34 protein-coding genes, 2 pseudogenes and 1 other annotated feature are annotated in these 41,745 nt (G+C 40.4%); of the genes and pseudogenes, 3 read left to right on the top strand and 33 right to left on the bottom strand.

Annotated features, from left to right (window positions below; all coding sequences use genetic code 11):
* Positions 1-258: 258 nt before the first annotated feature.
* The 9 genes from Q0191_RS08830 to pflA all read right to left on the bottom strand — a co-directional run bounded on the left by Q0191_RS08830 (position 259) and on the right by pflA (position 14,826).
* Entirely contained in the window at positions 259-1,434 is a 1,176-nt protein-coding gene (locus Q0191_RS08830; protein WP_297665724.1) for a family 1 glycosylhydrolase, read from the bottom strand.
* Positions 1,435-1,497: 63 nt separating this feature from the next.
* A complete protein-coding gene (locus Q0191_RS08835; RefSeq protein WP_297665726.1) occupies positions 1,498-4,398 on the bottom strand; it encodes a hypothetical protein in 2,901 nt (966 codons plus the stop codon).
* Between the two features lie 69 nt (positions 4,399-4,467).
* Positions 4,468-6,855, bottom strand: coding sequence for an accessory Sec system translocase SecA2 (gene secA2, locus Q0191_RS08840; RefSeq protein ID WP_297665728.1), 2,388 nt, complete (start codon positions 6,853-6,855; stop codon positions 4,468-4,470).
* Positions 6,845-7,879 (bottom strand): accessory Sec system protein Asp3, encoded by a 1,035-nt coding sequence (gene asp3 / locus Q0191_RS08845; protein ID WP_297665730.1) that lies wholly within the window; start codon positions 7,877-7,879, stop codon positions 6,845-6,847. The genes secA2 and asp3 overlap by 11 nt, the downstream gene beginning before the upstream one ends.
* Positions 7,876-9,435, bottom strand: coding sequence for an accessory Sec system protein Asp2 (gene asp2, locus Q0191_RS08850; RefSeq protein WP_297665732.1), 1,560 nt, complete (start codon positions 9,433-9,435; stop codon positions 7,876-7,878). Before asp2 ends, asp3 begins: the two co-directional genes overlap by 4 nt.
* Positions 9,422-11,023: an accessory Sec system protein Asp1 gene (asp1, locus tag Q0191_RS08855; protein ID WP_297665734.1), complete on the bottom strand. Its 1,602-nt coding sequence runs from the start codon at positions 11,021-11,023 to the stop codon at positions 9,422-9,424. The genes asp2 and asp1 overlap by 14 nt, the downstream gene beginning before the upstream one ends.
* A gap of 6 nt (positions 11,024-11,029) precedes the next feature.
* Positions 11,030-12,289 (bottom strand): accessory Sec system protein translocase subunit SecY2, encoded by a 1,260-nt coding sequence (secY2, locus tag Q0191_RS08860; RefSeq protein WP_297665736.1) that lies wholly within the window; start codon positions 12,287-12,289, stop codon positions 11,030-11,032.
* A 167-nt stretch (positions 12,290-12,456) separates the two neighbouring features.
* Positions 12,457-13,680, bottom strand: a complete 1,224-nt coding sequence (locus tag Q0191_RS08865) for a glycosyltransferase (protein ID WP_297665738.1) — start codon at positions 13,678-13,680, stop codon at positions 12,457-12,459.
* Positions 13,681-14,028: 348 nt separating this feature from the next.
* On the bottom strand, positions 14,029-14,826 hold the full coding sequence (gene pflA / locus Q0191_RS08870; RefSeq protein WP_297665740.1) for a pyruvate formate-lyase-activating protein: 798 nt from the start codon (positions 14,824-14,826) through the stop codon (positions 14,029-14,031).
* 503 nt (positions 14,827-15,329) lie between these two features.
* Here pflA and Q0191_RS08875 point away from each other — a divergent pair.
* A pseudogene (locus tag Q0191_RS08875) lies at positions 15,330-15,425 on the top strand (trehalose operon repressor); the annotation flags it as partial.
* A 463-nt stretch (positions 15,426-15,888) separates the two neighbouring features.
* Here Q0191_RS08875 and Q0191_RS08880 read toward each other — a convergent pair.
* The 19 genes from Q0191_RS08880 to typA all read right to left on the bottom strand — a co-directional run bounded on the left by Q0191_RS08880 (position 15,889) and on the right by typA (position 37,652).
* Complete coding sequence (locus Q0191_RS08880; RefSeq protein WP_367170425.1) at positions 15,889-16,497, bottom strand: hypothetical protein; 609 nt, start codon at positions 16,495-16,497, stop codon at positions 15,889-15,891.
* 183 nt (positions 16,498-16,680) lie between these two features.
* Positions 16,681-18,018 carry a hemolysin family protein gene (locus Q0191_RS08885; RefSeq protein WP_297665744.1) on the bottom strand — a complete coding sequence of 446 codons (1,338 nt, stop codon included), beginning with the start codon at positions 18,016-18,018 and terminating at the stop codon, positions 16,681-16,683.
* Between the two features lie 90 nt (positions 18,019-18,108).
* Positions 18,109-19,755 carry a phosphoenolpyruvate carboxykinase (ATP) gene (locus Q0191_RS08890; protein WP_297665746.1) on the bottom strand — a complete coding sequence of 549 codons (1,647 nt, stop codon included), beginning with the start codon at positions 19,753-19,755 and terminating at the stop codon, positions 18,109-18,111.
* 387 nt (positions 19,756-20,142) lie between these two features.
* Positions 20,143-21,267 (bottom strand): AI-2E family transporter, encoded by a 1,125-nt coding sequence (locus Q0191_RS08895; RefSeq protein ID WP_297665748.1) that lies wholly within the window; start codon positions 21,265-21,267, stop codon positions 20,143-20,145.
* Positions 21,268-21,541: 274 nt separating this feature from the next.
* The gene (locus tag Q0191_RS08900; RefSeq protein WP_297665750.1) at positions 21,542-21,844 is read right to left on the bottom strand and encodes a DUF1827 family protein; all 303 of its coding nucleotides are present in this window, start codon (positions 21,842-21,844) and stop codon (positions 21,542-21,544) included.
* Between the two features lie 99 nt (positions 21,845-21,943).
* Complete coding sequence (locus Q0191_RS08905; RefSeq protein ID WP_015605494.1) at positions 21,944-22,396, bottom strand: NUDIX domain-containing protein; 453 nt, start codon at positions 22,394-22,396, stop codon at positions 21,944-21,946.
* A 189-nt stretch (positions 22,397-22,585) separates the two neighbouring features.
* Positions 22,586-25,378 (bottom strand): isoleucine--tRNA ligase, encoded by a 2,793-nt coding sequence (ileS, locus tag Q0191_RS08910; protein ID WP_297665753.1) that lies wholly within the window; start codon positions 25,376-25,378, stop codon positions 22,586-22,588.
* Between the two features lie 51 nt (positions 25,379-25,429).
* Positions 25,430-25,633, bottom strand: a binding site (T-box leader).
* Positions 25,633-26,418 (bottom strand): DivIVA domain-containing protein, encoded by a 786-nt coding sequence (locus Q0191_RS08915; protein WP_297665755.1) that lies wholly within the window; start codon positions 26,416-26,418, stop codon positions 25,633-25,635. Its footprint overlaps the feature before it by 1 nt.
* Before the next feature lie 9 nt (positions 26,419-26,427).
* Positions 26,428-27,213, bottom strand: a complete 786-nt coding sequence (locus tag Q0191_RS08920; RefSeq protein WP_297665757.1) for an RNA-binding protein — start codon at positions 27,211-27,213, stop codon at positions 26,428-26,430.
* Entirely contained in the window at positions 27,207-27,482 is a 276-nt protein-coding gene (locus Q0191_RS08925; protein ID WP_125373609.1) for a YggT family protein, read from the bottom strand. Before Q0191_RS08925 ends, Q0191_RS08920 begins: the two co-directional genes overlap by 7 nt.
* A 3-nt stretch (positions 27,483-27,485) precedes the next feature.
* Positions 27,486-28,052 (bottom strand): cell division protein SepF, encoded by a 567-nt coding sequence (locus Q0191_RS08930; RefSeq protein WP_297665761.1) that lies wholly within the window; start codon positions 28,050-28,052, stop codon positions 27,486-27,488.
* A gap of 9 nt (positions 28,053-28,061) precedes the next feature.
* Positions 28,062-28,733, bottom strand: coding sequence for a YggS family pyridoxal phosphate-dependent enzyme (locus Q0191_RS08935; RefSeq protein WP_005590802.1), 672 nt, complete (start codon positions 28,731-28,733; stop codon positions 28,062-28,064).
* A gap of 4 nt (positions 28,734-28,737) precedes the next feature.
* Positions 28,738-30,003, bottom strand: a complete 1,266-nt coding sequence (ftsZ, locus tag Q0191_RS08940) for a cell division protein FtsZ (RefSeq protein ID WP_297665763.1) — start codon at positions 30,001-30,003, stop codon at positions 28,738-28,740.
* Between the two features lie 16 nt (positions 30,004-30,019).
* On the bottom strand, positions 30,020-31,384 hold the full coding sequence (gene ftsA, locus Q0191_RS08945; protein ID WP_297665765.1) for a cell division protein FtsA: 1,365 nt from the start codon (positions 31,382-31,384) through the stop codon (positions 30,020-30,022).
* Between the two features lie 123 nt (positions 31,385-31,507).
* Complete coding sequence (locus Q0191_RS08950) at positions 31,508-32,695, bottom strand: cell division protein FtsQ/DivIB (protein ID WP_297665767.1); 1,188 nt, start codon at positions 32,693-32,695, stop codon at positions 31,508-31,510.
* Complete coding sequence (locus Q0191_RS08955) at positions 32,692-33,762, bottom strand: UDP-N-acetylglucosamine--N-acetylmuramyl-(pentapeptide) pyrophosphoryl-undecaprenol N-acetylglucosamine transferase (protein ID WP_297665769.1); 1,071 nt, start codon at positions 33,760-33,762, stop codon at positions 32,692-32,694. Before Q0191_RS08955 ends, Q0191_RS08950 begins: the two co-directional genes overlap by 4 nt.
* A gap of 1 nt (position 33,763) precedes the next feature.
* Positions 33,764-35,116, bottom strand: a complete 1,353-nt coding sequence (gene murD, locus Q0191_RS08960) for a UDP-N-acetylmuramoyl-L-alanine--D-glutamate ligase (protein WP_297665785.1) — start codon at positions 35,114-35,116, stop codon at positions 33,764-33,766.
* A gap of 396 nt (positions 35,117-35,512) precedes the next feature.
* A complete protein-coding gene (locus tag Q0191_RS08965; protein ID WP_005590808.1) occupies positions 35,513-35,770 on the bottom strand; it encodes a DUF3165 family protein in 258 nt (85 codons plus the stop codon).
* Positions 35,771-35,804: 34 nt separating this feature from the next.
* Complete coding sequence (gene typA / locus Q0191_RS08970; protein ID WP_297665771.1) at positions 35,805-37,652, bottom strand: translational GTPase TypA; 1,848 nt, start codon at positions 37,650-37,652, stop codon at positions 35,805-35,807.
* A 193-nt stretch (positions 37,653-37,845) separates the two neighbouring features.
* On the opposite strand from typA, the gene Q0191_RS08975 reads away from it, so the two are divergent.
* Positions 37,846-38,571, top strand: a complete 726-nt coding sequence (locus Q0191_RS08975; RefSeq protein WP_297665773.1) for a 16S rRNA pseudouridine(516) synthase — start codon at positions 37,846-37,848, stop codon at positions 38,569-38,571.
* 32 nt (positions 38,572-38,603) lie between these two features.
* On the opposite strand, the pseudogene Q0191_RS08980 reads toward Q0191_RS08975, so the two are convergent.
* The 4 genes and pseudogenes from Q0191_RS08980 to Q0191_RS08995 all read right to left on the bottom strand — a co-directional run.
* Positions 38,604-38,768 (bottom strand): annotated as a pseudogene (locus tag Q0191_RS08980) (DUF4190 domain-containing protein); the annotation flags it as partial.
* A 35-nt stretch (positions 38,769-38,803) separates the two neighbouring features.
* Positions 38,804-39,184 (bottom strand): rhodanese-like domain-containing protein, encoded by a 381-nt coding sequence (locus tag Q0191_RS08985; RefSeq protein ID WP_297665776.1) that lies wholly within the window; start codon positions 39,182-39,184, stop codon positions 38,804-38,806.
* Between the two features lies 1 nt (position 39,185).
* Positions 39,186-39,404: a YqgQ family protein gene (locus Q0191_RS08990; protein ID WP_005590812.1), complete on the bottom strand. Its 219-nt coding sequence runs from the start codon at positions 39,402-39,404 to the stop codon at positions 39,186-39,188.
* A gap of 384 nt (positions 39,405-39,788) precedes the next feature.
* Positions 39,789-40,304, bottom strand: a complete 516-nt coding sequence (locus Q0191_RS08995; protein ID WP_015605512.1) for a DNA starvation/stationary phase protection protein — start codon at positions 40,302-40,304, stop codon at positions 39,789-39,791.
* 166 nt (positions 40,305-40,470) lie between these two features.
* Between Q0191_RS08995 and Q0191_RS09000 the strand changes: the two genes are divergently transcribed.
* Positions 40,471-41,133, top strand: a complete 663-nt coding sequence (locus Q0191_RS09000) for an A24 family peptidase (protein WP_297665781.1) — start codon at positions 40,471-40,473, stop codon at positions 41,131-41,133.
* Here Q0191_RS09000 and trpA read toward each other — a convergent pair.
* Positions 41,102-41,745, bottom strand: a 644-nt coding sequence (trpA, locus tag Q0191_RS09005; RefSeq protein ID WP_297665783.1) for a tryptophan synthase subunit alpha, incomplete at its 5' end; no start/stop codon positions are given. The genes Q0191_RS09000 and trpA overlap by 32 nt on opposite strands.

Raw genomic sequence — 41,745 nt, forward strand, 5'->3', positions numbered from 1 at the left:
CTCTATTCTTCATTTATTCTAATTATATACTATCTTATCAATTGTAGCATAAAATGACGCTTATTACCATTGTTTTATAAGTCTCCGAGCAAAAAAATCCAACACCACAGGAGCAAATAAGATTCGATTTATCCACTAGCTCTATGCTTTTCTTAGTTTTGTAACCTTATTCTTTTATAAGCAAAAACACCTGAATAGATGACATATAATCCATTCAGGTATTTTCATAAAAGGTAACTAGATGTAAATGCATCTATTTTAGAAATTGAGATCTACCCAACTGAGAGGTGTATAGCCAAGAAGCTCAACGCCATCATATTCTACTGTTTTAACGATCTCTTGAATATTCGTTTTTAGCTCTTCTATTGAGCGGCTGTCTGACTCATCTAATACTAGATCATCTTCCACAATAAACAGTGGTTTTTGATAGCGGTCATAAAGATTATTCATAGCTAGGCGAAGACCTACAGGATCAATTGGATTCTTATTGGTGTTATTATAGCCATATTTATTGATAAAGACTTCTTGAGAATTACTAGATGCATGGTAACTAAAGCTAACAAAATCAACCTTTCCGACTCGTAAGTCAAAGAAGTCATCATTTTCAATATCTAAAGCAATCTGCTCACGTTCTAAACGGCGCAAGAAATGGTTTGGATAAGAACCACGAACTTGTACATCTGTAAAGACATAGTTTTCACGGTTCTTAACTTCTGCTTCCATCGCATCAATCGCACTATCTAGATTCTGACTATAGTTACGACTAACCACCAACATGCCGCCAAATTGAAATTCTGGATTGATTGATTTTCCAAGCTTAATCACACGTGCCGAAGCGACTAATTGATAGTGAGCTGCCTGCCAGATTCGCTGATTACGATTTTCTCCCTCTTCAAAAGACAGACCACCACCAAGGTATGGTAAATGATGCAAAACATTGAATTCGTTAAAGGTAATCCAATATCTCACCTTATCTTTAAAATATTTGAAAACAGCTTCTGTATAATGCTCATAGAAATCAATCATCTTGCGACTCTTCCAAGCACCGTATTTCTCATACAGATGAAGGGGAAGATCGAAATGACTTAAAGTTACAATCGGTTCAATGTCCTTTTGCAACACTTGATCAATGATAGCTTCATAATATTTCAAACCTTCTTCACTTGGCTGCGCTTCTTCTCCAGTTGGGAAAATTCGTGCCCAAGAAATAGAAATTCTATAAACATTGAAGCCCATCGATTGAATCATATTCAAATCACTAACATAATCCGGTTGACTCGCTAAAGTAAATTGCCCCAGAAGATCATAGGCACCTATTGGTACTTTTTTGTAGTTGATTTCCCCTGTCAGTACTCCTATACGTGGTTCACTAATTGGTAATACATCCGTCGTTCCCAAACCTTTATTGCTGTTGGGCATCGTATTTCTAATCATAATGACTCCTTTTGATTTTGTGAATATATGTGGATACTATTGTATCCTCTAGTATCTTTAAAATTATCGCTGATCTTTCTTATTTTGAGCGATAGAAGCCAATCCAGATAATGTACTAGCGACATTTTTTAAGTCAGGAGAAATTGGCTGTAAACCTGGTCTTACCATCTGATATGCCTCTTGATCTGTCACGCTCAAGTTTGGAGTTGTAGACACTTGAACAGACAAGCTTTCTTGAGATAGTGCAACCGCCTCTGAAAGTTCCTGAGATGCAAGGTTCATACTATCAAGCGATTCTTGTTGATAGGCAAGACGCATTGATTCTGTTCGAGACAAGCTAAGTGACAGAGATTCTGAGACTTGTAAACTATGTGATACTGACTTAGACTCTGAAACACTCTGTCTGTAAGAAAGCAACTCTGAGACTGAAATACTATAAAACTCAGATAAGGAAACTCTCACAATACTTTGACTGATTTGCTCTGATTCACTTAGGGAAATCGATTCACTCAAACTAAAGGAAGTTGAGATGCTGACACTATGACTAAGAGATTCTGAAAGACTGATAGAGGTTGAGGTGCTCTGACTAGCCGACTCTGAAACTGAAATTAACTTGCTCTCATATGCAGATTGGGCAACAGAAGCACTAACTGAGAGTGAAGAACTGATCCAATTGTACTCTGAAATTGATTGACTCAAACTTAAAGAAGTTGAAAGACTCGCACTCTCACTTAATGACTCAGAGATACTGAGGCTCTGGCTAAGGCTTTCGGACTCACTCAAACTCAAGGAGCTTGAAACACTCAGGCTTTGACTCAAGGATTCTGAAACACTGAGGCTCTGACTAAGGCTTTCAGACTCACTCAAGGAAACTGATTCACTTAAACTAAAGGCAGTTGAAAGGCTTGCACTCTGACTGAGAGATTCTGAAACACTCAGAGAGATTGAAGCACTCTGACTAATAGAGTCGGAAATCGATGTTAACTTGCTTTCCAATTCAGATTGGGCAACAGAAGAACTAACTGAGAGTGACGAACTGAGCCAAGTATACTCGGAAAGTGATTCGCTCAAACTAAAGGAAGTCGAAATGCTTGCGCTCTGACTCAAGGATTCTGACACACTAAAGCTCTGGCTCTCTTGTTCAGATTGACTGACTGAAATTGACTCACTGAGGCTCAAAGAGAGTGAAGTGCTGACACTCTGGCTCAAGGATTCTGAAAGGCTGAGACTCTGACTAAGGCTTTCAGATTCACTCAAGAAAGTTGACTCACTCCAACTCAAGGAGCTTGACGCACTGAGACTTTCGGCTTCACTCAAGGAAACTGACTCACTCAAGCTGAAAGAAGTGAAGACGCTCACACTCTGACTGAGAGATTCTGATACACTAATAGACTCGGAAATTGATGTCAATTGGCTTTCCAATTCGGATTGAGCAACAGAGGCACTAACCGACAATGAAGAACTTAACCAAGTATACTCGGCAATAGACTCACTCAGGGAAATTGACTCGCTCAAAGAGATTGACTCACTGAGACTTAGGGAGGCTACTGTCCACTCACTCAAAGATTCTGACAGAGAAAGGGACTGGCTATAGCTAAGTGATTCTGATAGCTGCTGACTCTCCTTGGCTGATTCAGACTCGAAAAGAAGTTGAGAAAAAGCTTCACTCAAAGAGAGAGACTGACTGATGCTCAAAGATTCAGATGCCGAAAGGCTAAGTGAAGTAAACTCAGACTGAGCCAACCATTCAGAAGTAGAGAGGCTCAGGCTAGTGCTAAGAGAAATCAAGAAAGTATCCGGCTTATTCTCGTTTACTGAAGATGAATCAGCTTCCTCCTCATAAACTGGATCTGAAAGACTCATAGAAGTCTCTTCTAAGGCACTTAGAGACTCAGATTCTGAAAGGCTCAGACTGGCACTAATGGATTCTGACAGAGAAGCTGACTGACTATCCGCTACCGAAGTTGAAACGAATTCGCTAAGAAGGATAGAAGCCGACTCGGAAAGACTCTCGCTTGCACTGATAGAAGCGGATAGCCATTCACTCTCATAAAGTGAATCTGATTCTGATATGCTGAGAGATTCAGATTCAAAGATACTCCAGTACTCAGACTCGGAAAGACTCTCACTGGCGCTGATAGAAGCGGATAGCCATTCACTCTCATAGAGTGAATCTGATTCTGATATGCTGAGGGACTCAGAGTCGAAAATACTCCAGTATTCAGACTCGGAAAGACTCTCACTGGCACTAATAGAAGCGGATAACCACTCACTCTCATAGAGTGAATCTGATTCTGATATGCTGAGAGATTCCGTTTCGAAGATACTCCAGTATTCAGACTCAGAAAGACTCTCACTTGCACTGATAGAAGCGGATAGCCATTCACTCTCATAAAGTGAATCCGACTCTGATATGCTGAGGGATTCCATTTCGAAAATACTCCAGTATTCAGACTCAGAAAGACTCTCACTGGCACTAATAGAAGCGGATAGAGATTCATCCTCAAGAGCCAGCTCAGATTCTGAATCTGACTGATCGATACTGTGAGAAGAAGAGTCTAAAGAATAAGTCTCTAATGAATCATTTCCCCACAGCGAATCTTGAAGAGGACTCTCGCTTGTTGAAACAGAGTCACTATCGAAATGTTCAGCAGACAAACTCATTGAGGTCGAAACGCTCATTGATAAACTTTGACTGACATTTTTTATCAGATCATCTACTACCAAGCTATTGTTGGCTTGAAAATCCTCAAAGTCTTCCATAATAGAAATTGGCTCTGTCTGTGGTTTTAATTCTTCATTAACACCTAACACAACCTGATTCTGCTCTTGGGGTTTTCGGCTAATCGGTTTTAAGATGGCTGCATCCGGATCATAATAATTATCATCCTCCGTCACCAATCGTTTAAACTTCGATATAACGCGCTTAAACCCCTTTGCTTTTGCTTTATTATTCTTACCCATAAATATACATTTTCTCCCGAATGCAGTTATATCCTTATTATAAAGTGTATAGCACAATCTGTCAAAACTTTAGCCAAAGAAAACCTCTAATTTCCCTGTAGGCTGAACATTGACATAACTAAGCGCCATATTTTTTATAATTTTAAGATTCATGTCTGCATTCATTCTCTTATATGACTCAAAAGCCTCTTTATGAAACTCATATACAGGATTCTTTTGTGCATAACCTTGACTAACCACTAAAGCTTGAAATTGTTGGAGATAGTCAACTTGCTCCACCCAGCAATCATCCACTGCTCTTAACACTGCGATGCGCTGAAGCTGCCCAAACAGTTCTGAATCCTCAATTCTATCGCGTTTTCGCTGGTATTCTTCAATGAAAAGCTTAGATAGAAACTTTTTAACTTGACGAATGTTTGTCACATCTAAATCTCTCGGAATGCCTTGACAATAGTAGCTAATGTTATCCAAAACAAATCGATATAAATCAGCCTGCTCTCTAAATGGATGCTTCTTCATATAGGCGTCCATAGCATCTGATAAAACAGATAAAAAATATTCTAGTTTAAAGTCAGGATGAGCAATAATGTCATTGCGCTTGTTATAAATGATCTGCCGTTGAATTCGGATACTTTCGTCATACTGCTCCGTTGATCGTCTTGAAGCAGCTGCCGCATTATCGCTGTTTCTCTGAGCTTCTGTCACCTCATATTTAATACGAACCGATTTTAAACGAACCTTCTGTTTTTCCTCTGGCTTGGCAACTTCTTTCTGATAAAAATCATTGATCCACTTACTTCCAGTCTTTGTGATAATATCATCTTCAAGTGAAACAAAGAATTTACTTAGTCCAGGCGCACCTTGACGGCCTGCACGACCACGAAGCTGCAAGTCCACTCGTTCACTGGACATTCTCTCTGTTCCAATAACCGCCAGCCCGCCTAATTTAGCAACGCCTTCTTCCAAGATAATATCCGTTCCCCGACCAGCCATAGAGGTTGCGACGGTTACCGCAGAACGCCGGCCAGCCTGTGCAATCATCTCTGCTTCTTTCGCTGCATTGTAGGCATTTAGCACGTTATGAGCAATTCCTTCCTGCAACAGGAGCATGGAGTAAATTTCTGACATTCTTACCGATCCTGTCGCAATCAGAACTGGCTGTCCCTTTTTGTGTAATTTTTTAATATAATCCAAAGAAGCATAAAGTTTCTGAGGAATCGTCAGATAAATCTCGTCTGGATAGTCAATCCGTTGATTGGGTTTTCTAGTCGGTACAACGACTACTCCCAAATCATATACTTCACGGAATTCGTCTTCGCAAACCTTACCCGTACCCGTCATACCCGCCAACTTAGGAAACATCTTGAATAGATTCTGGTAGGTAATGGAGGCCATGGAGCGTGTTTCTAGGGAAATCTTCACACGTTCTCTCGCTTCCAAGGCTTGATGCAGGCCAGATTGGAGCTTATTCCCTTCTAAAAGTCGACCTGTCCCCTCATCCATCAATTTGACTTCACCATTATCCACAGTATATTGGCGGTCTTTTTCAAATAAATGATTGGCTCTTAAAGCCAAATTTATTTGACGAATCAGTTGGTAGTTATTGGGATCGTAGGCATTTTGCACACGGAAGTATACTTCTGCTTCCTTGACACCTTTTCTCGTCAACCAGACCGAAGTCCGAGTCGAATCTAGCTTAAAATCTTCCCCTTCCTTCAAGGTCTTAACAAATTCATCGCAGGTAACAAATAGGTTGGACTGAACCCGCGGAGAGCCCGAGATAATCAGAGGCATTTGCGCGCTGTCTAGAAGTGCTGCATCAACCTCGTCAACCAAACAGAAATAGAACTTAGGCAAAAATTTCTTTGATTTGGATGTTGCTAAATTTTCCTCAAGATAGTCAAAGCCCAGCGCACTATGTGTGGTATAAACGATATCACTTTGATAAATCCGCTGCTTTTGCACAACCTTTAACTTTTTAGCTGGATTTTCTGAAACACCAACCCCAACTGTCATCCCCAAGTAATGAAAGACAGGCCCCATTTGCTTAGCATCGCGTATCGCCAAATACTCATTGGCCGTAACCAAGATGCTGCTGTTTCCAGTCAAAGCATTTAAGTACAAGGGAAGAATTGCTGTTAGTGTTTTGCCCTCTCCTGTCCTCATTTCGGCAATCTGATTGTCTTGCATGACTAAAGCACCTAAGATTTGTACATCGTAAGGGTAGAGCCCCAAGACGCGCTTAGCCGCTTCACGAATGGTGGCATAGGCTTCTGGTAAAATTTCCTGTAGCCTTTCTCCCTTAGAAAGACGGCCTTTAAACCATTGAGTTTTAGACTGCAATTCTTCATCTGACATGGCTGCATAATCGTCAGAAAGCTGATTAATCTTTACTAAGATTTTTTTATATCGCCTTAGTTTAAAGGAATTAGCTAAATGTAATTTTTTAGGCTTCATTCTTTCTCATCCACTCTTCCGTTTTCTCCAAGTCTATTTTTTGAAGCAAAAAGGACTGATCCAACAAATAATCAATTTTGGTTAGTACCCGTGGCCTATTTTTCAGATGGGCATATTCTTTTACTCTAGCTGAGTTGAAGCGTTCCAGTAGCAAATCTCTAAATAAAGGATAATTCACCCTATTTCGATAGCGATCAAGAACATGCTGATAATCCAATTCTGGCATGAAATCATCAGTCACTAAAGCATAGGCATTTTCAAATTGCTGAGAGTAAAGTAAGGCTGCGATATTTGAAATCGGTCCATAGCCAGCGAAAGCGACCTTCTCAAAAGAATATTCTCGAGACAGCTTTTCAATTGTTCCAAGCAAGATTTCGAAAAACTCTTTTTCCATATACAAAAGAGCGTCTTTATAGGAAGAATTGACTACCAGCAAATTTGGAAAATGTTCCCGAACAATTTCTGGAATGTAGCCCGTCCGATTGAAATCAGGCTCCGTAAAGCAAACGTAAATCGTCTCTTGATTGACGTCCTTATGCAACAATTTCGAAATCCAATAGCGATCGACGGTATAATCTGCCACACCTTCTTCGGCAATATAGATGCTTTCAAACAAGAAACGATGGCAACCTGAACTCACTAATTGAATTTTATAATGATGGGTATTGTTCGGAACACGAACGCTCATCGTCTCACCCTGCTTAATGATTTGATTAAAAATCTCCTCATCACGCGCATTCATAAATTCAATCTTCAAGTAGGTCGAATTTTCAGGAAGAGTCTCCAGATGGCTGCCAAAGATATAGTTTTCTCCTCGCTTCAATTCAGGAAGCTGGCTCGTATTTCGTAAAGCCTGATAGTTTGCTTGCGAATGCCATTCATGAATGACTGTACCAGACGGCATGAACTGATTCTCATATAAAACATGCCCATCTGCTAGTAGCTTCACAGACGATCCATATAGATACTGTGATACACTTTGCATATCCCAATAAGCAAAATAGATTTCTTCCTTGTATCTCACGAATCAAACTTCCTTTCAAAACTATTCACTAACAAAGTTTTATATTGATTAAAGAACCATTCGACAATTCCTTGCGTATCATCATTGTGTCGTCCTGTCAATCCTTTACTAATGATATTAACGCGATAAGCTCGCTTTCCTAGCTCTTCTAGCATATCAGGGTAGGCCATACCATCGTAGTCATCATGATACATATAAGACACAATAAATTTCGTCCTTGAAAAATCAGCCTCTTTGAATGCTGTCCAGAAGTGCTCATTAAGTTGAGCTATTCCTTCCTCTGATAATTCTCCTATTGTACGAAGCACTAAATCTAAAGAAGTAGGAAAACCTCCAGGACGAATCGTGGATTCATTCTCTGCAATATCGCCTAAATTTACTAAGGGCTTGCCGACAATCACTGCATGAGGCTCTAACTTGGAAGCATAATACAGGGCTCCAAAGGTCCCCATTGATAAGCCCGACAAGATTAACTGGTCACTTGTAAAGCCCAATTCATCTAAACAATGACGGATGACTTGAATCAGCTTTTGCTCAAGCTCTTCTGAGCCTAGATAGAAAGCACCACCCTCAGAACGCGGATCTCCAATCAGCAAGAAAGGCGATCCCAAATTGTTCATCATCCAGTAGCCCTCAAAACCTTCTGCTGGGCGATAACCAGAGAAATAAATATTGAGAGGTGGCTTCAAATCACCAGGATGGAAATAGTAAATCAACTCCTCCCGATTTTTATCCACAACACGATTTCCACCAACCAACAAGTCCCCATATCCCAAATGTGACTGGCGATGGTGGAAAGGTCCAATTTTCACAATGCCTTGCCCTTTTGCTTGGACGCTGACGCTTAGGTAATAAGAATCGCTGGTATCCAAAACAAGAGGCTTATCAAAAGTTTCTTTATCATAAATCCACTCTTGCATGGGAGAGCTTCCAACTGGGTAGCCTTTGATGACATAACGAATCAAGCAATCGTCCGAGTGCCTGAATTCTGGCCACAAATCCAAAGGAGTATCTCCATTCAAAAAAATATTGTACTGATAGGTTGCTACAGTTTGGTAATCCTCACCATATTGACCACACAGACGGAGATAGTTAGTTCCTTCATAGTTAATCTGACCTGAGAAGGAGGGATTGACAGCTAGATGATTAACACTGAGCTTGGTACCACTTTGCTTGGAAGAAAAGCCCCGTGAAAATAGATACAGCATCTGAGCTGGATCTTCAAAAGTAGACTGAACGGCCCTTTTACGTAAAAGGAATCTTTCCAAAGTTTTTGTAGTGATTTGACAACGTTCATGATAAAACAAGCGATAAACCTGAATTAAGCTGTCCAATACTGTGATGTACTCAAAATGCTCAACAGTATCTACTAAGACAACATCATAAGGCTTAGCAGCCTTCGGTTTCTTACCATCCTTTTTTAAAATACCAATATCTTCTGGCAAGAGAGACATGATATCTTCTGGTTTAACAAATGTCCATGCGATATTACTAGGAATCTCATATTGGTGCTGCCAATTCTCATTGGCAATCTGTAGGACACTAATTCTGTTCATTTAGCTTTAATTCCTTTATCGTATTTTTCCACATTTCGACAATTTCTCCCCTTGTATACAGCTCAATCCTCTTAACCGAATGCACCAAAGATTGATTCCAGTGTTCCAAATCTGTGAGGTAATACAAGAGTGCCTCTTTCAGGTTAGAAATATCATTCATGATCCAACCATTTTCGCCATGCTTCACATAGGAAGAATTATACAAATTCACTTGAGGAATCCCTCCGCTGATACCTGCAATTTGGGTTCGGATATCGGCTGGACTTCCCAAATCCAAGATGACGCGAACATACTTCAGAGCCTTCGCCAAATCGGTATCACTATGAATCACCACAGTATCAATTCGCTCTCTGAGGCTATCATCATCTTCTAAACGTGGATCACCACTCTTAGCAACCTTATCTTTGTCAACAAGGAGCAATTTTTCTGCATACTTTGTTGATGATAAAGATTCCTCAAGAAACTGTCGAATAGAAGCTTCTCGACCAAAATCCTGACTCTGCGTCCCAACCAATAAGTCAATCCACTCATGTTGCAACATCATATCAAACAAGGAAGTAAAGACATATTGAAGATGATGTTCTGGTAAAGTATCGAAATTGACATAGATGATCAACTCTTTTTTCCGCTGACTATGCCCAAGATTCAACTGAGTGTCATAAGGGGGAATCTCATAATAAGCAGGAAGTTGCTCTTCTTCTACTTCCTCTACTTGTGCTGCAATCTTCTCGATTTTGTCTAAGCTATCTACCACAAAAAATGGGGTATCTTTTAAATCAGAGAATAATTGTTCTGTATTCGTAATCGGATAACGATTGCCAAAGAAGGACAGAACAACAAGATGGTCCTTCTTAATCTGTTGGAAAAAATGATTATGCTGCACATCTGCTGAAACAATAATCGAATCATCCTTGGTTAAAACAGAAGCCAAATGCTGCTCTAGCTTTTCTTTAACAAGCTCCTCAATATTCTGATAGACACCCTTGGCAAATGTGCCCTGTGCCTCAGGATTGATAATGACCTGCTGGTTATCAGCTGTCAAAAATTCTCTGAATTGCCATATCCCTTGTGCATTCAGATAGTCCTGATAATAAGGCTGATTATGCTCAAAATAGATAATACTGGAGACAAAGCCACGGTCATCAAAAACAAGCTGATAATCTATCTGATTATTTTCAAAATAGGTAATATCAAAAATATTACCTATTTGTGAAAAATTAATCTGAGCATGAGGTAGGTGATCAACGTGAACATCGACAATAAAAGGAGTATAAAAGATTTCTGCTCCTTGCGGCCATTTCAAATCATCCAAACGAATTTTTCGTGCAGGCACATCTGTTAGACCTTGTATGCTATCAAATAGATTCCACATGTCTTCTGACGAGATTCTCTGTTGATAAAAGAAGGTCCGAATATGAGGTGAATAATTCAAAATCAGGATAGAGTTGGCTTCTCCTGATTGTTGAAACATCCGCAATAAATTTACGGCATCATCAAACATCATATTTTTCGGTTGCAGATAGAAAGGTAGGGCAGTAGAATACCATTTTCGATCTTGTTTATACCAAGAAGGTACAAAGTAAAACATATCCCTCTATTCTCCTTTTGCTTCTAGTTCTTTATGATAATAAGTCCCGATTCTTAAGATTCGTATTTCTTCACGCAAGGGCAAGAGCATGCTGATCAAAATGACTAGTGTGCTTGGCAAGGTCAAAAAGAAACTTGGCAAAGGCAAGAAGAAATTAATAAGATAGGGCAGGCCGACATACAAGATGAGATAGATAGCGCCTATATTTGATTGCAAAGAAATATAGTGTTTTAACACTTTTAAGGTTTCTTTCCCAGGCTGAATATAGTCAAAATATTCTCCCTGACGCTGCAAGCGTTTCGCTGTCTCTTCCGGTTCCAAATTGATATAGGCAAACAAAATACCTAACAAGTAAATCGCAACTAGATAAACAAGGAGCCCCAAGGGCTTTGTAAAGTCAAACAAATTCCCAAATTTTACTGAAAATCCTTTCCCTGTCCAGTCTAGTAATAATTGGAACAACATCAAGACACTTGTTGCATACATAATGGGCATTCCACCAGAAGGAATGAACTTAATTGGCAAATAAGATTTATCATAGTAGCGACTGCTTAACATGATCCGATTAAGAGGCAGACGTATCTCGGCTTTCTCACATACGACAGCAACAAAGGTCAAGAGAAGATAGGCCAATAGAGCCACAACTAAAATCATTCCTCCTCGGACAGAAGACAAGGATTTCCCAAGCAAGACTATTAATTGGTCAGCAAACTGGAGCAAAATCCCTGAGATAATGATGATGGTTGATCCTCCCACTCCCTTACGAGTATTGAGACTTGATAACCAGATAATGATAAAACTACCTGTCACAACTGTAGTTAAAACTGCTGCATTATAGAGCCAGTCATCCACGAGAAGTAGAAAGCGACCATTTCCTCTATAAGCCGTGTACATAATGGCGAGTCCCTGCACAATCGCAAAAAACAAGGTTAGGATCTTTTGAAAGAAATCCGTTTTTTTAAGGGACCAAGATTGTATATTCCAGCTTTTCTTTAGGTTCATGACTTGCCATACAATCATCGTCGTAATCCAAGGTCCTAAGCCCAAAGAAAATACTGAAATCTGAGAAACATCAATTCCTGCCAGCAAATACAAAGCGGCCAAGGGATTGTCTTCCTTTATCCGAAAAGCTTCCATACTGCTATTGTAGCCTGGAAGCAAGATATGTCTTCCTAATATATAAATAGCAATAATGAACAGTGTAAAGAAGATTCTCTTTCTAAAAATATTCTGACGCTTCTTTTTCTTAAGACCAAAGTGCTCCATTTATTATCCTTTATTTGTATTTTGGACTTGCCCAGAGCCCTCTTTTCATACATAAACTTGTCTTTTAAGTCAAAGACTTAAGAAAGCAAGCCCATTCCATAGAATTATAGATAAGGAATCAACTTGCTTTCTCTATTTTGATTACAAAATGTGGGGCAATTCGTCATTTAATTAAAATCTGATCGAATTTTTTCCACCATTTCTTGATAATTCTCATGTGAGAATACTTGCTCTGAAATCCCTTCGGTTTGAACATTATCAAAGGCGTAAACAGGCTTACCAGACTCTTGAAACTCCCTAATCACAGTATCGAATTTCTGATCGTGATTGATATCAAGATAAATGTCGCTGCTCGCCAGTAAATCTCTCAAAGGATATGGCAAAATTGCAGCGTGCAAGCGAACATTTTCATAAGCCATCAGTTTGAGTAACTTATCAGACATCTGTGTGTAGGCAGCAATATGAAATAGACAGTTTGGTAATGCACTCGCCAAATCTTCAATTCCCTCTAGTCTATCTGAGTTTGTCAGGGTTACACAGTGGAGAGCAAAGCCTTCATCCCTCTGTTTAATAGCTTTCTCGACATCAAATTCATCTGTCTCAATAATTGTAGACCAATCAAGAGAATTGTAAAACCACCATACTTCACGCAGACGCATGTTGGAAACAGTGTTCCATGGTTTTTGACCAGAAATATAATGCAAAACAGCAGGTAGTGGGGAAAGTGGGATTTCGAAAATCCAGTCATGCTTATCTAGCGCAGCTCCCATGTCAAAACCGATTTGAAAATTGTAAGTATCTTCCAAATCAAGTTTTTTGCCCTCAAACATCAAATTCAAGATAGACTGATCACCTTCAGTAAAATTGGCTAATTCTCTATCTGTCAACTCAACCAATTGCTGAGCCATGTTTTCTTCACGCCAACGCTTATTATTGATGAGCATCACTCCAGAATTAAAGCCCAAGCCTACTCCATACGTCGCACGAATCGTTGCTACATAATAATCCTCCATATCCATCTCAAAAAGATGATCCAGATTTCGTGTCACAACAATATCACAATCTAAATATAAGACTCTATCTGCTTCAACATAGTTCGGTATAAAATAGCGCCCGTAAGCCATGTAGTTGATGTGAGCATAAGTTCCAGCTTCCCATTTCGATTTCACCTGATCGTCAATCTGATTATTAAACAATTTCACATCGTTCAACTGACTACCAGCTGCTTCTACCTTCTGACGCGTATAGTAAAACCATTCTTGAGGAATGTCCTGATTGAAAACATAAATATCTAAATTTTTATGATGACAGCAAAGAGATTTTATTGTCGTTTCAATCTGTCTGATATACCCATAATCTCCCGAAACCACAATGGCTTTTTTATTTCCCAAAACACTACTCCCACTACGCTTATTCTATTCTCTAAAAAAATCGCTATTAGGCCTTATTATACCATAAATTCCGCCTTTATTCAAACACCTTCTTGAAAGCTAGAACTAACTTTTCTAGCCTTACAATAGAGATAAAAGCTACTCACACAAAAAGAAGAAAGCTTGCTATAAGCGCTTCTAATATATCCATCCTTTTAAAATCAGACAACCACTACCTGCAATGTACTTAAATGTGTGCTTTCATGCTATCAAATCTTATAAAAGTAGGCCATACCGGAGGATTAGCAGGTATTTTATTAAGAAAAGTGGACTGGTTTCTCTCCAGTCCATTTCCCCTATTTATGTCACTTAGTTATTATGCACCCGATTCATGTATTCGGTGTAAGATTCTGTATGCATCAGTTCCTTGGCATTCTTGACCCGATCAGCAGTCGGTGGCTTCACCCCTTCCAGTGAATAAGGAATGCCCAACTCCCGCCACTTGAATTCTCCCATAGTATGGTAAGGAAGGATTTCAAACTTATCAACGTTCTTGAGTGTTTTCACAAACTTACCTAGCTCAATCAAGTCCTCATCACGGTCCGTCAAACCTGGCACCAGAACGTGTCGAATCCACACTGGCTTCCCAATATCTGAGAGGTATTTTGCACAGGCCAAGATGTTTTTATTCGTCTGGCTGGTTACGATTCTATGCTGTGCATCATCAATTTCCTTGATATCCAGCAAGACCAAATCCGTCACCGCCATCAGTTTATTAAACTTTTCTAGATAACGAGGCGTATTTCTAAAAGGCAGGGCACAAGTATCCAGTGTACAATGAATCCCCAGCTCTTTGGCCTTAGTAAAGAAGGCAATCAAAAAGTCAATCTGCAGAAGTGCTTCTCCCCCGCTGACTGTAATGCCGCCTTTACTGCCCCAGAAACCTTTGTAACGAAGAGCTTCTTGTAGGATATCATCCACTGTCCGCAGCTGAGATTTGTTGGTCTCCATCTCCCAAGTATCTGGATTGTGGCAATATTGACAACGCATATGACAGCCTTGTAAAAAGACGATGAAGCGGATACCTGGTCCATCCACTGCTCCAAAACTCTCCGTAGAGTGAACCATTCCCGTTACTTTCCCATAATCAATCGCTTCTTCAACCATAATAATCCTCTTGTACCTGAAAACGTTTTACTATAATTACATTATATCACGATTCTAGTGAAAATAGATAGATTCTGCCTATTTTTTAGAAAATAAACTGTTTTTCAATTTCATTTTCATTGTGTTACAACAGATAGAGTTTTTCAGTTTTTCTTGAAATTGCCTCTCTCCGTTTCCAGCTTTTTCCATAAAAAAAGCCGCCCTAGAGGGCGACCTTTTCGGAGATTGTTATGAAAAAAAGGTGCGGAACTATAGCTATAACAGCTGCTCATCTGTTAAACTAAAGGACTCCTTCTATCAAATAAAGTTAAGAGGGCTTCATTTGATGCTTCTAGTATACTGCACCATACTTAAAAGAAGCTTAAGCTGGTTTTAATCATTATTTACTAGAATAGCTAATGTTTCATAGGATTTCAAAGTCATGGTCGCGGCTACTGCTGTCTCCTCGTAATTCGAAATCAGCACCTGCCTAATTTGATAATATCTAAAAATGCTCTATCTTCTATCTCTCCGACGGCCGCCAGTTTCAATACACGGAAAGCCGGCACAAACTAGATAAATTTCGCTTTGTGGATTTTGCCACACGGCAAAAAGAATGAGGGCTTCATTCAGCAAGCATAAAAAAACTCCTCTGTCAGCTAAAATCTAGCGATCAGAGGAGTTTTCCTGTTCTTTGGTTTATTTTTTAGTTTTTTATATTTAGGAGATGATATGAAAAATTTATGAAATGTTGATACGAGAATCCATTTCTTGCTTCTATTGCTAGTACTGGTTAGGCTACTTCGTCTAGCTTGGAGCGGATAAATGATTTCTGATAGGTTACTTTTACTTTATATGTCATTGGACTGCCCTCATTTCTTATTTGTTGAGACTAGTATAAGACTTTCAGCTTAAGCATTCCTTATAAAAATCTTGTGGAAAACTTAAAATATCACTATTTATCACTTTTTCATAGTGAATTGATATATGATATTTTTACAGTCTAAATTTGAGAGTTTTCAGCTTTCTTTCTTTTATAATATTCTTCCTCCAATCGTTCTAAATCTTTCCGATACTTAGCAGTTACTTCCATTTATCCAAGTCTCTTTCATCAATTCGTTGAATTTCTAAATTATAACTAATCTCAACTTTGGGACTACCTTGGTCATTCTTTTCTACACCTTTAAGATATCCCTCATGAGAAAAAGCTTCCATCGATTCATCTGTTGTCTCGTGGTCTACCCATTTCAAATTTTCAGGTAGAGGTTGCCCCCAAATAACACTATTGTGTCTTCTTTTATCATCTCTTAGATTAATAATTTCCGAGCCATCATTAACATTAAAATCCAAATCAGTTCCAAATACCATACAATAATCCACAAGAACCTCATCAACAAAACCATCATTTCTGAGATAGACTTTATTTCCATCAGTATCATAAACCACTGGAACTACACGGCCTTGTAAAAAACTTTCCCCATTTCCTCCTGTAATAAAAATAGGGGAAAACTCTATTTTACTGATACCGCTGTAATGCTCTTTTAGGTAGGTTGCGATTTGTTCTTCATAGAGCTGAAAACCATGCCGGTAGAGATTATCCACTTTCATTCGATCCATATAAAATTTACCTCCTATTACAAGTACGAAAATGCAAAGTAGAGATAAAATAATAGATTTTAATCGTTTAGTCATACAAAATACCGTGTCTTTCTAAATGTAGTTTACCATAAAAATTGTGTAATCGGAATCTTAAAACCTTTTCTGCAATTTTACTATTGAATCATTTCTACCTCAATGAAACACCTTCCCTATTGCGATAACCAAAAACAGACCTTCTTTATAAGAAAGCCTGTTTGATTTACAAAGAGTCAACTATTAATTAGTTTCCTCATCGATTTCCACTTGTTCTGAAATTTCAACCTTAACCTTAGTGACACGGCCATTTTTAACCTTGTCATTGGTCAAAATCAGTTTTTTATTCTGGCTTTCCACTTCATAGCTGAGCCGTTCTGTTGGATTTGGTATGGTTCCAACACCAGTCAGATAATAACCAGCAATAGTATCCACATCATCACTATCGATTTCAACTTCAAAGTATTCATTGAAGTCATTGAGGGTCATCGTTCCTAAAACAATGTAGGTGTTCTCACCGATTTCATGAACCTCGATAGCAACCTTGTCTGTTTCATCTTCGATTTCACCGACGATTTCTTCCAGCAAGTCTTCAAGCGTCACGAGACCTGCCATACCACCATACTCATCCAACAGAATCGCCATTTGATTTTGGGTATTCCGGAGAGATTTGAGCAAATCATCCACAAAAATCGTTTCAGGGACAAAGAGTGGCTCTTGCAGAATCTTGCGGAGGTTTAGATTGTCGAATCCATTAGCGAAGGCTTCATTTAGCAAGCGCTTGGTATGAATCAAACCGATCACATTGTCCTTGTCTCCATCATAGACAGGAATTCGTGAGAAATTTTGCTTGAGGATACTTTCGATGATTTCCTTGGTGTCATCCTGAATATCAACCATAAAGGCATCTGTCCGCGGCACCATGAGTTCACGCGCCACCATTTCATCCAGCGAGAAAATCCCCTGTAGCATTTCGATTTCATCTGCATCCAGCGTCTCCTCACTATTGGTCAGCATGTACTCAATCTCATCTCGGGTCATTTTTTCATCCGCATCATCAAACTTCATCGGCGTCATCTGACTGAGAAGATTAGTAGAAGCTGAAAGCAACCAGACGAAAGGACTGACAATTTTCCCAAGAAAGATAATCACTGGTGCAGTCCGAATAGCCAAACTATCCTTAAGATTCATAGCGATTCTCTTAGGATAAAGCTCCCCTAAAACAATAGAAATATAGGTGAGGAGGGCAAGAGCCAAGAAACTAGCAACTGCATGTGCCGTCTTGGAATCACCCATCCAAGAAGCAAAGATTTTCCCTAGATTATCCGCAAAGCTTGCCCCCGACAGGATATTGATAACGGTAATACCGACCTGAATCGTTGACAGAAAGTTATTGGGGCTTTCAAGAACTTTTAATAAACGAACGTATTTGGCATCGCCTTCCTCGGCTTTCTGCTCGACGCGAGCTCGATTGAGTGACACCATCGCCATCTCAGAAGCTGAGAAAAAGGCATTTAGTAAGGTTAAAACGAATAGCAGTATTGCTTGCAATAAAATACTCTGACTGCCAGGGTCTTCCATGGATTCTTCTCCTAAAAATTATGATCAACCTTGATTATAACATATTTTTAGGATTCGTGCACAAGGATTTATTGGAAAGCGTTTTGCAGACTAATCCTCTAAGTTCTGCAAGACTTTTTCTAGCCGAGAAATAGCTCCGACAGGCAGGGCTGTCTTGGGATATTTCTGATTAAAGGCCAGCAGGAAGTTTAAACGTACCTGCATTCTTTCACGAATGAGCTGTCTGTGCTTTTCGTCAAAGTTTGGAACAGCATAACCCTTATAATCTAGGTACTCAAAACCTTCCAAAGGACCAAAAGGCTTAAATTGAGCCTTGCCGTCTACAATCTGCTCGATAATATCTAAAGATACTTCCTTTGAGATGCCCTTGCCCATGTAAAAACCAGTATTGATAATGTAGCAAGCAACGCCTGACTCGAATAAACGACGGAATTTCCGATAATCTTCTACCAGTGGATAAACGCGGAAAGGATTGGCATAGGGCTCAATAACCAAATCATCATGCAAGCCAGTGACATTCTCAGCATTGGAGCGCTTAGTCATCAGGGTGCAGCCCATTGTGGAAGCCATCAGCGGATCATTGATCTTGACCAGAGGTGGGAGAGAGTCATCCTTCATAATCCAGAAGATGGCATTGATGGGCTCATCAATCCGGTCCACTCGATTCGGAGTCGCAAAGCGCGATTTGACAGTCCGACCATTTCCATTGCGGATGTCCTCGGTTACCAGCTTTTTGCGTCCATTTTCATCCAGCGTCACTCCGCAGTTCTGCACAGTGACAAAGAAATCCTGCTCACTATGACCTGTAGGGTAGTCATTTGTCTTGTCAAAATAAGACGGCTCAAGGGCAATAGAGGAGCCATCCTTGACCGAGATAATAAAGGCATCATCATGGAGAACCTTGATGTCATATTTATGGTCATGTTTTGCATGCGTCAATGTGGATTTTCCTGAACCAGATAGACCAAAGAAAGATGCAACATAGTCTTCTTTTCCCGTCTTCTGCTTGAAGATTTTCAGACCTCCGTGGCAGGCAACATAGCCATTTCTGGCAGCTGTTCCCCACGCCAAAGTCAAGGTTGCCTTTTTCAGCTCCCCGAAATAGTTTAAGCCCAGAATAACGGCACAATTATGATTGGTATCAAAGTAAACCAAACCTTCAGGATAGTCTGGATGCGTCCACTTGGGATCAAAAAAGACAAAGATGTCATTTTCCTCGTACTTTTTAGAAGCTCGTAGGCGGTTCTTAAATTCCTCATCCAAAATCTGGAAATTCAAGAGCCAAGAATAAAGATTATTGACTTCTTCCTGAGGAACCATCAGGTGGGCGCAAACCATGAAGTCCTCATCCAGGCCCACGACTGCATCTGCCTTATAAAAGGTCCTCTGATGTGCTTGGTAAACAGCACTACGAACCAGAAACAGCAAATACTCGTCTTCCTGACGATCTCTGCCATAAATCCGTCTAGCCTTGGCAGTTCGGCCGACAACCGCCCCCGAATTAGTCAATAAAACGCGGGCATAGGAAGGAAGCCCCAGCTCCTTAGTATGAATCACCGGCATGTCCAGCACAACCGTTCCAGCAGCTACCGAGGCCAGTTGATAGGCCTCTTCTACTGTCTTGATTGCCTGCACCTGATTCTCATAAAAGGCTGTCTCTACAATGGTCTTCAAGGGCGAAAAATAAGAAGAATCTTTTCTTATTTCTTGCTGAGAAAATTTACGACGTGTTACCATAACGATACCTCCTTTATGCTATTACTATTATTTTAGCATAAATATTCAATTATGCACGCTAAAAAATGCAGTAAAAAAGAGTCTGGGACAAAAGTTCGACCTCAAATATAAAAAGCGAACAAAACTAGTTTTCTGGTAATCAGAATTCTGCTTTGTTCGCTTTTCGCATTTAATTATAGATTTTAAGGGCTTAATAATTAAGATTTTTAAAAATTAAAATCTTTTTGTCCTAGACTCCTCAATTATCTTTGGATTGTCGAGTAAGACGCAGTGGTTGAGTGGACTCTACTACGCTGATTTTATCAGCTTTTACAGCCCTACTCAACTGTGCGGAGGTGGGACGACGAAATCGAATTCTAACGAATTACCGATTTCTGTCCCACTCTCCTATTTCTTTATAATACCAAATTCTTCATTCTTCTTTTGTTGCTGAGCTTCCTTGTGATTGTCATAAAGGTTGGCAAGGAATTTCACGATTTCCTTGAGGATAGAGTAGGTCGGAATGGCTACAATCATGCCCATAATACCATAGATATTACTTGAAAGAAGTAAGAGAACCATAATCGTAATGGGATGCACTTTCATAACGCTCCCAACAATACGAGGATAAAGGATATTTCCATCAATCTGCTGGATAATCAACATATAGATCAAGGCCACCAACATTTTATGAGGATCGGTAAAAAAGTAAGTGATCAGCATGGGAATCAAGCCGATGCTAGGCCCCACATAAGGAATTAAGTTAGCCAGAGCTGAGAAAATTGCAAAAACCAAGGCATACTTGAGTCCAATGACACTGTAACCAATATAAGCTAAGGTCCCAATCAGTAAAGCATCGATCGAAATACCACTGATATAACGGGCAACGGTCGCATTGAGATTGGTCAAGAGACTAGATATATTAAGCTTATCGCGCTTGAGAACAGTCCGCTCCAACATAGGCAAAAGCTTGTGTCCATCCATCAGGAAGTAGACCAAAAAAATCGGGGTCATGATGAGAATCATGAGGGTATTGATGACAGCAGACACTACGCTACCCAGACTATTGGTAACACTATTTAAAATATTTTGCAGAATATCTACATAGGACAGATTGAGTTGCTGGATAGTAGACTGAATATTTAAACTCTTAAAGAGGGGATTTTTGGATAATTGATTGACAAAACTCTGGATTTCCCAATAGAGATTTTGCGTCGAATTAATCAAACTGGACAGCTGGTTAATCAAAATTGGCAAGAGGTAGATTACTCCGATTGTCACTAGGCCAAACAGCAGGAAAAGAGTGATTAAAATCCCGAAAATTCGATTGATTTTCAACTTTTTTTCGAGCAGTGTCACCAGAGGATTTGTGATATAGTAGAGAAATCCTCCCATAACAAAAGGAATTAAAATCGTATTGATAACGCTCACCACTGGCGTAATCATATCTCCCATCTGGCGCCAGATGAAAAAGATAATCGTCAGCAGCAAGACTTCACTGGTCCAAAACATTAACTTACTTTTATGAAACATCTTTACTCTCCTCCAAGTTATTTTACCATAATTTATCATAAAATAAAGGTGATTTCATAAAAGAAAGAATAAAAATGGAAACATTATTAAGTTCGAAGAATTTGGCTAGTCAGAAAAGATCACGCAATTCAAAATCTAAATAAGACAAATAAAAAATCACCTGAAAGCAAGAGCTGAAAAGCACAGTTTTTCAAGTGATTTTTGATATCACTTCCATCAGGAAGCAGATGATCAATTGATAATGCTATAAAAGTTTAAAATCTTAAGCAGATGATTAGCCCTTAATCGGGATTGAAATCTCAATCAGACTATTAGCATAGATCGTCCGAATGGCAGAGGCGTCAATATTCTTTTGGTCAATTTTTCGTTTCAAAAAGAATTCTCTAATTTTTTCAATTTCTTGCTCTTTGATTGCACGATGCTTATTTGAAATAAGAATTTCGTAATGGCTAGGGGCCTCTGTGAAAATAACATCACTATTTCCTGCAGAATAAACTTCTACAAGCGTTGCGTCTGTGCTTTCCAGCTGATTTTTTACTAATTCTGCATGGGTATTCGTCGTATTTATAAGCTTCATTCATTTGCCTCCTACCTTAAATCGTCGCTATTATTATAACACGTTTTTCAGGAATTGTGAACGATTGCCTGTAATTTATATCATTTTAAATATAGCAGGCTAGTTATTCTGATATTTGCGCTTCCACTGCTCAATTCCCCATTTATGACTACCACGTTTCAATTTTTCAATGGCAAGATCGACAGGAAACCATGCTAGATTATTAAAGTCTTCCAGTGGCTTTTCTACTTCCTGATACGAAAGGGCTTCGTAAATATAGGCTGGATTATAAAAATGCGTGTCCCGATGGCGTGAATAAAAATATTCGTCCGCTTGACCAAAGTAATCTCCTACTTGGATACTAAAACCAAGCTCTTCCAGCAATTCCCGCTCGAGAGTAGCCAACTGGTCCTCTCCTTCTTCCATTTGGCCTCCAGGAAGAAACCAAGCGCCATTAGGAGCTTGTACCAAAATAATATTTTCTTTCTTTTCATCTGGAATCACTGCGTAAACTCCATAGCGTGTCACATACTCGACATTTTCCTCATGAACTCCAAAAACTGGATGGGTCATTATCTTTCCTCATTCCTTCTAATCTTTACTACTATCATAAATAACTTATACTAGCCTGTCAAGAGTTTGAACTTATTTTTTCAGCTTTCACAAGGAAGCTGAATTCCTTCGTTCTCAAGTAAAAAGCCCGCCTCAGTTGAGACGGGACTTCTTCTAGCTATCAGTCAAACCTAGTCATATTAGACTGGATTATTTTTCTTCAAATCCTTGAGCTACTGCGTCCGCAAAGTTTTCTTCTACGATGCTTGCACAGTGGTCACAGATAACTGCATGATAGCTACGGTCTGCAGTAGTTGGATCGATACGACGGCAACGGTCACAAACTTCACCTGCAGCGCGTTCAACTGTAAAGGCAACATCCTCAAAGCTAACTGCGCCTTCTGGAGCTACTCCCTCTGCGATGGTCAATTCTGACACGATCAAAAGTTGAGCTACATTGCTGTCCACTGCTCCAAGAAGAGTTTTCACCACTTCATTTGGATAAACTGTTAGATGTGCTTCGAGTGATTTACCAATAACTTTTGCATTACGAGCTTCTTCCAAGGCTTTTTGAGCTTGTCCACGGAAGTCCATGAAGGCTGACCAGGTATCCAAGATTTCTTCTTGGTTGGCAAAAGTTTCCGCTTCTGGTAATTCTGACAATTGAACAAAGTCTTCTGCTTCAAACTCTAAATATGACCAGATTTCTTCCGCAGTGTGAGGAAGGATAGGTGTCAAGAGTTTCGTGATTTTCACAAGAATGTCATAAAAGACAGTCTGCATTTGACGACGTTCCAGTGATTTTGCACCTTCGATGTAGACAACATCCTTGGCGAAGTCAAGGTAAAAGGCTGATAAGTCAACGTTGATAAAGTTCACCAAGGCCTTGTAGATTGTCAAGAATTCAAAATCAGCATAGGCATCACGAATGGTCTTAACAAGCTGGTTAAAGCGAATGGTCATGTACTTATCAACAGAACGAAGCTCATCGTAAGCTACTACGTCCTGCGATGGGTTAAAGTCTGATGTATTAGCAATCAAGAAACGAAGAGTGTTACGAATCTTACGGTAAGTTTCAGAGACTTGGCTCAAGATATCCATAGAGATACGAACGTCGTTGCTTGAATCTACACTTGTTACCCAGAGACGCAAGATTTCCGCACCAAATTGTTTTTCAACATCGCTTGGAGCAATGGTATTTCCAAGAGATTTAGACATCTTCTCACCCTTACCGTCAAGGGCAAATCCTTGTGACAAGATTTGTTTGTATGGTGCTACGCCATGGTTGGCAACTGATGTGATGAGTGAAGAGTTAAACCAACCACGGTACTGGTCAGAACCTTCTAGGTAAAGATCTGCTGGGTAAGTCAACTCAGGACGGTTCACTACAACTCCGTTCCATGAGGAACCTGAATCAAACCAAACGTCCATGATGTCTGTTTCTTTCTTGAACTCACCATTTGGTGAACCTGGGTGGCTAAATCCTTCCGGCAAGAGCTCTTTAGCATCACGTTCCCACCAGATGATAGAACCATGGTCTTCAAAGAGTTGAGCCACATGTTCAATGGTTTCAGCTGTCATGATTGGTGTTCCGTCTTCTGCGTAGAAGATAGGAAGAGGAACTCCCCAAGCACGTTGACGAGAGATGACCCAATCGCCACGGTCACGAATCATGTTGTAAAGTCGTACTTTACCCCATTCTGAGTGAAATTTGACTTTTTCAATTTCATCCAAGATTTCTTGGCGGAATTTTGATACAGAGGCAAACCACTGCGGAACTGCACGCCAGATGATTGGTTTCTTGGTCCGCCAGTCAAATGGGTATGAGTGAGAAATTTCTTCTTGAGCAAGGAGAAGATTACCAAGTTTTTCGATAACGGTTGGTACAACCTTGTCGTAGAATTGACCTTCGAACTCAGCACCTGCATTGGCCATCATAATTCCGCGTTCATTAACCGTTACTGCAACTTCAAGACCGTTAGCAACACCGACATTGTAGTCGTCCTCACCGAAACCAGGCGCAGTATGGACAATACCAGTACCTGAGTCAGTCGTAACGTGGTCACCAAGGATTACCAACTCATCTACAGCTGTATCCCACGGGTGCTTTGTCACAATGTGGTTCAATTCTTCTCCACGGTAAGTCGCCAAAACTTGAACATCAGCCCAGCCAAATTTCTCAGACAGGCTGTTCAACAATTCTGCAGCAACCACAAACTTACGAGCTTCACCAGCAGGTTGAACCACAAGGTAGTCAATATCTGCTCCAACTGTCAAACCACGAGAAGCCGTGATGGTGAATGGAGTTGTTGTCCAAACAACGATGTAGGTATCTGTATCTAGGACACCTTTACCATCTTTGACACGGTTAGCATAGTAAAGGGAAGTTGAAACCAAGTCATGGTATTCAATCTCCGCTTCAGCAAGGGCTGATTCAGAAGACCAAGACCAGTAAACAGGCTTAGCACCGCGGTAGATGTAGCCTTTCTTAGCCATTTCACCAAAGACGCGGATTTGAGCTGCCTCATAGTCTGGAGTTAAGGTCACATAAGGATTTTCCCAGTCACCAGAAACCCCCAAACGCTTGAAGTCTTCCCGTTGTTTATCAACTTGAGAAAGAGCATAGTCACGGCAAAGTTTCAAGTATTCAACCAAGTCCATTTCTTTACGTTTGACACCTTGTTTCGCCAAAACTTGCTCGATTGGCAGACCATGGGTATCCCAACCCGGAATATAAGGTGCATAGTAGCCAGCCATCGATTTCGAACGAACAATGATATCTTTAGAAATCTTGTTCATAGCGTGTCCTACGTGGATATTTCCGTTGGCATATGGAGGGCCATCATGCAAGACAAAATGGGGTTTGCCTTCATTTAATTCTTGACGGCGTTGATAAAGCTTAGCTTCATCCCATTCTTTTTGCCAGATTGGCTCTTTATTTGGCAAGCCAGCACGCATTGGAAATGCAGTTTTCCCGAGGTTCAGGGTTTCTTTGAGTCTCATTTGGTCTCCTTATGACATATATTTTTCAAAATAAAAAACCGCAGACTTCTCCTAAAGGACGAAAAATCGCGGTACCACCTTTGTTTAGACAGGAAAAATCCTATCCCTCTTAGCCCGTAACGTAGGCAGACGTCGTTTCTTACTCAATTCAGAAACGATGAAGCAGAATGATAAATCAAACAAAAGGGATTACAGGTCTCTCACCACCACCTGCTCGCTGAAAATATTCTGTCTGATTTGTGTTTCTGCACTTATTATAAAAGATCTACTGGAACTTTAGAATCTTTATCCGATTCTGAATGTTTTACTGATTCTAAAATTTCTTTCTGTTGTGCTTGGATCAACTCTTCATCTATAGTCTGAAGGGTCTGAGTTTCTGCCAATTCTCGATTTGCTTGCTCAATTCGCTCTTGCAATTCAGCTATTTCCTCAGGTGAGAATTGGCGCGTAACATCCACTTCTTCCTCTAGCTCGACTTTTTCTCCAAGCGCCTCTTCAACCACTTCTTTAAAGGCTTCATCACTGGTTTGGAGATAGGCAGCAGTTGGGCGAAGGATATCTTCCCAATCTGGAGAGTCAACAATACTTAATTGACTTTCAATTGTCGATTTGAGGCGCTGATGGAAGACTCGTGTTTTATTTTTTAATTCTTCTGTCTCAACAGCTACTCTCTTGGCATTATCTGTAGCCTGACGAAGAATATCATTTGCCTTATACTTAGCTCTATCTAATAAACGTTGCGCATCTTGCTCTGCTTGCTGCACAATATTTCCTGAACGTTCTTGTGCTGCCTGTTTGACCCGCTCTGCTGTATCTTGTGCAATCAAAACAGATTGGCTGAGCGAGTCTTTCATTTCATCAAAATAAATTAGACGTTCTTCAAGATTACGGATTTTTGCTTCTTTCTCACGATTCTCACGGATTAATTCCTCATAATCATTGACAATGATATCAAGAAATTCTTCAACTTCATCAATATCGTACCCTCTAAATCTGGTTGAAAAACCTTTATCTCTAATATCTAATGATGTTAGTGCCATGTTTCCTCCTTATTTGCTAGGTAATAATTCAACTGTTAGTTTATGCTTCCCGTTTTTGGAAAAACCATTTTCTGTTAAAATCTTAAATCTTCCATATTTCCTAACGCTAATCAAATCCCCCAGAGAGAGCTGGTGACTAGGGTTATCAATGGTTCTGTAGTTCTGCTTTACCTGCTTCCCCATGATTAGTTCCACAGCTTGACTACGTGATAATTTAAAGACTGTGGCTACCAGCTTATCCAATCTGAGACTAGAGACCAAAACATCTGTTGTTTTAGTCACCGGTGCATCTTGTAACTGATCTTTGAAATCAACCCTTCTTAGCCGAACTGGAACTTTAGCTATTTTAGAAACATTCGTAATGAAATATTCTTCTAATCTTCTATCCACGAATACTTGTGCACGGTCATCCACGACGATAATATCGCCAAACGTCCGCCTCTCAATCCCTAGCTGATGCAAAAGGGTTCCCATAATTTGTGAATGAGTCACCTTATAGAACTTACTTGCATAGGTAATCTCTAGCAAGACCACATCGAAATCTTCGAGTTCTAATTGATAATAGCTAGGTGCAATCAACACTTTAGCAAACTCACTTGGAAAATAATCTGAACTAGAAAACACTTGCACATCATATTGCTTACTCAAATTTTTGAGAATATTGACCTGATGAGGATTCAAAAAAGCAGTTGTCTCATAGCTATATTGATTTTCTACTCTTTGAAGCAATTCCATGCTTTTATCCAGAAAATCTTGATCATCCTGAGAAAAATGCTGATAGATATTGTTTACCATAGCAATAACAAGGAAGCAAGAATGTGTAGAAATAAGGTATCAAGCACTCTTAAGGCAAAAAGTGCCACCAGAACAGTAAAGTCTAATCTACCAAACTGCAAGGGTAACCTGCGAAACAAACGCAAAAATGGTTCAACCAGAGAACCGACAAGCCTTCCTAGGGCTGTTTGGTAAGCTCCAGGGAACCAAGACAAGAGTGCATAGATGAAGACAAGAAGGGAGTAAAGATCAATTAGATTAGAAACTAATTTTAAAATAAAGTAAATCATTAATTATCTGCTGCGTTTCATATCAAAATCGTATTCACTCAGATCCACATCGTTTGGAAGGCGAATATCTTCTACATTGACGACAACATTGATTGGAGTGAGCAAGTACATGGTACTAGCAACTTTTCTCAAGTTCCCAGCCAAAACATAGCGCGCCCCATCAAGATAATCTAAACAACGTCTTGCTTGTACCTCTGTCATATATTGAAAATCAATTAAGATACTCTCATTCGCCACAAGTAAATCAACAACCTCTGTTGCTTCCTCATATTTTTTCGGATAGCGAACATCAATCGTAACCTTCTCACTAGATTTCACTCGATGTTGAGCCAGTTCTTGTTGGCGAGCATGCAATCTAGTAATATTTTCCGTTGCAGGCTTTTGTTGGACTTGTGAAGAAGCTGAACGAGTACGTGCGTTTTCCTTTGCTGATGCAACTGGAACCGGCTCGACCTCTGCCTGCTTCAAAACAGAATCAGATTCATCTAAAGGCTGTACTGGTAAGTCAGACTTTTCTCCATCTTCTGTAAAGTATTCTATAAATTTATCAAATTTATCTTTTAATGACATAGTTCTTTCCTATTTAAAAAATGCTGTTCCGATTCTGACATAGGTTGAGCCGTTGGCAATCGCTTCTGGATAATCACGGCTCATTCCCATACTCAAATCAGAAAAGGGCATGTTTTTTAACTGTTTGCTTTGTAAGTTTAATTGAAGCTGATGTGCCTCTGAAAAAATCTGATTCAGCTCTTGATGATCAGCTTCGAGTGGAGCCATGGTCATCAGGCCAACAATGCAAATGTTTTCTAAGGCTGCAAGCTCTGGTAAAACACTATCTAGTTCTTCAACTAAAAAACCGTGCTTGCTTTCTTCTTTTGAAATATTCACTTGCAAGAAACAATTAATCACATGATCTGCTCGCTTGTTGATTTCTTGAGCCAATTTGACAGAGTCTAAAGCATGGAAATAATCAACATAGTTGATCACATCTTTAACTTTCCTTCTCTGCAAACTACCAATCAAATGCCAAGTAAGGTTTTCTTCCTTTAAAGCATGATATTTTTCAAGAAACTTATCTACTCGATTTTCTCCAATATGTTTAATCCCTGTATCCACGAGCTTTTTAGCTGTTTCACAGTCAACATACTTGGTAACCGCAATAATGTTTACGGAGTCCTTCAATCGATTTTCTTTTTCAACTATTTGAGCAACATTTTGAAAAATTAAATCTTTATTTACTTGAAAATCCATTTAATTAGCGATTTCTAAAGAATGGCGGTGTTTCAAGTTCGTCATCCTCTTCCTTGATATCGGTAAAGCGCTCTACACGACTAGAAGGCACAGGTTCTGCTTGACGAACAATTGATTCACGGCGTAAATCCCAGTCTCCAAAGGCTGAAGCTCTAGAAGTTTCTACAGTTGAGCGATGAGAAGGAGCTGGCATTTCTCTTGTTTCTGCCATATCGAAGTTTCGATCATAATGAGCAGATGCTTGTGCTGAGCGTACTTGCTCAGCTCGGCTCGCAGGTTTAACGCCTTGCAATCCACTTACCTTATCAACCTTATCCTCTTTAACACCTGTTGCAACAACAGTTACACGGATTTCATCCTTCATAGACTCATCAATAGAAGTACCGAGCCAGATGTTAACACCATGACCAGCTGCCTGATTAACGATTTCAGAAGCTTCTTCTGCTTCAATCAAGGTCATATCTAAGCCACCAGTAACGTTGACGATCACGTCTTCTGCACCATCAATAGTTGTCTCAAGAAGTGGAGAGTAGATAGCTTTGCGAGCTGCTTCAATAACACGTTCTTCACCGCTTCCGATACCGATACCCATCAAAGCATTACCTTTGTTTTCCATAACAGTCTTCACGTCTGCAAAGTCAAGGTTGATCAAGCCAGGGCTAGTAATCAAGTCAGTAATACCCTGAACCCCTTGGCGCAATACGTTATCAGCTTCACTCAAGGCTTCCAGAAGCGGAGTTTTCTTGTCAACAATTTCCAAAAGGTTGTTGTTTGAAATGATCAAAAGAGTATCTACATGTTCACGCAGTTCATTGATTCCTTCAACGGCAAAATTACCACGTTTATTTCCTTCAAAGCCAAATGGACGTGTTACAACTGCTACAGTTAGGGCGCCTATTGATTTAGCAATGCGAGCAATAACTGGTGCAGCACCTGTACCAGAGCCACCACCCATACCAGCAGTGATAAAGACCATGTCTGCTCCTTGAAGGGCTTCTGTCAAAACTTCTTCGCTTTCTTCTGCTGCTTTTCGACCAACCTCAGGTTGACCTCCGGCACCCAGACCACGAGTCAACTTAGGACCAAGCTGGATAACTGTTTCTGCTTTTGCACTGCTCAGTGCTTGCACATCTGTATTTGCTGCGATAAATTCTACGCCAGCAAGACCTTCATCGATCATTCGGTTAATAGCGTTTCCGCCGCCGCCGCCGACACCAATTACTTTAATGACTGCGCCTTGTGCAGCAGCCGCATCAAATGAAAATGTCATAATCTATTTATTCTCCTTACTCAAACATATTACCAATTAAATTGCGCATCTTATCTGTAAGACTAGCTTTTGGTTCCTCTTGTGGTACTTCATTTCTAAGCGGTGCAACTTCTGGTTCCACCTCTTGAACTGGTTGAACCGGTTCAACCGGCTGATGATCAAAGCGAGGTACTCTATGACTTGGTCGTTCAAAGCTAGTTGCTTGATGACGCAACTGCTCGTCTCCACGAACAGCAGCTTGTGCAATTCGATCCACTTCGGTCAGATTGCCAGCATACTCTGAAAGACTAATCACGTGGGCAAAAGCTGGATTACGGATACCGATTTGATTTGGTACATATAATTTAGTGTGAACGCCAAATACTTCCTGAGCTAATTCTACAACGCCAGGCAAGATCGCTCCACCACCAACGATGACGATACCACCAGGAAGATCTAACACGTGTCTTCTATCTAAATCTTGCTTGATTTGTTCAAAAACATGTTTGATACGAGCAGAGATGATTTCAGCTAGATAGGTTTCTGTTATTTCAACTGGATGAACTTCCCCGATGACTTCAACTGGGAAAGATTCTGTGCCTGCAAATGGTACATAAGCTACACCATAGTTAAATTTCAAGCTTTCTGCCAATTTCTGAGAAGTTTTCAACACTTTTGAAATGTCTTTTGTGACATAGTCGCCGCCTTCTTGATAGATATTGGTAAATTGTAATTCTTGATTTTTTACAGAAGCAACTGTAGTTTGTCCGCCACCCATATCAATGACTGTCGCACCAAACTCTCGTTCTCCTTCGTTCAAGATGGATTTTGTCATCGCTAAAGGAGAAATGATAATATTCTCCAATTTCACTCCTGCACGCTCCACTGTTTTACGGAGATTATGCAGGATTGTACGAGGACCAGTGTAAAGTAGGCCGCGCATTTCTAGGCGAATCCCCATCATACCACGAGGATCACGGATCCCTTGGAAGCCATCAACAACAAACTCTTCTGGAATGAAGGTAATTACTTCACGGTCAGGAGTCATGCTCTTGGTCAAGGCAGATCTTACAACGCTCTCGACATCTTCATCGGTAATTTCTTTGGAGTCACTAGTCACAGGAATCATTCCTTGAGTTGGCTCAATTTGCAGTAGATTTGCAGGCAAGCCAACATTCACTAGTCCAATTGAAATCCCCGCTTTTTCTTCTGCTTGAGAAATTGCTGACTTAATAGCCGCTGCTGCTGCTTCAATATCGACAATAATCCCATCTTTAACGCCAGCACTCTTTGCATTGCTGACTCCAATAACATTCATTTCACCGTTGATGTGCTCTGCCACCAACACTTTAATTGTGCTACTTCCTATATCTAATCCAGTAAAAAAGCCATCTCTAGCCATTACATCAGTCCTCTCTGTCTTCCACGTTTCCATTCTAATACAAATAACTCTAGAAAATAGGGTTATCCAAACTTTATTATATCATAAAAATACGAAATTGGCGCAGTTTTTTATCTATAATAATTAGTTATTTTCAGAAATCTCTGGCTTTTCTGCCTGAGATTGGGCAGAATGCTCGGTAGATTGCTCTGCATGTTGAGCCGAAGATTCTGTATCTTGCGCATCGTTACTAGCTTCATGGATAACTTCATTTTCTGTGCCTTGCGCATAGCTAAAAATACCAGCCTCCATATCGACCACGCTTGGCACTTCCAACTGAGGATGAATTCCTTCATAGTAGGGAAGTTTCTTAGCAATATGAGAAATAGGAACTAAAATTTGGTGTTCATCAGACATGGTAATAGTCACTAAATCCTCTGTCACCTTGCTAGGAGTTAAATCAACTTTTCTGATGCTCTTTTTGACTGAATCGGGAACATTCTTCAGTTGTTGAACAAACTCCTTGATCAAGCCTGCATCCGAAAAGATCACATCCATCCGCTCTTCAGGCAAGGCATCAGCCGCAACCTCATTTTTTACGTATTCTCCACTCGTTAAAATAGGATAATACTTAGAATCTTTCTGCAAATAACCTAAAATGCCATATTCCTGAACATCGATTTTGAAAGTCAGTGGGAATTGATAGGTCATTTCTACATTTTCAATCCAGGGGCTAGAAGCTTTCAGATTTTGCTCATAATGATGGCGATTTTTGTAAACAGTAACAGTATAATCGCGTTGATCAATTTTGCTACTGCTTTTTAGTTCCTCCTGACTCACAACCTTGTTCCCAGTAAATTCAATGGTCTTCATAGTTGCAAGTGGCGTGAGGAAATAAAGGGACGATAAAAAGATTAGGGAACTTGTCACTAAAACTGGCAAAGCCCGATACCAATGGATTCTCTCAATTGGAACCTTCGGAGGCTCAAGCTGATCTACTTCTTCTTCCTCTTGCTCTTCTTGTTCTTGGGCTTCCTCTTGCTCCTCACCTTCAGTTTCAGAATCTTGCACTTCAGTTTCTTCTTCACTTGTAGGAGAGTCTGTGTCAGTTTCTTCGGAGACTGTATGCTCTTCGTTAGAAGGCTCTTGATTTTCAAGCTTTGCCTTCATTTCTTCTTTTTTCTTCTCTAGCTCAGCTTGTTTCTGCTCTAACTCTGCTTGCTTCTTGGCCTTTTCTTGAGCTTTTTTCTCAAGATACTCTTTATTTCTGACTTGCCATTCAGAGAGAGAAAGTTGAGCATCTTTTTGCTTATCTTCCTTGCTTTTTTTCATATTTTCCCTTTGTTAATATTTTGCTTTAAAATTTCATAAAATTCATCTACTGATGTTAGTTCAGGCGCTTCTTCCATTCGTTGATAGTAGGCAGCCTTTTCCCTCAGTAACTCATCCACTGCTACTTGAAGATTGACCCGATTCAAGTTTTCTTCATTGATTTTAAGCGCATAGCCTTTTTCCAAGAAGTAGTTGGCATTTTCAATCTGATCCCCTCGACTTGCCCCCAGCCCTAAAGGTACAATCACTTGCAACTTCTTCATAGCCAGTAATTCAAAGATAGTATTGGAACCACCTCGTGTCACGACAACATCTGCCATAGCCATTAGTGGCTGATACAGATCTGTCACATAGGACACCCGGTAAATACGGTGAGAAAGCTCATCCAAACTAGCATCGCCTGTCAGATTGATAATATTATATTTTTCAATCAAGCGATCCTTATTTTTTGTAATAAAATCATTGAAAACTTTCGCGCCTCCTGAGCCACCGACAAAGAGCAGGGTAGGTTTTCCTTCTGTGAAATGAGCCTTGATTTTCTCAATCTCAGTTGGTTCTGTTTGAGGGAGAGTAGCAATCTTGGTCACCGCTCCAACATGTTCAGCCTTGCTCAGTCCTTTAGCTTGCTCAAAAGTCGTGAACATCTTTGTTGCGCATTTATAACCGATTTTATTAGCCAAACCAAGCGACAAATCAGACTCATGAATGAAAACTGGAACGCCGGTCACCTTCGCCGCAATCACTGGCGGAACAGACACAAAGCCTCCTTTTGAAAATAGGGCTTTGGGACGGACTTTTAACATGATACCCAGCGACTGGAGAATGCCGCCTGCCACTTTAAAAACATCCCAAAGATTCTGCCAAGAAAAATAGCGACGGAGCTTGCCAGTTGCAATCGAATGGAAAACAATAGGTAGTCCTGATTTTTGAATTTCCTTGTACTCAATCCCATGGCGGTCACCGATATAATGGACTTCCCAGCCCTCTTCGATAAATTTAGGCATCAGCAAAAGATTGAGGGTCACATGGCCAACTGTCCCTCCGCCTGTAAATACTATTTTTTTCATTTTATCCCTTTAATTCTTTAAACACGGCAAGGAATTCATCGCCCCGCACTTCAAAATTTTTATACATATCCCAGCTAGCATTGGCTGGACTGAGAAGGACAACATCCCCAGGCTCCGCCACAGAAAAGGCTTTGCGAGTAGCATCTCTGACATCTGAAGCATCCAGATAGCCCACTTCTGCCTGATCCGCAGCCCGCTTAACACGCGCAGCCGATTCTCCCAGAATCACCATCTTTTTCAATCCCTTGATATCTGGCACCAATTCATCAAATTCATTGCCACGATCCAGACCACCAGCAATCAGAATAACCTTGCTATTGTCAAAGCCCGACAAAGCTTTTTGTGTCGCTAAAATATTAGTTGATTTACTGTCATTGTAAAATTTGACTTGATTGATTTCACCCACATACTGGAGCCGATGCTTGACACCACCAAAATGAGCCAGAGTTTCTTTAATAACTTGATTGTCAACCCCGCGCAGTTTAGCGACAGCAATGGTTGCTAGAGCATTTTCTACATTGTGGCTACCGAGCACGCCAAGTTCAGAGGCTTTCACAATGGCTTCCCCACGGAAAGTCAGCACATCGCCGTCCAGATAAGCTCCATCGACCTTTTCTTGGGTTGAAAAAGGAATCACCTGGGCTGCTGTTTTCTTAGCCAATTCTTTCGCCAAGTCTTGATTGAAATTCAAAACGACATAATCAGAAGCTGTCATATTTTTTTGGATATTCCACTTGGCTGCCACATATTCCTCAAAAGAGCCGTGATAGTCCAGATGCGTCGGCATCAGATTTGTAATGACCGCTATTTCTGGATGGAAGGCTTCGATTCCCATTAGTTGGAAGGAAGAAAGTTCCATGACCAAAGTGTCTGTTTTACCCGCATCTTGAGCGACTTGACTAGCTGGAAATCCGATATTCCCAGACAAAAGACCATTTTGACCACCTGCTGTTAGCACTTCCGCAATCATGGTTGTCGTAGTCGTTTTTCCATTGGAACCAGTAATCCCAATAATCGGTGCATCCGAAATCAGATAAGCCAGCTCCACTTCGGTAATGACAGGAATCTGCTTTTCCAAAGCCCTCATGACCATAGGATTGTTATAAGGAATGCCTGGATTTTTCACCATCCATTCAAAATCTTCATCCAACAGTTCCAGAGGATGGCCACCTGTCACGACTTTAATTCCTTCTTCTAGCAAAGATTGGGCAGCTGGATTTTCCTCGAAAGGTTTCCCATCATTGACCGTCACAATCGCTCCAAGCTTATCCAAAAGGCGGGCAGCTGACTCCCCAGATTTAGCTAAACCCAACACCAAAACTTTCTTATTGGCAAATTTTGAAATAGTCTTCATCATGTACCTCTTCATTCATACTACCTTCTATTTTACCTTTTTTTGCGAAAATAAAAAAGTCATATCAGGCTTTTATTTTAACTGTTATTAGCTTTTAATAAATAAGAAGAAATGTTATTCTCTTTGAAATCTTCGAAAAAACTATTTATATAAGTAAAAACTATCCAAAACATTTAATTACCAGTATCTGATCAAACCTGACCTACTCACTGATGGTCAACAGCATTCAAAAAAATTAGGCTCTCGCTAAACGAAAAAACATCGGTAACTGTATTATATTTCTACTCAGCTAAAACCAGCATTGAAGAATCTCGCTTTAGATAAACAAAAGGAACTAGGCCACCAAAAGTCTACACGACCTTTGGAATCCTAATTCCTTCCTTATAGTTTATGAGTTTAAAGTTCTTTTGATTTCTGAGATGGTACTAGACGCTCAATGTCCATCAAGGCCCACACTGTAATAATAATCAAAAAGATACTCACAAATAATTCTCCAGGCAATTTAAAAATTTGAAAAATTGCCAAAGCAAGCAAAATGATCAAGGCAACCAGCAAGAGTACAAATGTCAAGACATTCAACGTCCCCTTAATACTAGTTGGAATGGCAAATACATAGAAAAGCAGGATTAATATTCCAATAATCAGGTAAATCATACTGCTCCTTTCTACCACCAGTCAACTCAATGATTTATTCTGCTGCTTGTTTTTTCTTATTTTTATTAGCTTTTTCGCGTTCTTGCTTGTTCAAGATTTGTTTACGCAAACGGATAGACTCAGGCGTTACTTCCATGTACTCATCGTCGTTCAAGAACTCGAGTGACTCTTCAAGGGTCAAGATACGAGGTGTCTTGATAACCGCTGTTTGGTCCTTGGTAGCTGAACGAACGTTGGTCATTTGTTTAGCCTTGGTGATGTTAACCGTCAAGTCATTTTCACGAGAGTTTTCACCGATGATCATTCCTTCGTAAACCTCAGTACCTGGGTTGACAAAGATTGTACCACGCTCTTCAATAGACATGATTGAGTAAGTTGTAGCCTTACCAGCATCGATGGAAACAAGGGCACCACGGTGACGGCCTCCGATTTCACCAGGGATAACTGGCAGATATTGGTCAAAGGTATGGTTCATGATACCGTAACCACGAGTCATTGACAAGAACTCAGTTGAGTATCCGATCAGACCACGCGCTGGAACGAGGAAGACTAAACGAGTTTGACCGTTACCAGTTGAAATCATATCCAACATTTCACCCTTGCGTTCAGAAAGGCTTTGGATTACAGAACCTTGGTATTCTTCTGGAGTATCGATTTGAACACGTTCAAATGGCTCACATTTAACACCATCAATCTCTTTTACGATAACTTCTGGACGAGATACTTGAAGTTCATAGCCCTCACGACGCATGGTTTCGATCAGGATTGACAAGTGCAATTCTCCACGACCTGAAACTGTCCACTTATCTGGTGAATCTGTTGGATCAACACGAAGGGAAACGTCTGTTTGTAGCTCAGCCTGCAAACGTTCTTCCACTTTACGAGACGTTACCCATTTCCCTTCACGACCTGCAAATGGTGAGTTGTTTACCAAGAAAGTCATTTGAAGGGTTGGTTCATCGATGTGAAGGATTGGAAGTGGTTCAATAGCATCCGTTGGCGTAATAGTTTCACCAACAAAGATATCTTCCATACCAGATACGGCAATCAAGTCACCTGCTTTGGCTTCTTGGATCTCACGACGTTCCAAACCAAAGAAACCGAAGAGTTTTGTAACACGGAAGTTTTTAGTTGTGCCGTCTAGTTTAGAAAGAGTAACTTGGTCCCCAACTTTCACACTACCACGGAAGACACGTCCGATACCGATACGACCTACGAAGTCATTGTAGTCCAAGAGTGATACCTGGAACTGCAAAGGCTCATCTGAGTTGTCTACTGGAGCTGGGATATGGTCGATGATGGTATCGAAGATTGGTGCCATTGTTTTTTCTTGATCAGCAGGATCATCTGACAATGAAGAAGTTCCGTTAATCGCTGAAGCATAAACAACTGGGAAATCAAGCTGGTCATCATCTGCACCAAGCTCGATGAAGAGTTCCAAGACTTCGTCCACTACTTCTGCTGGACGAGCTGATGGTTTGTCGATTTTGTTGACAACCACAATTGGGACAAGGTCTTGTTCCAAGGCTTTTTTCAATACGAAACGAGTTTGTGGCATGGTTCCTTCGTAGGCATCCACAACCAAAACAACACCGTCAACCATTTTCATGATACGTTCAACTTCCCCACCGAAGTCCGCGTGTCCTGGTGTGTCCATAATATTGATACGAGTTCCGTTGTAGGCAACAGCTGTATTTTTAGCAAGGATGGTAATTCCACGCTCTTTTTCGATATCGTTTGAGTCCATCGCACGCTCTGCCAACTCAGTACGAGCATCAAGAGTTTCAGATTGTTTCAATAATTCGTCAACGAGGGTTGTTTTCCCGTGGTCAACGTGGGCGATAATCGCAATGTTACGGATATCTTCTCTTAATTTTGTCATGATTTCCTCTAAATCTTATTATTTATTTCCAACTAAAAATTATAACACAGTTTTTTCCAAAAAACACGGGCTAACCAAGTGTAAATGTTTTCATAGGTAAATCGTAAACTGTAGCTATTTTTGCAATTTTACTTCCGAAAGTGTATGATAAAAAGAAAAAAAGAATCGATCCAAACCTTTGAAAGGAAAACTCATGCGCCTTGATAAATTCTTAGCCCTAGCTAAGATTAGCCGGAAAGAGATGAAACAAAAACTGCGACTAAAGCAGATTGTAATTGACGGTCAAGCAGCTCGCTCCCTCAGTCAAAATGTCGATAGTGGCCTCCAGTCCATTAGCCTAGCTGGTAAAGCTTTAAACCACCTAGCCCACCATTATTTTCTGATGAACAAGCCCGCTGGTGCTGTCACTGCCAGTTCTGACGCAGACAAGATGACTGTCCTAGATCTAATTGCCCCAGAAGATTTTAACGACCAGCTTTACGCCATCGGCCGTTTGGATCGTGATACACGGGGTCTGCTTCTGATTACAGATAATGGGCCACTGGGATTTCAGCTCCTCCATCCACAATACCATATCGCAAAGACCTACTATGTCGAAGTCAACGGTCCTCTTGACCAAGAAGCCATAGTTGCTTTTCAGCAAGGAATTGTTTTTCTGGATGGCACTCGTTGCAAGCCCGCTCAACTTCAGATTCACACGACCAGCCCCGAGCACTCCACCGCCTCAGTTACCATTTCTGAAGGGAAATTTCATCAGGTAAAGAAAATGTTTCTAACAGTTGGTGTCAAGGTCACCTATCTCAAACGCACCCATTTCGGTGATTTTCAACTGGATCCCAATCTGACAGAGGGCAGCTATCGACCGCTGAATCCTTCCGAACTCGAGATTATCAGAGGTTATTTGGAACAAACCTGGTAAAATAAAAAGGCTTATTCAAGCCTTTTTATTATTTACTGCATAAATCCATTCAATCTCAGAATAATACCTGCATTCCAGTTGATGACAGAAATGACAATACCGACGACATTAAGAATTCTTCCTGTTTTATAATCTAATTGAGTTTCTTTTTGATGAGAATTGCTCAAAACCAGACCGATAATCCCTAAAATAAGACCAAATATTGATTTTGTATATATATTTCTACAAAGAATCAGCTTGTCTTAACCTTGCCGCTCCAAGAATCAAGACCGTAAGACAGGATATAAATATCATTAAAACCTTGCTTCTTCAAGTAAATTGCCGCATTGGTCACACGTTGCCCACGACTATTTTCATAGAGAAGAACTGGTTTGTCTTTGCGAAGTGCATTGATACTAGACTTGAGCTGTTGAGACGGAATATTACGCGCGCCCAAGATATGCTTGCGATGGAAATCGGATGGATCACGCAGGTCAATCAATTGTCCCTGACGAATCAAAGCTTCAAACTCACTGTTATCTACTATCTTAGCTGCACGTCGAATACGGAAATAATTGAAGCCCATCCAAGCCAACATTCCCAGCAAAATTGCCCATAAAATCCAAGTTCCCATTCTAGTTTCTCCCTTTATCCTCTAAATACTTCAACTCTACTTGATGCTCTCTGCGAAGAACAGCCTCAGCCTCTAGATAATCAAGCTTATCCATCAGGCCGGCATCGTAAATCCGTTCCAACTCAATTTTCATCATCTCAATATCATAAAGACGCTTGCCCATATAGATAATGATTCCGAAATTTTTAAGAAATTGCTGCACATCATAGAGTGTTTTCATGAGCTATATTTTATCAGATTTTAGCAGAGTTTTCAAGATAGCAAAACAGAAAAGACAGCCATGGAGACTGCCTTTTCAGGAGATTATTATGAAAAAGAAAAGTTTAGGAGTTCTATCAAACAAAGTTAGGAGGTCTTCATTTGATAATCTTAGTATAGAGGAAGAAGCTTAAACAATCCTTAAGAAAAAACAAAGAGAGTGGGGCAGAAATCGGTAATTCGTTAGAATTCGATTTCGTCGTCCCACCTCCGCACAGTTGAGTAGAACTGTAAAAGCTGATGAAATCAGCCTAGTAGAACCCACTCAACCACTGCGTCTTGCTCGACAATCCAAAGACAATATAGAGGCTAGGACTTTTGTCCCAGCCTCTCTTTAAACATCATTTTACAAACCTGGTGCTTGGCCAAGCTCAGCTGTCAACATCCAGATCGTCTTTTCAAGGTCTGCCTTAGCACCAACGAAGATGTCATTGGTTACATCGTCGCCTTCTTCATCCGTTACATCCATAGCTTCTTGGTAAAGATCTGTCAGATAACGGAAGATTTCAATCACGCGCTCCAAGCTTTCTTCAACATTCTTGCTGAATTCGCCAGCCTTTTCCTCAATTTTGCTGTGTTGGATAAACTCTGTCAGAGTTGAATAAGGCTTACCACCTAGAGTAATCAAGCGTTCGCTGACTTCATCCAATGTTTCATCAATTGTATCCATGTATTCGTCCATTTTTGGATGCCATACCATGAAGCCTGCACCACGCATATACCAGTGAACTTGGTGAAGAGCGATACGAGCTGTATAAAGATCTGAAACCACTTGGTTAAGAACAGCTTTTGTTTTTGGTAAAGAATTTTGGTTAGTGAAAGTTGCTACATCTGCTGCAGCGCCATGTTTTACTTGAGTCATAATGATACCTCTCTTTTTATTTGTAATCATTCTAATCTTTATTGATTATGTTTTAATTATAATGCTTCTAATTAAGAAAGTCAAGCCTTAAAACTCAAAATTTTACTTTATTAGAAAAGTTGTAAAATTTCAAAATTTTTCTGCTCAAAATTACGAATAAATAAGTATGATTCATCTATACTTTTTTCTAGTCGGAACGGTTCTAGCCTCCTTTCTAGGCTTAGTTATTGACCGCTTCCCTGATCAGTCCATCATCTCACCAAGCAGCCACTGTGACAACTGCAAGCAGATACTCAGAGCACGGGATTTGATCCCTATCCTTTCTCAGTTGCTTAATGGCTTCCGTTGCCGTTTCTGCAAGATCCAGCTTCCTGTCTGGTATGCTGCTTTTGAGTTAGTGCTGGGTTTACTTTTTCTAAGCTGGAGCTTAGGCTATCTTTCGCTAGCACAGCTCTTACTGCTAACTATGGGCCTGACCTTAGCCATCTACGATCAGCGCGAGCAAGAATACCCTCTCCTAATCTGGCTGATTTTTCATCTCTTGTTGATAGTGACAGCAGGCGTTAATCTTCTCATGCTCTTCTTTTTAGCCTTAGGACTTCTAGCCTTCTTTTTTAATCTTCGCATCGGAGCTGGCGACTTTCTATTTCTGGCGTCCTGCTCAGCTATTTTCAACCTAACAGAAATTCTCCTTCTTATCCAAATCGCTAGCTTCTCTGGCCTCGCCTGTTTCTGCTTTAAAAAGAAAAAAGACAGGCTAGCATTTGTACCCTGTCTTTTGTTTGGTGTTGTGGTTCTTATTTCTTATAAGCTGCTGCTTCTTGGATAAAGGCTGCTATGCTGGCGTCCTTTTCATGAAGAGCTTTGACAATCTTAGATCCGACAATGACTCCATCTGAGACTTGATTGAAGCGGTCAACATCCTCTAAAGTCGAAACGCCAAAGCCTGTCAGTACTGGAATCTCTGCAATATCACGGAGTTTGCTCAAATGCTGGTCCAAATCATTGCGGTAGCTTCCGCTCTTACCCGTCACACCGTTGATGGCTACAGCGTAAATAAACCCTTCAGCTTCCTTGATCAGCTCCTGCTGACGTTCTAGGCCAGTTGTCAGGCTCACTAAAGGAACAAGAGCGATATCTGAATCTTCCAGCAGAGGCAGGATAAAGTCCCTATGCTCGTAGGGCAGATCCGGAATAATCAATCCCTTAACCGGCGTCGTAGCCAGGTCCTTGACGAAATCTTTGAGGCCATACTGAAAAATGGGATTGAAGTAGGTCATGATGATGAGAGGCAGCTGAGTGTCCAAATTCTGCAAGCTTGCGACTAAAGACTTGGCCGAAGTATGGTGGCCCAGACTTCTCAGACCGGCTTCTTCAATAACCGGCCCATCTGCAACAGGGTCTGAAAATGGCAGACCGATTTCAATGGCTGACACACCCA

Origin of the sequence: uncultured Streptococcus sp. (assembly GCF_938036805.1) — a bacterium.
Lineage (GTDB): Bacteria > Bacillota > Bacilli > Lactobacillales > Streptococcaceae > Streptococcus.

Bases quoted from the DNA above. Each gene is read 5' to 3' on its own strand.
- Q0191_RS08995 (WP_015605512.1), bottom strand. From the start codon at position 40,304: ATGACTCAAGTAAAACATGGCGCTGCAGCAGATGTAGCAACTTTCACT.
- Q0191_RS08880 (WP_367170425.1), bottom strand. From the start codon at position 16,497: ATGACTAAACGATTAAAATCTATTATTTTATCTCTACTTTGCATTTTC.
- Q0191_RS08835 (WP_297665726.1), bottom strand. From the start codon at position 4,398: ATGGGTAAGAATAATAAAGCAAAAGCAAAGGGGTTTAAGCGCGTTATA.
- Q0191_RS08930 (WP_297665761.1), bottom strand. From the start codon at position 28,052: ATGTCATTAAAAGATAAATTTGATAAATTTATAGAATACTTTACAGAA.
- Q0191_RS08985 (WP_297665776.1), bottom strand. From the start codon at position 39,184: ATGGGAACTTGGATTTTATGGGCAATTTTGCTGGGAATGTTGGCTTGG.
- Q0191_RS08965 (WP_005590808.1), bottom strand. From the start codon at position 35,770: ATGATTTACCTGATTATTGGAATATTAATCCTGCTTTTCTATGTATTT.
- Q0191_RS08915 (WP_297665755.1), bottom strand. From the start codon at position 26,418: ATGGCACTAACATCATTAGATATTAGAGATAAAGGTTTTTCAACCAGA.
- Q0191_RS08920 (WP_297665757.1), bottom strand. From the start codon at position 27,213: ATGGTAAACAATATCTATCAGCATTTTTCTCAGGATGATCAAGATTTT.
- ileS (WP_297665753.1), bottom strand. From the start codon at position 25,378: ATGAGACTCAAAGAAACCCTGAACCTCGGGAAAACTGCATTTCCAATG.
- secY2 (WP_297665736.1), bottom strand. From the start codon at position 12,289: ATGGAGCACTTTGGTCTTAAGAAAAAGAAGCGTCAGAATATTTTTAGA.
- Q0191_RS08955 (WP_297665769.1), bottom strand. From the start codon at position 33,762: ATGAAAAAAATAGTATTTACAGGCGGAGGGACAGTTGGCCATGTGACC.
- murD (WP_297665785.1), bottom strand. From the start codon at position 35,116: ATGAAGACTATTTCAAAATTTGCCAATAAGAAAGTTTTGGTGTTGGGT.
- ftsZ (WP_297665763.1), bottom strand. From the start codon at position 30,003: ATGACATTTTCATTTGATGCGGCTGCTGCACAAGGCGCAGTCATTAAA.
- Q0191_RS08895 (WP_297665748.1), bottom strand. From the start codon at position 21,267: ATGTTTCATAAAAGTAAGTTAATGTTTTGGACCAGTGAAGTCTTGCTG.
- Q0191_RS08885 (WP_297665744.1), bottom strand. From the start codon at position 18,018: ATGGAAGACCCTGGCAGTCAGAGTATTTTATTGCAAGCAATACTGCTA.
- Q0191_RS08925 (WP_125373609.1), bottom strand. From the start codon at position 27,482: ATGATTTACTTTATTTTAAAATTAGTTTCTAATCTAATTGATCTTTAC.
- pflA (WP_297665740.1), bottom strand. From the start codon at position 14,826: ATGGTTGAAGAAGCGATTGATTATGGGAAAGTAACGGGAATGGTTCAC.
- Q0191_RS09000 (WP_297665781.1), top strand. From the start codon at position 40,471: ATGATTCATCTATACTTTTTTCTAGTCGGAACGGTTCTAGCCTCCTTT.
- Q0191_RS08890 (WP_297665746.1), bottom strand. From the start codon at position 19,755: ATGGTAACACGTCGTAAATTTTCTCAGCAAGAAATAAGAAAAGATTCT.
- asp2 (WP_297665732.1), bottom strand. From the start codon at position 9,435: ATGAACAGAATTAGTGTCCTACAGATTGCCAATGAGAATTGGCAGCAC.
- Q0191_RS08830 (WP_297665724.1), bottom strand. From the start codon at position 1,434: ATGATTAGAAATACGATGCCCAACAGCAATAAAGGTTTGGGAACGACG.
- asp1 (WP_297665734.1), bottom strand. From the start codon at position 11,023: ATGTTTTACTTTGTACCTTCTTGGTATAAACAAGATCGAAAATGGTAT.
- Q0191_RS08950 (WP_297665767.1), bottom strand. From the start codon at position 32,695: ATGAAAAAAAGCAAGGAAGATAAGCAAAAAGATGCTCAACTTTCTCTC.
- Q0191_RS08975 (WP_297665773.1), top strand. From the start codon at position 37,846: ATGCGCCTTGATAAATTCTTAGCCCTAGCTAAGATTAGCCGGAAAGAG.
- Q0191_RS08935 (WP_005590802.1), bottom strand. From the start codon at position 28,733: ATGGATTTTCAAGTAAATAAAGATTTAATTTTTCAAAATGTTGCTCAA.
- Q0191_RS08990 (WP_005590812.1), bottom strand. From the start codon at position 39,404: ATGAAAACACTCTATGATGTGCAGCAATTTCTTAAAAATTTCGGAATC.
- ftsA (WP_297665765.1), bottom strand. From the start codon at position 31,384: ATGGCTAGAGATGGCTTTTTTACTGGATTAGATATAGGAAGTAGCACA.
- secA2 (WP_297665728.1), bottom strand. From the start codon at position 6,855: ATGAAGCCTAAAAAATTACATTTAGCTAATTCCTTTAAACTAAGGCGA.
- Q0191_RS08905 (WP_015605494.1), bottom strand. From the start codon at position 22,396: ATGACCCATCCAGTTTTTGGAGTTCATGAGGAAAATGTCGAGTATGTG.
- Q0191_RS08900 (WP_297665750.1), bottom strand. From the start codon at position 21,844: ATGAAGCTTATAAATACGACGAATACCCATGCAGAATTAGTAAAAAAT.
- typA (WP_297665771.1), bottom strand. From the start codon at position 37,652: ATGACAAAATTAAGAGAAGATATCCGTAACATTGCGATTATCGCCCAC.